The sequence below is a fragment of the Sphingosinicella sp. SM1-17 genome (assembly GCF_056821765.1).
On record NZ_JBPDIO010000001.1, the window covers coordinates 330,748 to 384,068 of the forward strand.

At 64.0% G+C, this 53,321-nt stretch carries 59 protein-coding genes (2 of these 59 only partly in view); 25 read left to right on the plus strand and 34 right to left on the minus strand.

Annotated elements, in window-relative coordinates; translation table 11 throughout:
• The 5 genes in view from ACRYLT_RS01720 to ACRYLT_RS01740 are tightly spaced (at most 43 nt apart) and all read left to right on the plus strand, a layout consistent with a single transcriptional unit that may run on beyond the window.
• Nucleotides 1-1,390, plus strand: partial view of a copper resistance system multicopper oxidase gene (locus ACRYLT_RS01720; protein WP_482662383.1) — the 3' portion only. The gene continues 374 nt to the left of window position 1, outside the view; 1,390 of the gene's 1,764 nt are visible here — the last part of the coding sequence; its start codon lies beyond the left edge, outside the window; it ends in the stop codon at nt 1,388-1,390.
• A complete protein-coding gene (locus ACRYLT_RS01725; RefSeq protein ID WP_482662384.1) occupies nt 1,387-2,640 on the plus strand; it encodes a copper resistance protein B in 1,254 nt (417 codons plus the stop codon). Before ACRYLT_RS01720 ends, ACRYLT_RS01725 begins: the two co-directional genes overlap by 4 nt.
• Nucleotides 2,637-3,266, plus strand: coding sequence for a DUF2231 domain-containing protein (locus ACRYLT_RS01730; RefSeq protein ID WP_482662385.1), 630 nt, complete (start codon nt 2,637-2,639; stop codon nt 3,264-3,266). Before ACRYLT_RS01725 ends, ACRYLT_RS01730 begins: the two co-directional genes overlap by 4 nt.
• Nucleotides 3,267-3,292: 26 nt before the next feature.
• Nucleotides 3,293-3,631, plus strand: coding sequence for a hypothetical protein (locus ACRYLT_RS01735; RefSeq protein WP_482662386.1), 339 nt, complete (start codon nt 3,293-3,295; stop codon nt 3,629-3,631).
• A gap of 43 nt (nt 3,632-3,674) precedes the next feature.
• The gene (locus tag ACRYLT_RS01740) at nt 3,675-4,412 is read left to right on the plus strand and encodes a PepSY domain-containing protein (RefSeq protein WP_482662387.1); all 738 of its coding nucleotides are present in this window, start codon (nt 3,675-3,677) and stop codon (nt 4,410-4,412) included.
• A gap of 38 nt (nt 4,413-4,450) precedes the next feature.
• Here ACRYLT_RS01740 and ACRYLT_RS01745 read toward each other — a convergent pair whose 3' ends face one another.
• Complete coding sequence (locus ACRYLT_RS01745; protein ID WP_482662388.1) at nt 4,451-5,032, minus strand: hypothetical protein; 582 nt, start codon at nt 5,030-5,032, stop codon at nt 4,451-4,453.
• A 110-nt stretch (nt 5,033-5,142) separates the two neighbouring features.
• Between ACRYLT_RS01745 and ACRYLT_RS01750 the strand changes: the two genes are divergently transcribed.
• Nucleotides 5,143-6,303: a PQQ-dependent sugar dehydrogenase gene (locus ACRYLT_RS01750; RefSeq protein WP_482662389.1), complete on the plus strand. Its 1,161-nt coding sequence runs from the start codon at nt 5,143-5,145 to the stop codon at nt 6,301-6,303.
• Here the strand turns inward: ACRYLT_RS01750 and ACRYLT_RS01755 are convergent.
• From ACRYLT_RS01755 to lnt, 6 genes are all read right to left on the minus strand, one after another.
• Nucleotides 6,300-7,382, minus strand: coding sequence for a S15 peptidase family protein (locus tag ACRYLT_RS01755; RefSeq protein ID WP_482662390.1), 1,083 nt, complete (start codon nt 7,380-7,382; stop codon nt 6,300-6,302). The two genes, ACRYLT_RS01750 and ACRYLT_RS01755, sit on opposite strands and share 4 nt — an antisense overlap.
• 72 nt (nt 7,383-7,454) lie before the next feature.
• Entirely contained in the window at nt 7,455-8,117 is a 663-nt protein-coding gene (locus tag ACRYLT_RS01760) for a LytTR family DNA-binding domain-containing protein (protein ID WP_482662391.1), read from the minus strand.
• Between the two features lie 40 nt (nt 8,118-8,157).
• Nucleotides 8,158-8,838, minus strand: coding sequence for a tRNA (guanine(46)-N(7))-methyltransferase TrmB (gene trmB, locus ACRYLT_RS01765; protein ID WP_482662392.1), 681 nt, complete (start codon nt 8,836-8,838; stop codon nt 8,158-8,160).
• A 53-nt stretch (nt 8,839-8,891) separates the two neighbouring features.
• Nucleotides 8,892-9,380 (minus strand): riboflavin kinase, encoded by a 489-nt coding sequence (locus ACRYLT_RS01770; RefSeq protein ID WP_482662393.1) that lies wholly within the window; start codon nt 9,378-9,380, stop codon nt 8,892-8,894.
• A gap of 275 nt (nt 9,381-9,655) precedes the next feature.
• A complete protein-coding gene (gene metK, locus ACRYLT_RS01775) occupies nt 9,656-10,831 on the minus strand; it encodes a methionine adenosyltransferase (RefSeq protein WP_482662394.1) in 1,176 nt (391 codons plus the stop codon).
• 70 nt (nt 10,832-10,901) lie between these two features.
• A complete protein-coding gene (lnt, locus tag ACRYLT_RS01780) occupies nt 10,902-12,443 on the minus strand; it encodes an apolipoprotein N-acyltransferase (RefSeq protein WP_482662395.1) in 1,542 nt (513 codons plus the stop codon).
• 104 nt (nt 12,444-12,547) lie between these two features.
• Between lnt and ACRYLT_RS01785 the strand changes: the two genes are divergently transcribed.
• Entirely contained in the window at nt 12,548-13,540 is a 993-nt protein-coding gene (locus ACRYLT_RS01785; protein ID WP_482662396.1) for an adenosine kinase, read from the plus strand.
• A gap of 201 nt (nt 13,541-13,741) precedes the next feature.
• On the opposite strand, the gene ACRYLT_RS01790 is transcribed toward ACRYLT_RS01785, so the two are convergent.
• The 3 genes from ACRYLT_RS01790 to ACRYLT_RS01800 form a co-directional block, all read right to left on the minus strand.
• On the minus strand, nt 13,742-15,289 hold the full coding sequence (locus tag ACRYLT_RS01790; RefSeq protein WP_482662397.1) for an alanine/glycine:cation symporter family protein: 1,548 nt from the start codon (nt 15,287-15,289) through the stop codon (nt 13,742-13,744).
• A 104-nt stretch (nt 15,290-15,393) separates the two neighbouring features.
• Complete coding sequence (locus ACRYLT_RS01795; protein ID WP_482662398.1) at nt 15,394-17,001, minus strand: amino acid permease; 1,608 nt, start codon at nt 16,999-17,001, stop codon at nt 15,394-15,396.
• Between the two features lie 87 nt (nt 17,002-17,088).
• Entirely contained in the window at nt 17,089-17,466 is a 378-nt protein-coding gene (locus ACRYLT_RS01800; protein ID WP_482662399.1) for a histidine triad nucleotide-binding protein, read from the minus strand.
• A gap of 91 nt (nt 17,467-17,557) precedes the next feature.
• On the opposite strand from ACRYLT_RS01800, the gene ACRYLT_RS01805 reads away from it, so the two are divergent.
• The 3 genes from ACRYLT_RS01805 to ACRYLT_RS01815 are packed head-to-tail and all read left to right on the plus strand — an operon-like array spanning nt 17,558 to nt 19,682.
• Entirely contained in the window at nt 17,558-18,040 is a 483-nt protein-coding gene (locus ACRYLT_RS01805) for an SspB family protein (protein WP_482662400.1), read from the plus strand.
• 43 nt (nt 18,041-18,083) lie between these two features.
• Entirely contained in the window at nt 18,084-19,484 is a 1,401-nt protein-coding gene (fumC, locus tag ACRYLT_RS01810; RefSeq protein ID WP_482662401.1) for a class II fumarate hydratase, read from the plus strand.
• A 33-nt stretch (nt 19,485-19,517) separates the two neighbouring features.
• On the plus strand, nt 19,518-19,682 hold the full coding sequence (locus ACRYLT_RS01815) for a hypothetical protein (protein WP_482662402.1): 165 nt from the start codon (nt 19,518-19,520) through the stop codon (nt 19,680-19,682).
• A 15-nt stretch (nt 19,683-19,697) separates the two neighbouring features.
• Here ACRYLT_RS01815 and ACRYLT_RS01820 read toward each other — a convergent pair whose 3' ends face one another.
• The 3 genes from ACRYLT_RS01820 to ACRYLT_RS01830 are packed head-to-tail and all read right to left on the minus strand — an operon-like array spanning nt 19,698 to nt 21,330.
• A complete protein-coding gene (locus ACRYLT_RS01820; RefSeq protein WP_482662403.1) occupies nt 19,698-20,222 on the minus strand; it encodes an acyloxyacyl hydrolase in 525 nt (174 codons plus the stop codon).
• The gene (locus ACRYLT_RS01825) at nt 20,222-20,797 is read right to left on the minus strand and encodes a DUF2585 domain-containing protein (RefSeq protein WP_482662404.1); all 576 of its coding nucleotides are present in this window, start codon (nt 20,795-20,797) and stop codon (nt 20,222-20,224) included. Before ACRYLT_RS01825 ends, ACRYLT_RS01820 begins: the two co-directional genes overlap by 1 nt.
• The gene (locus tag ACRYLT_RS01830; protein ID WP_482662405.1) at nt 20,794-21,330 is read right to left on the minus strand and encodes a DUF1697 domain-containing protein; all 537 of its coding nucleotides are present in this window, start codon (nt 21,328-21,330) and stop codon (nt 20,794-20,796) included. The genes ACRYLT_RS01825 and ACRYLT_RS01830 overlap by 4 nt, the downstream gene beginning before the upstream one ends.
• A gap of 72 nt (nt 21,331-21,402) precedes the next feature.
• On the opposite strand from ACRYLT_RS01830, the gene gmk reads away from it, so the two are divergent.
• Nucleotides 21,403-22,035 (plus strand): guanylate kinase, encoded by a 633-nt coding sequence (gene gmk / locus ACRYLT_RS01835; protein ID WP_482662406.1) that lies wholly within the window; start codon nt 21,403-21,405, stop codon nt 22,033-22,035.
• 55 nt (nt 22,036-22,090) lie between these two features.
• Nucleotides 22,091-22,666 carry a hypothetical protein gene (locus ACRYLT_RS01840; protein ID WP_482662407.1) on the plus strand — a complete coding sequence of 192 codons (576 nt, stop codon included), beginning with the start codon at nt 22,091-22,093 and terminating at the stop codon, nt 22,664-22,666.
• Here ACRYLT_RS01840 and ACRYLT_RS01845 read toward each other — a convergent pair.
• From ACRYLT_RS01845 to ACRYLT_RS01865, 5 genes are read right to left on the minus strand one after another with little or no spacing between them, the layout of a single operon-like run.
• Nucleotides 22,663-23,352: an ATP12 family chaperone protein gene (locus ACRYLT_RS01845; RefSeq protein ID WP_482662408.1), complete on the minus strand. Its 690-nt coding sequence runs from the start codon at nt 23,350-23,352 to the stop codon at nt 22,663-22,665. The two genes, ACRYLT_RS01840 and ACRYLT_RS01845, sit on opposite strands and share 4 nt — an antisense overlap.
• Nucleotides 23,349-23,576: a hypothetical protein gene (locus ACRYLT_RS01850; protein ID WP_482662409.1), complete on the minus strand. Its 228-nt coding sequence runs from the start codon at nt 23,574-23,576 to the stop codon at nt 23,349-23,351. The genes ACRYLT_RS01845 and ACRYLT_RS01850 overlap by 4 nt, the downstream gene beginning before the upstream one ends.
• On the minus strand, nt 23,573-24,232 hold the full coding sequence (locus ACRYLT_RS01855) for an HAD-IA family hydrolase (RefSeq protein WP_482662410.1): 660 nt from the start codon (nt 24,230-24,232) through the stop codon (nt 23,573-23,575). Before ACRYLT_RS01855 ends, ACRYLT_RS01850 begins: the two co-directional genes overlap by 4 nt.
• A complete protein-coding gene (locus ACRYLT_RS01860) occupies nt 24,229-24,822 on the minus strand; it encodes an FMN-binding negative transcriptional regulator (protein WP_482662411.1) in 594 nt (197 codons plus the stop codon). Before ACRYLT_RS01860 ends, ACRYLT_RS01855 begins: the two co-directional genes overlap by 4 nt.
• Nucleotides 24,822-25,904 carry an RluA family pseudouridine synthase gene (locus ACRYLT_RS01865; RefSeq protein WP_482662412.1) on the minus strand — a complete coding sequence of 361 codons (1,083 nt, stop codon included), beginning with the start codon at nt 25,902-25,904 and terminating at the stop codon, nt 24,822-24,824. The genes ACRYLT_RS01860 and ACRYLT_RS01865 overlap by 1 nt, the downstream gene beginning before the upstream one ends.
• Nucleotides 25,905-26,069: 165 nt before the next feature.
• Here ACRYLT_RS01865 and ACRYLT_RS01870 point away from each other — a divergent pair, with 165 nt between their 5' ends.
• Entirely contained in the window at nt 26,070-26,645 is a 576-nt protein-coding gene (locus tag ACRYLT_RS01870; RefSeq protein ID WP_482662413.1) for a hypothetical protein, read from the plus strand.
• 2 nt (nt 26,646-26,647) lie between these two features.
• On the opposite strand, the gene ACRYLT_RS01875 is transcribed toward ACRYLT_RS01870, so the two are convergent.
• The 3 genes from ACRYLT_RS01875 to rpsM all read right to left on the minus strand — a co-directional run bounded on the left by ACRYLT_RS01875 (nt 26,648) and on the right by rpsM (nt 28,652).
• A complete protein-coding gene (locus ACRYLT_RS01875; RefSeq protein ID WP_482662414.1) occupies nt 26,648-27,712 on the minus strand; it encodes a DNA-directed RNA polymerase subunit alpha in 1,065 nt (354 codons plus the stop codon).
• A 99-nt stretch (nt 27,713-27,811) separates the two neighbouring features.
• Entirely contained in the window at nt 27,812-28,201 is a 390-nt protein-coding gene (rpsK, locus tag ACRYLT_RS01880; protein WP_114954628.1) for a 30S ribosomal protein S11, read from the minus strand.
• Nucleotides 28,202-28,283: 82 nt separating this feature from the next.
• Nucleotides 28,284-28,652 (minus strand): 30S ribosomal protein S13, encoded by a 369-nt coding sequence (gene rpsM, locus ACRYLT_RS01885; protein ID WP_482662415.1) that lies wholly within the window; start codon nt 28,650-28,652, stop codon nt 28,284-28,286.
• Nucleotides 28,653-28,909: 257 nt separating this feature from the next.
• Between rpsM and ACRYLT_RS01890 the strand changes: the two genes are divergently transcribed.
• Both ACRYLT_RS01890 and ACRYLT_RS01895 read left to right on the plus strand, forming a co-directional pair.
• On the plus strand, nt 28,910-29,161 hold the full coding sequence (locus tag ACRYLT_RS01890; protein ID WP_482662416.1) for a hypothetical protein: 252 nt from the start codon (nt 28,910-28,912) through the stop codon (nt 29,159-29,161).
• A 110-nt stretch (nt 29,162-29,271) separates the two neighbouring features.
• The gene (locus ACRYLT_RS01895) at nt 29,272-29,499 is read left to right on the plus strand and encodes a hypothetical protein (protein WP_482662417.1); all 228 of its coding nucleotides are present in this window, start codon (nt 29,272-29,274) and stop codon (nt 29,497-29,499) included.
• 239 nt (nt 29,500-29,738) lie between these two features.
• On the opposite strand, the gene xth is transcribed toward ACRYLT_RS01895, so the two are convergent.
• Nucleotides 29,739-30,527, minus strand: a complete 789-nt coding sequence (gene xth, locus ACRYLT_RS01900; RefSeq protein WP_482662418.1) for an exodeoxyribonuclease III — start codon at nt 30,525-30,527, stop codon at nt 29,739-29,741.
• 103 nt (nt 30,528-30,630) lie between these two features.
• On the opposite strand from xth, the gene ACRYLT_RS01905 reads away from it, so the two are divergent.
• Together ACRYLT_RS01905 and ACRYLT_RS01910 are read left to right on the plus strand one after the other, a co-directional pair.
• Nucleotides 30,631-31,701, plus strand: a complete 1,071-nt coding sequence (locus ACRYLT_RS01905) for a polysaccharide pyruvyl transferase family protein (RefSeq protein ID WP_482662419.1) — start codon at nt 30,631-30,633, stop codon at nt 31,699-31,701.
• Nucleotides 31,694-33,064 (plus strand): Coenzyme F420 hydrogenase/dehydrogenase, beta subunit C-terminal domain, encoded by a 1,371-nt coding sequence (locus ACRYLT_RS01910; protein WP_482662420.1) that lies wholly within the window; start codon nt 31,694-31,696, stop codon nt 33,062-33,064. Before ACRYLT_RS01905 ends, ACRYLT_RS01910 begins: the two co-directional genes overlap by 8 nt.
• Nucleotides 33,065-33,074: 10 nt before the next feature.
• Here ACRYLT_RS01910 and erpA read toward each other — a convergent pair whose 3' ends face one another.
• Both erpA and ACRYLT_RS01920 read right to left on the minus strand, forming a co-directional pair.
• Nucleotides 33,075-33,410: an iron-sulfur cluster insertion protein ErpA gene (erpA, locus tag ACRYLT_RS01915; RefSeq protein WP_482662421.1), complete on the minus strand. Its 336-nt coding sequence runs from the start codon at nt 33,408-33,410 to the stop codon at nt 33,075-33,077.
• 32 nt (nt 33,411-33,442) lie between these two features.
• Nucleotides 33,443-33,592, minus strand: a complete 150-nt coding sequence (locus ACRYLT_RS01920) for a hypothetical protein (RefSeq protein WP_482662422.1) — start codon at nt 33,590-33,592, stop codon at nt 33,443-33,445.
• Between the two features lie 125 nt (nt 33,593-33,717).
• Here ACRYLT_RS01920 and purS point away from each other — a divergent pair, with 125 nt between their 5' ends.
• Complete coding sequence (purS, locus tag ACRYLT_RS01925; protein WP_482662423.1) at nt 33,718-33,960, plus strand: phosphoribosylformylglycinamidine synthase subunit PurS; 243 nt, start codon at nt 33,718-33,720, stop codon at nt 33,958-33,960.
• Complete coding sequence (gene purQ, locus ACRYLT_RS01930; protein WP_482662424.1) at nt 33,957-34,631, plus strand: phosphoribosylformylglycinamidine synthase subunit PurQ; 675 nt, start codon at nt 33,957-33,959, stop codon at nt 34,629-34,631. The genes purS and purQ overlap by 4 nt, the downstream gene beginning before the upstream one ends.
• Before the next feature lie 437 nt (nt 34,632-35,068).
• Here purQ and ACRYLT_RS01935 read toward each other — a convergent pair whose 3' ends face one another.
• The gene (locus ACRYLT_RS01935; protein ID WP_482662425.1) at nt 35,069-36,286 is read right to left on the minus strand and encodes a polyhydroxyalkanoate depolymerase; all 1,218 of its coding nucleotides are present in this window, start codon (nt 36,284-36,286) and stop codon (nt 35,069-35,071) included.
• Between the two features lie 129 nt (nt 36,287-36,415).
• Here ACRYLT_RS01935 and ACRYLT_RS01940 point away from each other — a divergent pair, with 129 nt between their 5' ends.
• The gene (locus ACRYLT_RS01940; RefSeq protein WP_482662426.1) at nt 36,416-38,191 is read left to right on the plus strand and encodes an ABC transporter transmembrane domain-containing protein; all 1,776 of its coding nucleotides are present in this window, start codon (nt 36,416-36,418) and stop codon (nt 38,189-38,191) included.
• 455 nt (nt 38,192-38,646) lie between these two features.
• Here ACRYLT_RS01940 and ACRYLT_RS01945 read toward each other — a convergent pair whose 3' ends face one another.
• The 4 genes from ACRYLT_RS01945 to ACRYLT_RS01960 form a co-directional block, all read right to left on the minus strand.
• The gene (locus tag ACRYLT_RS01945; protein WP_482662427.1) at nt 38,647-39,075 is read right to left on the minus strand and encodes an ExbD/TolR family protein; all 429 of its coding nucleotides are present in this window, start codon (nt 39,073-39,075) and stop codon (nt 38,647-38,649) included.
• Between the two features lie 26 nt (nt 39,076-39,101).
• Nucleotides 39,102-39,581 carry an ExbD/TolR family protein gene (locus ACRYLT_RS01950; RefSeq protein ID WP_482662428.1) on the minus strand — a complete coding sequence of 160 codons (480 nt, stop codon included), beginning with the start codon at nt 39,579-39,581 and terminating at the stop codon, nt 39,102-39,104.
• A gap of 87 nt (nt 39,582-39,668) precedes the next feature.
• On the minus strand, nt 39,669-40,493 hold the full coding sequence (locus tag ACRYLT_RS01955; protein ID WP_482662429.1) for a MotA/TolQ/ExbB proton channel family protein: 825 nt from the start codon (nt 40,491-40,493) through the stop codon (nt 39,669-39,671).
• Between the two features lie 46 nt (nt 40,494-40,539).
• Entirely contained in the window at nt 40,540-41,214 is a 675-nt protein-coding gene (locus tag ACRYLT_RS01960) for an energy transducer TonB (RefSeq protein ID WP_482662430.1), read from the minus strand.
• Nucleotides 41,215-41,453: 239 nt separating this feature from the next.
• Here ACRYLT_RS01960 and ACRYLT_RS01965 point away from each other — a divergent pair, with 239 nt between their 5' ends.
• Complete coding sequence (locus ACRYLT_RS01965; protein ID WP_482662431.1) at nt 41,454-42,293, plus strand: hypothetical protein; 840 nt, start codon at nt 41,454-41,456, stop codon at nt 42,291-42,293.
• Nucleotides 42,294-42,350: 57 nt separating this feature from the next.
• Here ACRYLT_RS01965 and ACRYLT_RS01970 read toward each other — a convergent pair whose 3' ends face one another.
• The gene (locus tag ACRYLT_RS01970) at nt 42,351-42,752 is read right to left on the minus strand and encodes a dihydroneopterin aldolase (protein WP_482662432.1); all 402 of its coding nucleotides are present in this window, start codon (nt 42,750-42,752) and stop codon (nt 42,351-42,353) included.
• A complete protein-coding gene (locus ACRYLT_RS01975; protein ID WP_482662433.1) occupies nt 42,752-43,501 on the minus strand; it encodes an SDR family NAD(P)-dependent oxidoreductase in 750 nt (249 codons plus the stop codon). Before ACRYLT_RS01975 ends, ACRYLT_RS01970 begins: the two co-directional genes overlap by 1 nt.
• Before the next feature lie 133 nt (nt 43,502-43,634).
• On the opposite strand from ACRYLT_RS01975, the gene ACRYLT_RS01980 reads away from it, so the two are divergent.
• From ACRYLT_RS01980 to ACRYLT_RS01990, 3 genes are read left to right on the plus strand one after another with little or no spacing between them, the layout of a single operon-like run.
• Nucleotides 43,635-44,171, plus strand: coding sequence for a DUF1285 domain-containing protein (locus tag ACRYLT_RS01980; protein ID WP_482665375.1), 537 nt, complete (start codon nt 43,635-43,637; stop codon nt 44,169-44,171).
• Complete coding sequence (locus tag ACRYLT_RS01985) at nt 44,168-44,767, plus strand: CoA pyrophosphatase (protein ID WP_482662434.1); 600 nt, start codon at nt 44,168-44,170, stop codon at nt 44,765-44,767. Before ACRYLT_RS01980 ends, ACRYLT_RS01985 begins: the two co-directional genes overlap by 4 nt.
• A complete protein-coding gene (locus tag ACRYLT_RS01990; RefSeq protein ID WP_482662435.1) occupies nt 44,764-45,975 on the plus strand; it encodes a CCA tRNA nucleotidyltransferase in 1,212 nt (403 codons plus the stop codon). Before ACRYLT_RS01985 ends, ACRYLT_RS01990 begins: the two co-directional genes overlap by 4 nt.
• Here the strand turns inward: ACRYLT_RS01990 and ACRYLT_RS01995 are convergent.
• The 3 genes from ACRYLT_RS01995 to parC all read right to left on the minus strand — a co-directional run bounded on the left by ACRYLT_RS01995 (nt 45,951) and on the right by parC (nt 52,901).
• Nucleotides 45,951-47,720: a putative bifunctional diguanylate cyclase/phosphodiesterase gene (locus tag ACRYLT_RS01995; protein ID WP_482662436.1), complete on the minus strand. Its 1,770-nt coding sequence runs from the start codon at nt 47,718-47,720 to the stop codon at nt 45,951-45,953. The genes ACRYLT_RS01990 and ACRYLT_RS01995 overlap by 25 nt on opposite strands.
• A 35-nt stretch (nt 47,721-47,755) precedes the next feature.
• Nucleotides 47,756-50,500, minus strand: coding sequence for a TonB-dependent receptor (locus ACRYLT_RS02000; RefSeq protein WP_482662437.1), 2,745 nt, complete (start codon nt 50,498-50,500; stop codon nt 47,756-47,758).
• 157 nt (nt 50,501-50,657) lie between these two features.
• Complete coding sequence (gene parC / locus ACRYLT_RS02005; RefSeq protein WP_482662438.1) at nt 50,658-52,901, minus strand: DNA topoisomerase IV subunit A; 2,244 nt, start codon at nt 52,899-52,901, stop codon at nt 50,658-50,660.
• A gap of 98 nt (nt 52,902-52,999) precedes the next feature.
• On the opposite strand from parC, the gene ACRYLT_RS02010 reads away from it, so the two are divergent.
• Nucleotides 53,000-53,321 carry the 5' portion of an SGNH/GDSL hydrolase family protein gene (locus ACRYLT_RS02010; RefSeq protein WP_482662439.1) on the plus strand. It continues 296 nt past the right edge of the window, so the window shows 322 of its 618 coding nt (coding positions 1-322); its start codon is at nt 53,000-53,002; its stop codon lies off the right edge, out of view.

Sequence of the window (53,321 nt, forward strand, 5' to 3'; positions counted from 1 at the left end):
GGGGATCCGGGCACGCTCCACCTTCACTTACGAGTTCCCGATCCGGCAAAGCGGGACCTACTGGTATCACAGCCATTCGGGCCTTCAGGAACAGATGGGCCATTACGGACCGATGATCATCGATCCCGCCGGAGCGGATCCGGTGTCCTATGATCGCGAACATGTGATCGTTCTCAGCGACTGGAGCTTCCTCCACCCGCACACGATCTTCTCGCGCCTGAAGCAGGAAGGCGGCTTCTTCAATCGCCGGCGGGAAACCTTGTTCGGTCAGCGCAGCGACTCGCTCAGCCAGCAGGACCGGCAGATGTTCGCCCGGATGCGAATGGATCCGGCCGACATTTCCGACGTGACGGAGGCGGCCTACACTCTGCTGATCAACGGCCACAGCCCCGACGAGAACTGGACCGGACTGTTTCGGCCGGGCGAGCGCGTGCGCCTGCGGGTGATCAATGCGGCCGCTCAGACGACTTTCAATTTCCGAATTCCGGGCCTGCCGATGACGGTCGTTGCAACCGACGGAATCGACGTGCGCCCGGTCGAAATTGACGAGTTCCAGATCGGCAATGCCGAAACCTACGACCTCGTCGTCCAGCCGGGCGATCAAGCCTATACGATCGCCGCCGAGAGCATCGACCGATCGGCAATGGCTCGCGCCACCCTCGCACCCCGCCTCGGATTGGTTGCGGCCGTTCCACCCCTACGCGAGCGGCCGACCCTCAACATGCGGGACATGGGCATGGGCGGCATGGACCATGGCAATATGGATCATGGCAGCATGGATCATGGACCTGGAGCCTCGCACTCCAGCATGACGGGCGGAATGGATCATTCGAGCATGGACATGCGCGATGAGTCCAAGGTCGATTTCCCCGTCGGGGTCGGAGTCGACATGATTGCACCCAATCCGGTCGATCGTGTCGGAGACCCAGGCATCGGGCTCGACAATGTCGGGCATCGGGTGCTGACCTACAGGGATCTCGTGTCGCTCGAGCCGAGAAGGGATCAGCGTCCGCCCACCCGCTTCATCGAGATTCATCTGACCGGCAATATGGAGCGGTTCATGTGGTCGATGGATGGCCAGCAGCTCAGCGAGAACCCCGAGCCGTACCGCTTTGCGCGCAACGAACGCGTTCGGATGCGCCTGGTCAACGACACGATGATGACCCACCCGATGCACATTCACGGCCATTTCTGGGAGATCGTGAACGGCCACGGATCGCACCAGCCGCTCAAGCACACGGTGAGGGTGCTTCCAGGCGGCTATGTCGACCTCGATCTCACCGCCGACGCGCCGGGCGACTGGGCCTTTCACTGCCATCTTCTCTACCACATGCATGCCGGCATGATGCGGGTGGTCAAGGTTCGCCCGATGGACGGAGAAGCGGCATGAAGCGGATCGTCCTGGGGCTGTTGATATCGACCGCCGCGGCTCCCTCACTCGCTCAGCATCGCGGGCATGGGGCGACCTCGCCCCCGCAGGGGCCGACCACTTGCACGCCGGAGCATGCCGCCATGGGGCATTGCACGATGGCCCCAGCGACGCCGCCGGCAGCCGCTCCCCCTGCCCCCGCCTGTCCACCGGAACATGCCGCGATGGGCCATTGCAGGGCGGAGGGCGGGCAGGCGACCGACCCCCACGCCGGCCACTCGATGCCGACGCCTGTCCCGGGGCAACCGTTATCCGATCCTCATGCCCGCCATCCCCTGACGCATCAGGAGGGTGTCTCGCCCGACCGGCAACCGCACGCCGGTCATGAACCGCCGGCGCAGCAGCCGACAGAGCAGACCGACCCCCATGCCGGCCATGAGATGCCAGGCCGGTCCTCCGCCGCGGGGGCCGATCCGCATTCGGGGCATCAGCCGGCCTCGCTTCCCCCGGCTTCTCCCCCGCCTCCGGAGGCGTTCAGCGGCCCCGAGCATGCGCAGGATCCGGTCTACGGAGCTCGCGAAGGCGCCCGCTCTCGGGCCGAAATGCTCCGGGAGCATGGCGGTCTTCCGGCCTACAAGTTGCTGATCGACCGACTGGAGATCGGGATCGGCGAAGATCGGGAAAGCTACGCCTGGGATGGTGAGTTCTGGTACGGCGGCGACATCGACAAGGTGTGGATCAAGACCGAGGGGGAGGGAGAGCTGGGCGGGCCCCTCGAAAGCGCCGAAGCACAGTTGCTCTGGAGTCGGGCCATCGATCCCTGGTTCGATCTTCAGCTCGGCATCAGGCAGGATTTCCGGCCCGACGACGCCCAGCGCACCCATCTGGTGCTCGGTCTTCAGGGACTTGCCCCCTATTGGTTCGAAGTCGATGGCGCACTCTTTCTCTCGCATGAGGGCGAAGTCACAGGCCGGTTCGAAGCGGAATATGATCTCCGATTCACCCAGCACCTCATCCTGCAGCCCCGAACCGAGCTGGATTTCTCCTTGCAGGACATTCCGGAAATCGGCGTCGGCGCCGGCCTTTCGACGGCCGAGCTCGGGGTTCGGCTTCGATACGAATTCTTTCCGGGATCGGGGCCCGCCGTGATCGCGCCCTATGTCGGGGTCCAGTATGAGCGCGCCCTTGGCGACACGGCCGAGTTCCGCCGAGCTGCCGGTGAGGAGGCGGGCGGCTGGAGCTTCGTGACCGGTATCCGGACGTCGTTTTGATCCGGTCGCTCCTCCTTGTCGGCTGGCTGGTAGCGGCGCTCGCACTGACCTGGCCGGCGGATGCCCATGAAAATCACCAGCGCGAACGGGCGAGCGCCTCCCAGTCCGCTCCGAACATGCCAATACCCGCATCCGGCGAAGGCGCGTCGGGCGAGCGGATCGAAGAAGATGTCGAAGCCGGCGAGGAACCTCGCTCCCGGTCATTCGTGCAGCGGCTCGTGAACTGGCTCGGCCGGGTTCATCCCTTCGCGGTCCATTTTCCCATCGCCTTGTTTCCGGTCGCTCTCGCCGCACTCATCCTGGCACGGCGTCGGGGAGAAAGTGTCGAACTCATCCGCGCGTTCATCATCGTCGCCGGAGCGTCGAGCGCTCTTGCCGCTCTCCTCGGCTGGTTCACCGGCGGGTTCACGCTTTCCGATCCGGACTGGGTCCATATGTGGCATCGCTGGATAGGAACCACCCTCGCCGTCGTCGGCATAGCCGTCGCCTGCTGGGCCTGGAGACGGCGGGACTCCGCTTCGAGCGGCGCGATGGTTTTGGCTTTGGCCGGGATCACCGTTCTGCTGCTCGTTCAGGGCTGGCTGGGAGCCGCATTGACTCACGGAATTGCGCATTTGGCGTTCTGAGCAGACCGCCGAGCAGGAGAAAGAGAATGAAATCGTCGAACCCGATCGTCACCGCGGCAGCGGCGCTGGCGCTTGCGGCCTGTTCGGCCGGCGAGGATGGCAACTTCGTCGAAGCCAACGGTGTTGCGATCGAGGTCGTGAACGGGACCAGTCTCCTCGACGAGGCCGCCAATGCCGCCGACCCGATCGAGGCCGCCGATCCTCCAGCAACCGATCGGGATGCTCCCGCCGGCCGGAAGGAAGCGTCACCGCCAGTCGCTCCAAGCCGGACCGAGGTGGATTCGCCGGCCCCCAGCGGACCGACCGCTACGGAGGAACCCGCCGACCCGCACGCAGGCCACGACATGAACAACATGTCTCATTAGAGGCCATGGCTGCGTCTCTGTAATCCGGGGTGGGAGGATCTGAATGTCGGTGGCGGCTCGGATGGCGGGAAAGGTCCACAAGTGGCTCGCCCTGCTGATGGCAATCCAGATCCTCTTCTGGTTCGTCAGTGGACTGTTCTTCGCGGTGGCTCCGATCGAGCGGGTTCGGAGCGAACATATGATCGCCGAGGCGCAACCGATGCCGCTTCGGCTCGATGAAGCCGGCGAAGGGCTGCGCCGGCTTGCCGCGTCGGGCGCACAATCCGGAGAAAAGATCGAGCTGCGTACCATGCTCGGCCGTCACGTCGCGATGGTGAGCGGCGGCGAAACTCGCCCTCGCTTGTACGATCTCGCCTCCGGGCGTCAGCTCTCGCCATTGCCGGCGGCTCTGGCGGTGCAGATTGCGGAGGCGGACCATGCCGGCGATCAGCGCGCGGCCAGCGTTGAAAGGGTGACCGAGGAGTCAACGGAATATCGTGGAGCCCTGCCGGCATGGCGGGTGCGGTTCGACGACGGGGCCAACCGCTCGATCTACATCGCCGCCGACACCGGCCTTGTGACGGCGCGCCGCTCGACCCTTTGGCGGGCGTTCGACTTCCTCTGGTCGCTCCACATCATGGACTTCAAGAACCATGAGGATTTCAACACGCCGCTTCTGATCATCGCCACGGCTCTCGGGCTGATCGTGATCGTGAGCGGAATCGTCCTGCTTCCGAGCCGGCTCGGCTACAATGCCTGGAAACGTCGCCGTGCCGCGCGGCGGGAGAAGGCTCCCGCATGAAGCGGGCTGCACAGGCATAGGGTACGGCCCTGACGCCTTCAGCGACTGCCCCACGGCGGAGGCGGTGCCGGAATCGGCCGCGAAAGATCGAACGCCACGCGGACATGGCGATTGGGGCGCCTCAGCTCATAGGCAAAGAGCTCCCCCGGCTTCACTTCAACCGCCCAGACGTTCGCAGCCGATTGCGCAAGGTTCTCGCGTTCGAACAGCGCCCGTGAAAAAGGGTCGGCGGGAAACTCCTGTCGCTCCGGAGAACCCGGCGCAACCGTCGTCCCTCCATATTGGGTGAGAGTGTCGAGGCTGCCGTCTTCATGGCGGTGATCGTGCTTCAAGGTCAGCCCGGCCGCGTTCCGGGTGATCACCCAGGTGCGCGAGCGGTTCTCGCCGACGTGAAAAGGGATCCGGATCTCATCGTTCGTGCAGGTGCGAACGTGCATGACGAGGCGGCTGTCGCGAAGGTCCCGGTCCGCCGCGCCGTCGGTGACCAGCCGCCCCTCATAGGCTCGGCCGCATAGCGCACTCAGTCGCGCGAAGAACTGATCCTGCGGGCTGCCCGAACCGGACGTCGTGGTGCAACCGGCGAGGCTGCAGGCGATGATCCAGAGCGACGGCGGCTTCATCCAACCGCCTTAGTCCCGGTCCGGGGGTCCGGCAACCTGACCACCTCCGGTTGACGACAGGCGCGCGGCCGCTCATTTGCGCCATGAGCCCAAGCAAGGAGATCCACTCGATGCCTGTCGTCCGTCAGATCCTGGTTCCCTTGGTCATCCTCGCCGGTTGTACCGCCAGCGACGCTCCGGACGCCAGCAATGCCTCTTCCGGGCAGGTTCAGTCGGAAACCTCCGGCCAGCCGTTCCAGATCGAGGAAATCGCCCAGTTCGACGAGCCCTGGGCGATGACGTTCCTTCCGGGCGGACAGCAGGCCCTGATCACCGAAAGGTCCGGACGCTTGCTGCTATGGACCCGGGGGAGTGAGGCCGTGCCGGTTCAGGGCGTTCCTCGGGTCGACCATGGCGGCCAGGGGGGAATGGGCGACGTCATCCTTGATCCGGATTTCGATCGCAACGGCATCGTCTATCTCAGCTGGGCCGAGGCAGGAGAAGGAAATGTCCGCGGCGCAGCCGTCGGGCGCGCCCGCCTGGTCGTCGAAGGCTCGCCCCGGTTGGAAGGGCTGCAGGTGATCTGGCGCCAGGTGCCGAAGATGGGTGGCCGCGGTCACTACGCACATCGGCTCGCTTTCTCGCCGGACGGACGTCACCTTTTCATCAGTTCCGGCGATCGCCAGGAATTCACCCCGGCGCAGGACATGAACTCCAATCTGGGGAAGATCCTCCGGCTCAACCCCGACGGCACCGTTCCGGCGGACAATCCTTTCGCAGACCGCAGCGGAGTCGCCGCTCAGATCTGGAGCCTTGGCCATCGCAACCCGCTCGGGATCGCCTTCGCTCCCGACGGTCGGCTGTGGGAGGCTGAAATGGGTCCGGCAGGCGGTGACGAATTCAACCTGATCGAGCGCGGCTCGAACTACGGCTACCCGGTCGTCTCGAACGGCGACCATTATGATGGCCGCTCCATCCCGGACCACGATACCCGCCCGGAGTTCAATGCACCTGAAATCACCTGGACTCCGGTCATTTCGCCCTCGAGCATGATCTTCTATACCGGGTCGATGTTCCCGCAATGGCGGGGCAGCGCCCTGATCGGCGCTTTGTCAGGCCAGGCCCTTGTCAGAGTAGAGATCGACGGCAGCACCGCCCGGGAGACTGAACGCTTCCCCATGGGTCAGCGCATTCGGGAGGTCGAGCAGCACCCCGACGGATCGATCTATCTGCTCGAGGACGAGCGCAACGGTTCCGGCGGAAGGCTGCTCAGGCTGACTCCGGCGCGCTAGCGCGCGACCACCTGTCGAAGCCAAGCGAGCACCGGCTGAAGGAACAGGTCGGGCCGCCGTTCGCCGCCTTCCTCGCGATAGGCAGCCTCGGCATTCGCATAGCTGACCAGGCTATGGTCAACACCTGCTAAATCGACAAAGGTGGCCGTGCCAGGACGCAGTCGATTGACCGTATCCGCGATCAGCTTGTGCCCTTCCCGCATTTCGAACTGGTCATATTCTGCGTAGATCACCAGCACCGGTGCCTCGATTCGGGTCCAGGCCTGGAGGAAGTTCCTTCGTGCCGCCTGCTGATGCCAGGCGAAGGGGCGCCCATAATGCCTCTCCGGCTCGGCGCCACGGATCGAGTCCCATACTCCGCGCAGTTCGGGTCGCTCTTCCTCGATCTGCCGCGGAGTCCGGCCACGGACGAGATAATCATAATGGAATGGAATCCGGCGAAGCATCTCGGCGTGGATCTGCTCAGGGCGGTAGCTTCCCGAACGCTCGAGAAAGAGCCGGTCGAAACTGATCATTCGCTCGAGATAGGTCTCGGCACCGCCGCCCTGGACGAAGATACCTGCAACGTCGAAGCCCTGAGCGATCAACGGCGCGGTCGTCGATCCGAGGCTGCTGCCATAGAGGACGATCCGCTGCGGATCGATCCAGGGATGATTCCGAAGCTGATCCAGCGCCTCACGGTAGTGGCGAACCTCGGTTTCGTAGTCGAGTTCGCTGCAAGGAACGCCTTCGCTATCGCCGCTTCCGGAACGCTCGACACGTATGAACACCATCTCGGATCGCTTCGCCAGCTCCAGCAAGATCGAAGGCCGCTCCGGCGGGATGTCCAGCGAGCCGCAGGACACCGCCTGGGCAAGGAAAATCGCCGGTAGCTTCGACGACGACCGCTCGGGTCGCGTTATGATGGTTCGCAGCCGTACACCCTCACTGGTGCGAACCACGCCATATTCCGTCTCCAGCCCCTCGATGTCATGAAGAGGACGGTTATCGCGCCGAGGCAGATCGCCGGTCGTCCGGACGCTTGCGGCAGTCGCCACGGGCAGCAGTAGGGATGAAATCAGTAGAAGGGTGAAGCGCATTTGGTACCTCCCGCGACCTGCTAACCGGCATAATCGAGGCAGAGGGAGCAGGATGGGACGAAGGGACGAGAATCAGCCGTCCAAGACCGATCGGTAGCGCTTGCCCGTCTTCAAACTGGTGCCGTCGTGAAGCACCACATCGGCCGATCGCACGCGTGCGATGCGGTCGCGCCGGACGAGAGTGGACCGGTGAATCCGAATGAAGCCGTAGCGGAGCAGCTCGCGCTCGGCAGCGCCCAACGAGGCGCGATGGATCAAAGTGCGGCCGCAGCCCCTGATTTCGACGTAATTGCCGGCGGCTCTGATCCATTCGATCTGCTCCGGCGCCAGCGGCAGCTCGACCCGTTCGAACTTGCGATCCCGTTGCCGCTGCTTCGCAAGCCCGGCGAGCCAAAGCAACGCTGCAGCTCCGATCAAGCCCGGAAGCCGCCTCAGCGCCTCGAAGGCAGAGACTTCGGTGCCGCTAAGCAATGCGCCGAGCAGCAGCGAAATCGCAAAGGCGGCGGCGAGCGCGGTCAGGCTTCCGCCGATACTCTCCGCACGCTTGCCTGCTTCGAAGGCGAGGAGCCAGGGAACCACATTGACGAATGCCCAGGCCAGCGCCTGCCCCACCGGCTCGGGCCGTCCAGCAAGTGCCGAATAAGCCAGGCAGTAGCTCGCGATGAAACCACAGGCTGCGACGACAACTAGCAATAACCGTGAAGCGGGCAGCGGTCGGGTCAGCGAAGCAAGCATCGCATATTTCTAACCCATCGAAGCAGGCGCGGGTAGCGGGTCAGATCCGCCGGTAGCGGAAATACCAGACCTCGTGGCCCTGCCGCCGCGCCTTGGCCTCGTAGCGAGTCTCCGGCCACCCGCCGGGGCGCGAGAGGAAATCCTCGGCACTCTCCGCCAGCCATTCGAAATCGCGGCGCTGGTTCATGACCATCATCGACCATCGGCAATAGACGGGATCGTCGGTGCCGAGTCGAAACTCGCCGCCTGGCTGGAGCTTGGCCGCGATCAGGTCGAGCGGACCGTGGTTGACCATCCGGCGCTTGGCATGTCGCGCCTTGGGCCAGGGATCGGGATGAAGGAGATAGATGAAGCGGAGCGAAGCGTCGGGAAGCCGCTCGAGCACCTCCAGGGCATCGCCCATATGGAGTCGGACGTTGCCCAAGCGCTTGTCGCGGATGTGCGCCAGCGCTCCAACCACGCCGTTGAGGAACGGCTCGGCACCGATGAAGCCATGGTCGGGCAGGAGATCGGCGCGCCAGGCAAGATGCTCGCCGCCGCCAAAGCCGATCTCGAAATGGAGCGGCCGCTGGTCTCCAAACAGGCGCTGGGAATCGATCGGGCCCTCCTCGGGCACCGAAACCGCCGGCAGCAACTGCTCCACCAAACTGGCCTGCGCCTGCCGAAGCGGCCGGCCTTTTGAACGGCCATAAAGCCTTCGAAGCGTCGTCGGATCACCCATCGGGGCGCTATCGCCGCAAAACTCCATTCAGCCAAGCCAGGACGAATGTCGGATCAGGACACCCCGCCTTTTCGGCTTAGCCAGCGTCGATCGGCCGATTCCCGCTCGAGTTTCAGCGCCGCCTCGATGTCCCGCCTGATCTGCTGGACCATCTCCTCGGCGCTGTCGAACATCTCCTCGCTCCGGATCCAGGCCAGGAAGTCGACCCGGATCCTTTGACCCCAGAGGGGCTCGTCGAAGTCGAAGATGTGAACTGCAAGCCAGAGATCCTCGCCGCCGAAGGTCGGCCGGTCACCAATGTTTGCGAGTGCCGACAGCCATCGCCCATCGGGCAAACGCACCATGGCATAATAGACGCCCATTTTCGGGATAATCGGCTCGTGATCCAGCCGAATGTTCGCGGTGGGGACTCCGATTCTGTGTCCCCTTCCCTTGTGATGAACGACCTCGCCGATGATCGTGAATGGATGGCCCATGAGGACTGCAGCTTTGGTGACCATCCCCGCCTCGATGGCGATTCTGATCTCCTCTTCGCGAGTCATGCGCACTCAACGCGGCCAAGCCGGCAGAGTTCAGATCGTCTGTGACGGAGGGGCTGATTTCGTCGATCCGAGTGACCAGGGCGATGTAATTCTTTTCGACCATTTCGCCATGATCGGCAGAGCACAGGCAAGGCGGCCTCGTTACTGGCCTGCCGGCCAGTAACCTGACCCTCTTTTCGGCGACGCCGACAGATCGAATTCTGGCCGCCCGGCCCGACTCATCTTTGAGGGACTTCAGGCCCGACGAACTGTGGGGAGGCCCCGGCTTGGCCGGGTCAGACGGCCTGCTTCAGGGCATCGACGAGGTCGGTCTTCTCCCAGGTGAACAGGTCCCCGTCCGCCTTCCGGCCGAAATGGCCATAGGCCGCGGTCGGCACATAGATCGCCCTGTTGAGGCCGAGATGGGTCCTGATCCCCTTGGGGGTCAGCCGTACCAGCTGCGGAAGCACCTCCTCGAGCCGGGCAGCGGTAGTGCCGTTCGTCTCGGTTCCGTGCAGGTCCACATAAAGCGACAGCGGCTCGGCGACTCCGATCGCGTAGGAAAGCTGGATCGTGCAGCGCCGCGCCAGGCCCGCAGCGACGACATTCTTCGCCAGATAGCGCGACACATAGGCGGCCGAGCGATCGACCTTCGTCGGGTCCTTGCCGCTGAACGCGCCGCCGCCATGGGGCGCGGCACCGCCATAGGTATCGACGATGATCTTGCGCCCCGTCAGGCCGGCATCGCCATCAGGACCGCCAATCTCGAACAGCCCGGTCGGGTTGACGAAGATGGCATCGTCGTCATTCGGCATCCACCCGGACGGGAGCACCTCGGAAAAGACGCCTTTCACATAGTCGCGAAGCTTCGCCTGGTCGTAGCCCTTGGCATGCTGGGTCGACACGACCAGCTTGACGGCACGAACCGGCTTGCCGTTCTCGTAAGCGAGAGTCACCTGGCTCTTGCTGTCCGGCTCCAGGAAGTCGGCGTCGCCGGAATGGCGATGCTCGGCCAGCTTCTCGAGGATCCGATGCGAATAGTGGATCGTCGCAGGCATCAGATCCGGGGTTTCGTCGCAGGCATAGCCGAACATGATCCCCTGATCGCCAGCGCCTTCGTCCTTGTTGCCGGATTCGTCGACGCCCTGGGCAATATCGGCAGACTGGCCGTGCAGATGGCAGGCGAAATCCGCATATTGCCAATGAAAGCCATGCTGTTCGTAGCCGATGCGCTTCACGGTTTCACGAGCGGCGGTCTCGATCTCGGCGATGGTCGGGGTCACTTCTTCGCGGCAGCGAACCTCGCCGGCCAGCACGATCCGATTCGTGGTGACCAAGGTCTCGCAGGCGACCCGGGCCTCCGGATCGCGACCGATGAAGAGATCGACCACGGCATCGGAAATCTGGTCGGCGACCTTGTCCGGATGGCCTTCGGAAACGGATTCGGACGTGAAGATGTAGTTGCTGCGCATCGAGTTAGGGGCCTTCTACGCTCGTAAGTGGATTTGCGGATATAAAGATATCCTTATATCTGCCCCGCCCCTAGCGCTCTTCGGTCGGCTTCGCAATGCCTTGTGACCGGCGACCCAGAGCGAGCGCAGCCACGGCCAGAAACAGCGCGAAGCCGAGCGGCAGCAGATTGCCGAAGCGAGCGAACACGGTCGGAGCCCGTGGCGGCGGCAAGGCGGCATCTATCGTTCCCGCGACTCCCAGCCCAACAGCCTCGAGAATACGTCCATCGGCATCGATCACTGCCGAAATCCCGGTCGGGGTCGCTCGAAGGATCGGCACGCCCTCTTCCAGCGCCCTGAGCCGCGCCTGGGCGAGATGCTGGGGTGGCCCCCAGGCGCCGAACCAGGCGTCGTTCGACGGGTTGAACAGGAAGTCCGGCCGGTCGCCTTCCTCCACTACCTGACCGGAGAAGATAATCTCATAACACAGCTGGAAACCGATCCGGCCCACTTGTGGCAGGTGTAGCGTCTGCGGCCCCGGCCCTGGCTTAAAATCGAGATCGCCGGGGGCGAGCCTCGACAGGCCAAAAGCCGAGAGCAGCGGCCGCATCGGCAGATATTCGCCATAGGGAACGAGATGGGCCTTGTCGTAGCGAGCGAGAATCCGGCCGCGACCATCGATCGCGAAGACGCTGTTGGTGGCCGCCGAAGCGCGACGGCCGTCATCGGACTGGATAGTTATCCCGCCGGTCAGGAGCAGGTCGTCGGGGCGAAGCAGGCTGCGAACTTCCGCCCGAGTCAGCGCTGCGGCGCGCTTCGCTCGCGGATGACGGCGCTCATCCTCCAGCGGCTCCGTAACCGCCGCCTCCGGCCAGATCAGCAGCCTCGGTCCGCCGCCACTCCAGCGGGAGAGCGCTCCCAGCCGCCGCAGGGCTTCCTCATGGAAGCCCGGCCGCCACTTGTCGGCCTGACTGATATTCGGCTGGACGATCCGAACCTGCGGCCCGGACGGCTTTGGCAGAGGCGCGGCTGCGACCCAGGCGAGCAGCGCCGCCGCGGCCAGGCCGGTCAGAAGGGCGGCGCCCTGAACTGCCGATCTTCTGAGGATCAGGAAAGCCGCGCCCGCGAGCAGCATTGTGACACCCGAAAGCCCGTAGGTTCCGATCCAGCGAGCGAGATAGGAGAAGGTCGTGGGGAGCAACGCCACTCCAGCCGGATTCCAGGCGAAGCCGGTGAACAGCCTTGCCCGGAGCCATTCGGTGACGATCCAGGCGGCGGCGAAGACAAGGACCAACAGGAGCGGCTTGTGCCGGCCCAGCCGCCACGCAAGACCCGAGGCCGCCGCCGGGAAGACCGACAGATAGAGCGACAGGAGCACGACCGCCACCCAGCCGAGCCAGGCCGGCATGGCCGACTGGTAGGTGAAGGCGGTGGCGATCCAGTTGAGTCCGAGCGCGAATTGGCCGAGACCGAACCACCATCCCCGCGCCAATGCGGAGCGCCGCGAGGGCGCCCTCGAAACCAGATCCAGAAGGACGGCGAAGGCGAGCAAGGTGAGCGGCCACAGGCCTACGGGTTGGAACCCGAGGGCGCTGACCAGACCGGCGAAAAAGGAATAGGCCAGGAACTTCATTCAAGCCGGCTATGGGGACGGGTCCTTACAGCGTCAACGGCCGCGGTTGACCCCTTCGGCGCGGCGCGGCTAACGGCTTCGCTTTCCCGCAACCGGAGCCTTACATGACCCAGCCCCGCCTCGACGTGCTTTGCATCGGCAATGCGATCGTGGACGTGATCGCCGACACGGATGACGCCTTCCTCGAGCGCGAGGGGCTGACCAAAGGCTCCATGCGGCTCATCGACGCTGACGAGGCGGTGCGACTCTATGGTCATATGGGGCCGGCTCGTGAGCTGAGCGGCGGCTCGGCCGGAAACACTGCGGCGGGTGTGGCGGCGCTCGGGGCGCGGGCGGCGTTCGTCGGGCAGGTGGCCCCCGACCAGCTCGGCGAATTCTATGCCCACGATCTTCGCGCCACGGGGGTCGAGTTCAGCACGGCGCCGGCGGATTTTGGAGTGCCGACGGCGCGCTCGATGATCCTGGTCACTCCGGACGGGCACCGGACCATGAACACCTTCCTTGGTGCCGCCCAGCATCTGCCGGTCGACGCCCTCGACGAACAGCAGATCCGCGAGTCCGCCATCCTCTATCTGGAGGGCTATCTGTGGGACCCGGAAACGCCTCGCTATGCGATGATCCGAGCGATCGAGATTGCGCGCACGGCGGGACGAAAGGTGGCCTTCACGCTTTCGGACACCTTCTGCATCGAACGCCACCGCGAGGGCTTCAATGCCCTGATCGATGGCGGGCGCATCGACATCCTGTTTGCCAACGAAGCCGAGATCCAGGCGCTCGCCGGAGTTCCCCATTTCGAAACTGCCGTGAAGGCGGTTCAGGACAAGGTGGAAACCTTGGTCGTGACTCGCGGCGAGAAAGGGGCCGTCGCGGTTTCAAGGGGACAGCGGGCGCAGGTCGCGGCCGAGCCGGCGGAAGTCGTCGACACGACCGGAGCCGGCGACCTTTTCGCGGCCGGCTTCCTCGCCGGCCAGGCGCAGGGTCGAGACCTTGAGCAGTCGCTCCGGATCGGCGCGATCGCGGCCGCCGAGGTGATCTCCCATTATGGTGCCCGTCCCGAACAGGACCTCAAGGTCCTGATCGCCGAACGGCTCGCCTGATCAGGCGCTGGGAGTCGCCGGCGGCGGGGCGGGCGGTGTGTCGGGCGCAGGCGCCGGCACATCGATGTCGGGCCCCGGCGGACTGATTTCCGGCGGCGACAGATCGGGCTGTCCGGGCGGAGCAGGCTGGGGCGGCAGTTCGGGTGGTGGCTGAGTAGACATCGAGCGACAACGCGCCGGCTGCCCGGCGGTTGCCGAGTCTCAGTCCTCTCGCGCCGCCGCCGGCTCGTCCAGCAGTTCGGGCGGAGTTTCCCGGCCATGGTCGGGTCCGGCCGAGCGATGCCCGCGAGCGAGGGCGAACACCACCGGCGCAAGGAACAGCAGAGCGATCAGGTTCGGCAGGGCCATCGCGGCATTCGCGATGTCGCCTAGACGCCAGACGAGCTCGAGTTCCTGGAAGGACCCGATCCAGATCATCACGCACCACAAGATCCGGAACGGGATCACCGCCCAGTCGCCAACCAGGAAGGTGATCGCCCGCTCTCCATAATAGGACCAGGTGAGCAAGGTCGTGAAGACGAACAGGAGCAACGCCACGGAAGCGATGAGCACGCCCAGCGGCAGCCCGCCGATTCCGACCGGAAAGGCGGCGGCAAAGGCGCCGGCCGTCATTTCGAAGCCACGCAGATCGGAATTCCAGGCATGCTCCTGGATGGTCACGGCCCCGGTGACCGGATCGGTGGCGGTAAAGCTGCCCTGGACGGTGAGGATGACGAGCGCCGTCATCGTGCAGACGATGATGGTGTCGATGAATGTGCCCATCATCGCGAAGCGACCCTGGAGGGCGGGATCGTTGGTCCGGGCGACGGCATGCGCCATCGGCGTCGAGCCCTGCCCCGCCTCGTTGGAGAAGAGGCCCCGCGCGACTCCGGCCCGGATCGCCACGATCATCGCCGCGCCGACGAACCCGCCGGTGGCTGCCTGCGGGTTGAAGGCGCCATGGAAGATCAGGGCGAAGGTCGCCGGGATGTCCTCGATGTTGATGATGATGGCGATCAGCGCCATGACGATATAGGCCAGCGCCATGGCCGGGACGACCTTCTCCGCCACCGCCCCGATCGACTTGATTCCGCCGATGATGACGACGAAAGTCAGGGCGGCGACGATGAGCCCTCCGATCCAAGCTTCCCAGCCGGTCAGCTGCTGGATCGAGGCACCAGCGGAATTGGCCTGGATCATGTTCCCCGTCACCAGCGCCGAAAAGACCGTGCCAATCGAGAAGACGATCGCCAGCCACTTCCACTTAGGGCCCAAGCCCAGGGCAATGTAGGTCATCGGCCCGCCGCGACGATGGCCACCCGGAAGAACCTCGCGATAGCGGATCGCCAGCGCGCCTTCGGCGAAAGCAAGCGCCATTCCGATCAGTGCGGTGATCCACATCCAGAAGATTGCGCCCGGACCGCCCAGGGCAATGGCGGTCGCGACACCGGCGAGATTGCCGGTGCCTACCTGGCCCGACAGAGCGGTCGAAAGCGCCGCGAATGGAGAAATCTCACCGGCCCCTTTGTCGCCGGATTTTCGAAACAGACCGACGAAGGAAGGCCACAGCTTGCGGATCGGATAGAAACGCAGCCCGATCATCATGTACAGGCCGATCCCAAGCAGGATCAAAACCATCGGCGGAAGCGGGATCGCCTCTTCCCCGTTCCAGGTACCGCCCCAGATGAAATCGGCAACGTTGGTGACATGGTCGACGAGTCCGACGACCGAAGACTCGTCCGCTACCGCATCCTGCTGCGCTGCCGTCATCCTCTAATTCCCCCTGGCGCTTCCGCTCGGGTCGGCCGCTAGCGGAGCCGTCACGAATCGGAAACGAAAAAGAAACATGAAAGCGTTGATCCCGCTTATCGCCGTCAGATCCCGGGCGGATGCCTCGGCGGGTCGAGCGGGTCGCGCTCGTCGACGCCGGGAATTGCCGGCTCGATATCGTGGATCTCCGGCTCGTGTACTTCGACAAGTCCGCGGCCGAGATGGCTCTTGCGATAGCCGTAGCCGAAATAGACGATGAGTCCTACCAGACCCCAGAGCGGCAGGCCGAGCAACGCCTCCCTCGGCAGATTGAGGAACAGGAAAAGACAGCCGAGAATGGTCAGTGGCGCCACCAGCCACAAAGCGGGCACCCGAAACGGGCGCCGCCGATCCGGTTCGCGACGACGGAGCATCCAAACCGCAATCGCCACCATCATGAAGGCGTAAAGCGTTCCCGCATTGGCAATGTCCGCAAGCTGCCCGACCGGGAACAAGGCCGCCAGCATGGCAATGATGGAGCCGGTGATGATCGTGACGACGTGCGGTGTCTTCCATTTCGGATGAACCGTCGAGAGACGCTCGGGCAAAAGCCCGTCGCGACCCATGACGAAGCAGATCCGCGTGAGGCCGAAGATGAGGATCAGGATCACCGAGGGCAGTGCGATGAAGGCGGCATAGCCCAGCACATTGCCGATCGTTCCGAAGCCGATCGTTCGAAGCACATGGGCGAGCGGCTCGCCGGAGCAGACCAGGGCGTCGGCATATTGCGGAAGCGCGCACTGACGAGCCAGCTCCGGAGATCCCGTAGAAAGCGGCACGCCATTGGCCCCCATGATCGGATCGCCGCCGATCGCTCCGATCGCACCTGCGGTAACCAGCATGTAGAAAATGGTGCAGATCGCAAGGCTGCCGATCAGGCCGATCGGCACGTTGCGTTGCGGATTCTTGGTCTCCTCCGCAGCGGTCGAAACGGCGTCGAACCCGATATAGGCGAAGAACATTGTCGCCGCGGCACCGAGCACGCCGACTCCGGTTCCCAGGCCGCCGAACACGCCGCCAGGCATGAACGGGCTGAAATTGTCGGCTTCGATCGCTGGCAGCGTGAGCACCACGAAGGCGGTGAGTGCGGTCACCTTGATGGCCACGAGCGCGGCGTTGACTCGAGCGCTTTCCGTGGTTCCGACGACGAGCAGAGCGGTGACCAGCAGAGCAATCAAGGCAGCGGGCAGGTTGATGAGCCCGCCCGGCTCTCCGCCGAACATAAGCGGCCCGGTCTTGAGCCAGGCTGGCAGACTTACTCCGAGCGACTCCTGGAGCACCGAATTGGTGAAATAATTGGACCAGCCAACCGACACCGCGGAGGCACCGACGGCATATTCCAGGAGCAATGCCCATCCGACCGTCCAGGCGAGGAGTTCGCCCTGGACGGCATAGCTATAGGTGTAAGCCGAACCGGAAACCGGCACCATCGAGGCGATTTCGGCATAGCAGAGCGCGGCAACGACACAGACGGCGCCAGCGACGATGAAGCTGATGACGAGCGCAGGGCCAGCCTTTTGGGCACCGACCGAAGTCAGGACGAAGATTCCGGTACCGATGATGCAGCCGACTCCGAACAAGGTCAGCTGAAGCGCACCGAGCGAGCGGTGGAGCCCCTTCTTTTCAGCGGTGGCGAGAATGGCGTCGAGAGGCTTAACGCGCCCGAAAATCATGCTCTTCCCCTTAACCCGCGGCGTCCATGGCCGTCCTTTTCGTTGGGCGCGGAGCCTAGCTGCAATATCGATCGGAGCAAGCGTTAATCAGCGGGCAAGCATCGGCCCAAGCGCGCGTCCGCCAAAGATATGGACATGAAGGTGGGGTACCTCCTGTCCGCCGGCCGGGCCGATATTTGCAAGGAGTCGATAGCCGGGCTCGACGAGCCCCTGATCTCGAGCAACATGGCCGACCGCTCGAACGAAGCCGGCAATCTCTTCCGCGGACGCTTGCTCGGAGAAATCATCCCACGAAACGTATCGGCCCTTCGGTATGACGAGGATATGCACCGGCGCGTGCGGATTGATGTCGTGGAAGGCGAGCGCATGCTCGTCCTCGAAGACTTTCTTCGCCGGAAGCTCGCCGCGAAGGATCCGGGCGAAGACGTTGCTGTCGTCATAAGGCTGAGTGGCGTCGATCGGCATTGGCGGATTCCTCCTGTCCCGCCCGATAGGATCAGTCGCTCGACCGAGCAACGTGCTTGACCCGCTTCCGGGCGGCGCTACGAGTCGGGTCATGAGCGAGCAGCCGCCCGATAGCCTGATTCCCTATGACGAAATCGTGCAGGAAGCCCTGCGGGCGGTCGTCGGCCGGGTCCTGGGCGAGGTTGAGGCAACCGGCAGCCTTCCCGGCGAGCACCATTTCTACATCACCTTCAAGACCGCGGCGGCAGGAGTAGACATTCCCCGGCACCTGTCGGAGCGTTTTCCGGACGAGATGACGATCGTCATCCAGAACCGCTTCTGGGATCTCAAGGTGCGCGAGCAGGGATTCGAAGTGGGGCTGTCGTTCAATCAGGCGCCCGCCAGGCTGTTCATTCCCTTCTCGGCGATCACCGGCTTCGTCGATCCGGCCGTCAACTTCGCGCTGCAGTTCCAGGCACAGACGGACGAGCCAGGGATCGACGAGCATGAGCATGCCGAGAATGATCCGCCGGTGGCCGAGCCGATCGAGGACGGCTCCAACGTCGTCTCGGTGGATTTCAAGCGCAAGAAATAGTAGCCGCGTCCCGACAACCGCCTGAGCGCGAACGGGGGAAGGCATGCATTCTACCACGACGACCCGCACCGAAACCGACAGCTTCGGACCGATCGAGGTTCCGGGCGACTCCTATTGGGGCGCCCAGACTCAGCGCTCGATCGAGAATTTTCCGTTCGGATCACGCGAGCAGATGCCGCTGGAAATCGTGCACGCTCTGGGTTTCGTCAAGCAGGCGGCGGCTCGGGTGAATGCCCGCGAGGGCGGCCTCGATGCGCAGCTCGCGGAAGCCATCCAGCAGGCAGCCGCGGAAGTCGCCCGGGGCGAGCATGACGATCAGTTTCCGCTCGTCATCTGGCAGACCGGATCCGGCACCCAGTCGAACATGAATGCCAACGAGGTGATTGCCGGCCGCGCCAACGAGATCCTCACGGGAAACCGCGGCGGCAAGACTCCCGTCCACCCCAACGATCATGTCAACCGCGGCCAGTCGTCCAACGACAGTTTCCCGACGGCAATGCACATCGCCGCCGCCCGAGCGGTGAACGACCGGCTGCTGCCGGCGCTCGGAACCATCCATCGCAAGCTTTCCGAACAGGCGAAGGCCTGGGATCGCATCGTGAAGATCGGCCGTACCCATCTTCAGGACGCCACGCCTCTGACCCTCGGTCAGGAGTTTTCCGGCTATGCCTACCAGATCGAGGCAGGAATCGCCCGGGTGAAGGCCGTTCTGCCGCGCGTGTACGAGCTTGCCCAGGGCGGAACGGCCGTTGGGACCGGACTCAACGCCCCGAAAGGGTTCGGCGAGAAATTTGCGGCGGAAGTGGCCAGCCTGACCCGGCTGCCCTTCGTGACGGCACCCAACAAGTTCGAGGCGCTGGCAAGCCACGACACCCTTGTCGAGCTGTCCGGAGTGCTCAATGTCCTCGCCGTTTCGCTGAGCAAGATCGCGAACGACATCCGGCTCCTCGGCTCCGGCCCGCGCTGCGGACTGGGCGAGCTCCGCCTTCCCGAGAACGAGCCCGGCAGCTCGATCATGCCGGGCAAGGTAAATCCCACCCAGGCGGAAAGCCTGACGATGGTGTGCGCTCAGGTGATGGGCAATCACGTTGCCGTCACCGTCGGCGGTCTGCAGGGTCATATGGAACTGAACGTATTCAAGCCGCTGATCGGGGCCAACGTGCTGCGTTCGATCGAGCTGCTTGCGGTCGGAATGGAAAGCTTCACGGCACGGGCGCTGGAAGGCATGGAGCCCGACGAAGGGCGGATCGCGGACCTGATGAACAAGTCGCTGATGCTGGTCACGGCGCTCGCCCCCGAGATCGGCTACGACAATGCCGCCAAGATCGCGAAGAATGCGCATGAAAAGGGCCTGACCCTCAAGGAATCGGGGCTTCAGCTCGGATTGGTCGATGAGGCGACTTTCAATCGGGTGGTCAAACCCGAGAATATGCTGGGGCGCTGAGGAACGCAGCCGCGCCTCCGAAGTTGGTCGCGCATGAGCGACCATGACATGAGCCCCGGAGACGAGGCGGCGCCGGGCACGCCCGGCACCGGTGAAAATCTCTGCCGCGAATGCAACGGCACCGGCAAGCAGGACGGCGCCCCCTGCCCCATTTGCGGCGGCACGGGCAGGATCACCGAGGGCCTCGCTGGCGGCTGAAAACCCGGCTCGTCCTCAGCGAAGCTTGTAGGTGAGCCGCAGGCCGATACTGTCCATTCCGGGATTCTGGCGGCTGAAGAGCTGGGCGTGACTGAGATGCACCCAGCTTGCTTCCACGCTGACCTGTTCGTTCACGTCCATGCCGATTCCGAGTTCGGGTTCGAAGAGGATCCGCGAGCCGAGATCGGTTCGAAGACCATCGACGGTTCCGCGGCTGCTCCGGCTGTGAATCGCGAGACCGATACCGGGACGAACGAACACTCTTCCGCCGATCTTCCAGCCCAGCCCTGCCGCGGCGAAATGGGTGTCGCCGCCCGTGTGGAGCGAACCGAAGACATAGGGCGAAGGAGCGCCGATTGCGCGAAGGGCGCCGAGGCGATCGCCCCGCCAGCCGAACTGCAGGTCTGCACCGCCTTCGAGCCCGCCCTTCGTCAGCGGCGAATCGACGTCATGTGCAAGAATGCCGCCGAACAGTTCCGACGCGTTCGCCGGTGAAGCCATGAAGGGGACAAGAAGAACTGCTCCAATCCAGATGCGCATCAGCTTGCTCCTGCCTGCCAGTCGGCGATTGCCTCCACCGGCGCTAGAAGCATCAACACATTGAGGGTCAAATTGTCCCGAATGATCAGCAGGGTCAGAAGCTCGAAGGAAAGTCCGAGGGCGACGGTCGCCCAGACGGGAAGCCGCCTGGCAATGCCGAAACCAAGGATCATCCAGCCGATGTCGGCGAGAGAATTGAGGACGCTGTCGCCATTGTAACCGAACGCCATCGTTGCCTCGCGATAGCGATCGATGATCCACTGGCTGTTCTCGAGCACTTCCCACCCCGCTTCGATCAGCACGGCGGCGAGAAGTCTGTCGCCGGGCGGATTGCGCCGCAGCACGGCCCAGCCGAGCAAGTAGAAGAGGAAGCCATGGATGATGTGGCTCGGCGTGTACCAGTCGGCAAGGTGCTGGCTGTTGCCCGGCCCGTGAACCTCTCCTACCCACAGCTTGACCTCGCCGCAGGTGCAGATCGGCGGCCGCCCCATCCAGAGCAGGACGATTGCAGCCAGGGCGATGAGGGCCATCGCCAGGAGCCAGGAGTTGCGCGGGATCGGAGGCGCAGCCTTCATTCGTCGAGCATCTCCCTTATTTTGATGACGGTCCGGTAATTGCGACTCGTCGAGGGGGAGCCGATCGCTTTGTCGATCAGCGAAGGCGTCAATTTCGAGCGACCGGACCCGGAGGGAAATCGGATCCACAAAGCGTCACCGGAACGCTTCACCTGCTCGCCGTCCGCGGCTCGAGCCTGGACAACGCACTCCGCTTCGACGAGCGGCGGTCGCTTCGACAGGTAGAGCAGCAGGCGTTGAGGCGCCTCTTCCGCCGAATCGGGCAAGGGATTGCCATCGGCATAGTCGGCCCATTGCGCCGAGCTCCGAACGAGCGTCGGAACGTCGAACCCGAACCTCTCCTTCAGCGCCGCTTCGAGGGCAGATTCGAGCTGCTGCGGCTCGTCGTCCGCCGAGAAGAGGACATTGCCACTCTGGACGTAGGTGCAAACGTCTTTCCAGCCGAGCTGCACGCATAAGGCTCGCAGTTCGGCCATGGGCACAGCGCGCCCCCCTACATTCACTGCCCGAAGCAATGCGACCAGCCGCCCCATTCCACCAGCTTAGCAGAAATGCCGAATGCGTCTTCCCTTGACGTGAGCCGCTCGCCAAAGCCAGTAGCGCGCATGGAGATAGTAAGCGCCTTCCAGCGCCGGGGCCTTCTTTACGTCCTTTCCTCCCCAAGCGGAGCCGGCAAGTCGACCATCGCGCGGATGCTGCTCGCCAGCGACGATGGCATTGCGATGTCGGTGTCGGCGACGACCCGGCCGATCCGGCCGGGCGAGGTCGACGGCGTCGATTATCATTTCGTCACCGATGAGCAGTTCGACGAGATGGTGAGAACGAGCGCGTTCCTCGAATGGGCGCACGTCTTCGGCCATCGCTATGGAACCCTGAAGAAGGAAGTGTTGAAGGTCATCGAGGGCGGGCGCGACGTGCTGCTCGACATCGACTGGCAGGGCACGCAGCAGTTGAAGCAGGTCGACCCCGATATTGTTCGGGTGTTCATCCTTCCGCCGTCGATGGAGGAGCTTGAGCGTCGCCTCCGCGCTCGCGGCACCGACAGCGAAGAGGTGATCCGCCGACGGATGGATCGGGCGGCGGCCGAGATCAGCCACTGGGCCGAATATGATTATGTGCTGATCAACAACAATGCCGAGAAGTGCCGCGAGCTGGTCCACAACATCCTGAAGGCGGAGCGGCTCAAGGCGACCCGGCGAGTCTTCCTCCACGATTTCGTGCGCGAGCTGATTAGCTGAGCTTCCACGCTCCGGGTCGATAGGCTAGGCCTCTCTCCGCAACTGGAGAAACGTCATGCCACGCGTCATCATCGGCTCCATCGTCGCGGCCCTGGCAATGTTCGTGATCGGCTTCATCTTCTTCGCCACGCCGCTCGCGAGGCTTGGAATGTCGAGCCTCGAGGACAGCCAGGCCGCAGCGGTCCAGCAGGCGATGGCGGCGAACCTGCCGCGAACCGGAACTTACTCGGTTCCCGGACTGGACTCGTCGGCCCAGACCAACATGTATTCGCGCGGACCGATCGCGACGATCCACTACAATGTCCGTGGGTTCGCGGCGACCGATTCGACCTCGCTGGCCATGGGTCTCGTCCTGAACCTCATCGTCGCCCTGCTGATCGGAGCGGCCCTGATCGGGGTGGACAGGCGGGTTTCGGACTTCAAGTCGAGGGTGCGGCTCGCCGTGTTGATTGCGGTGGCGGCGACGGCCTTCATCCGCCTCGGAGAGCCAATCTACTGGCACCATGGCTGGAGCCATTTCATCTATCTGTTCATTGCCGATGGGCTGACGCTCGCGGCGGCCGGGACGATCCTGGCCTGGTTCCTGCCCAAGCCGCGAGCCGCGCCGGCGGATGCACCGATCGACGTCTAGAGCAGCTTGAGGAAGTTGTAGCCTGCCTCAAAGTCACGCCGACGGGATTCCAGCGCCCTTGCGGCCTCGGGATCCTCGCCCCATTGCTCCACCTGCCACTGCTCGTCGAGTGTCCCCGCCGCCCAGGCGCTCTCCAGATCGATGGCACCTTCGGCCAGCGCCAGGCCGATGATGAGTGAGCCGGACACCGTCACCAGCGGCGACAGACCCGCAAGCTCGAATGGCGATCGCGCATCCACCGCCCGCGAGAGCCGGTCAACGGTTCCGGTCGGTTGCGGTCGGTGAATGACGCCGCAGACCACTTCCAGGTCGACGTCGAACCGTTGGCGAACCCAGGAAAGGATCGGGTCCCACAGCTGCGCTTGACGGTCGACCAGAGGCCGCGGCCCTTCTGCCCGGTAGCAGAGCAGGTCGCTCTCGCCGTAACGCGCGAGGCCGCGAGCGAAGGAATCCTTGTCGGGGACGATCCGGTCGATGGCCGCATTGGCGAGTCCGGTCAGCGGCATCGTCCGTGGATCGACCCGATCGCCCTGCGATCTCCATTCATCGGCAATGGCTTGCGCAAGCGCTTCGCTCGGGACCAGCAGCGCAGACCTTGCCGGAGTCCTGATCGGCCGGCCATCCAGGAGAAGCTGGAATCCGCCTTCGCCGGCTGCGACTCCGGCATCCTTGTAGAACCGCTTCATCGGCCTGGCGGGTTGCGCCAACGGCGCGAGAGCCACTTCGGGCCGTAGAAGCTGACGACGAGCGCCGCGAGAGCGAGCGGAAAGCCAACGATGCTGCCCCCTTCAACGAACAGGTCGCTCTGCCAGAGCGCAAGCGCCAGCAGCACCACGATCGTGGCTCCGATCCGCAGGAGGTTCACGAGGATGAAGCGATTCCGCCAGAGCGATTCTTCCTGAGGTGTCATGCCAAGGCCTTCATGAGTTCCAATATGTCGAGCGGGTGCGAAGCGACCTCAATCGCTCCGGCGCGCCTCAGTTCATCCGCAGGGTGATATCCCCAGGCCACTCCGATGGCGGCGACTCTCGCGGCTCTGGCCATCGCCATGTCGAAAGTCGTGTCCCCGATCATCACCGTCCCTTCGGGGGACGCGCCAGCGTCCGCCATGGCTTTTTCGATCATCGAAGGGTGGGGTTTGGAGGGATGGCGGTCCGCAGTCTGAAGGGTGACGAACCGGCCCAGCAGGCCGTGATGCTCAAGGCAGAGCGAGAGACCGCGATCCGACTTGCCCGTCGCGACCCCGAGCAGCCAGCCTTCGGCTTCGAGCCGGTCGAGAAGTTCGCTTACACCCCCGTAGAGGGGCTCGTCGGCAAGCCCCTGTCGACGCATTTCCTGGAAAGCGCGCTTGTAATCCTCGGCCAGAGTCACGTGAAGTCGCTCCTCCGCCTCCGGCACCATCTCCCGCATTGCCTCGACGAGGCTGAGACCGACGATGGACCGCGTTCGCTCCCTCGGCGGCGGCTCCAGCCCCGCGGCGGCAAAACAGGTTTCCATGGCCAGACAGATATTGTGCTGGCTGTCGACCAGGGTTCCGTCGCAGTCGAAGATGGCGAGCCGGTTCATGGTCGAATGGCCTTCGCCAATTCGAGGTCACCCCGCTCTTCCAGGGCCCGGGCGAGTCGAGAGCGCACCTCCTCCGGCTTGTCCTGATCGAGCTTCGCCGTCCCGCGCCAGTTCCTGACAATCATCTCGAAACCGCTGATCGCCTTCAACAGGCCAGCGAACCGGCCCTCGCTCATCTTGTCGCGTTTCCAGACCGGCTTCGGCACAAGCCCGGCTTCGTGATGATCCGAAAGTTCGTCGAGGAAGTGCACGAGTTCGTCCGGCTGGAGCAGGCGGACGGGGCCGTCCAGTTCGACCGCGACATAGTTCCAGGTCGGCACCCTGTCGTCGAGGCCGTACCAGTCCGGACTTACATAGCCATGAGCCCCGTTCGCGACGAACAGGGCCTCGCCCCCCTCCACCAGTGCCGCATGGACCTGATTGCCCTTGGCAACATGGAATCGCAGCCGGTCTTGCCGGAGCAGCACTGGAACGTGCACCGCCCGAAGTCCGGCGTCGGTCTGCGCGACCAGAATTCCGAAGCCCTGCTCGCGCACGAGGTCCGCCATCTGCTCGCGATTCTGGATGTGGAACTTGCGGTTGGGGTGCATCAGGATCGTCTTCGGTTCCGCCGTTCCCCTCGCCGCTCCTTGCGAACCTGCTTGGCGTGGGCGCGAGCCTTGGCCTTTATCTGGTCCCGGCTCGGTGCCTGTGGCTCGTCGAGCGACAAGTCTCCGACGGACGGATCGAAGCCGAGCGCTGCGAGACTTTCGCGAAAATGCTCGGGAGGTTCAGCCATCACGTCGATTCGCCCACCATCGGGATGGTCGATGCGAAGGCGTCGGGCGTGAAGATGAAGCTTGCGGCTGATCGAGCCGGTGAGGAACGCGTCCTGGCCACCATATTTGCCGTCGCCCACGATCGGGTGGCCGATCGCCGCCATATGTACCCGGAGCTGATGCGTTCGCCCGGTATAAGGCTGGAGCTCGACCCAGGCGGCGCGATTCCCTGCGCGCTCGATGACCCGGTACCGAGTCCGGGCAGCCTGTCCGCCTTCCTCGTCAACATGCATCTTTTCGCCGCCCGTGCCCGGCTGCTTGGCGATCGGAAGGTCTATCAGCCCATCTTCGACCGAAGGCACCCCGACGACCAGCGCCCAATAGATCTTGCGCGCGGTTCGCCCGGAGAAGGCCTTCGAGAAGAAGGCCGCGGCTCGGGGCGTCCGGGCGACCAGGAGCGCCCCGGACGTATCCTTGTCCAGTCTGTGAACCAGCTTGGGACGGGGCTGGCCTTCATCGACCAGTCCTTCCAGAAGCCGGTCGAGATGGTTGCTCGTCTTCGTACCGCCCTGGGTAGCGAGACCCGGCGGCTTGTTGACGACGATCGCCGCGGGATCCGCCTCGATGACGAGGCTCCGAACGAAATCGACTTCGTCTTCGGTGAGCGGGTCTCGCTTCGGCGAAGGACGGGCAGCCTTCTCCTCCTCGAGCGGTGGGACGCGGATCAGCTGCCCAGCCTCGATCCGATCCCCGGGCGAAGCGCGCTTGCCGTCGAGTCTGAGCTGGCCCGTGCGGGCCCAACGGGCAATGGTCCCGAAACTCGCCTCAGGCAGGTTGCGCCGAAACCAGCGGTCGAGGCGGATTCCGTCATCTTCTTCGCTGACGGTGAACTGGCGGACCTGCTCGGCGGACATCGCCGACGCATGTAGCGATAACCGCCGTGCAAAAGAAGGGTCCCGGCTTGACCAGGCGACCGGATTGGTACGCCCCTGTGGGTTGAAACACGGCAGCTCGAACTCCACGATCTCCAATCGCCTCGTGCAGAGCTTCTAAAGGCAGGCTAAGAAGCCGGAATGCGGATGCGGGATTATCTGGAGGGCATCAGCCTCAGGGGACATTCGCCGTTGCCGCCAGAAGAGTGCTCGATACGGATCAATGACGCGACCGCCTCGCTCATGAGTCCGTTCCCGTCGGCTCCTGTAGGCGGCGTATTGCACGGGCACTTGCGGCTATGGCGGCGGCGATCACCGTTCGACTACAATGGCAAACCGGTGCTCACCGGAAAGCTGTTGCCGGAAGGTGGCGGCACACGCTTCGAGCTACGCTACGGCGCTCCCGCGTCGATCTATATAAGCTACGGCTGCTTGTCGCTCTTCTCGCTATTCCTGCTATTCGTCGCACTGTTGGTAGGACAGCCCGCACCGGGTCTCAGCCATGCAAAGTTGTTCCTGATGATACTCGGGTTCGGGTGCGGCATGGCGGCGTTCATCTGGCTGATGCACCGGCTATTCACATCCGACGCGATGGAAGATTTGGACGAGCTGCTGCTCTTCCTGAGCGAGCACGCGGAGGCGAAGCCATCAAGGGCCAGGCGAGCCATCATAAGAAAAGGGCCGCCAGATGGCGACCCTTCCCATTCACCCGAAATCCTCTAATCTCAGCCGAGCAGCTCCTGCTCCAGCTTCTTGGCCATTTCCTCGATATTCTCAGGCGGCCAGCCGGGGATGTCCATGCCGAGGCGGAGGCCCATCGACGCGAGGACTTCCTTGATCTCGTTCAGAGACTTGCGGCCGAAGTTCGGGGTCCGAAGCATCTCGGCCTCGGTCTTCTGGACGAGGTCGCCGATATAGATGATGTTGTCGTTCTTGAGGCAGTTGGCGCTGCGAACGCTGAGTTCCAGCTCGTCCACCTTCTTGAGCAGATAGCGGTTGAGCTGGTTGGCGTCGGCCTCGGTCTCCATTGCGGCGACGGCCACACCGGTCGGCATGCTCGTCATCATGCCCATGCCTTCGTCGAAATGGACGAAGAGCTGGAGCTGATCCTGGAGAATCCGGGCGGCATAAGCGAGCGCGTCGTCCGGAGTAACGGTGCCGTCGGTTTCGACGGTCAGGGTGAGCTTGTCATAATCGAGTTCCTGCCCGACGCGGGTGTTCTCGACCTTGTAGCTGACCTGCCGCACCGGCGAGTAGAGCGCATCGATCGGGATCAAGCCGATCGGCGCATCGGCCGGACGATTGGCGGCCGCGGCGACATAGCCTTTTCCGGTCTCCGCCGTCAGTTCCATGTTGAGGGTCGCGCCCTCGTCGAGATGGCAGATCACCAGATTCGGGTTCATCACCTCGATGTCGCCGGTCGTGGCGATCTGGCCGGCGGTGACTTCGCCCGGGCCCGTGGCGGACAGGCTGAGCCGACGCGGCCCCTCGCCTTCCATCTTCAGCGCGATCTGCTTCACGTTGAGGACGATGTCGGTTACGTCCTCGCGAACGCCCGCGAGGCTGCTGAACTCGTGAAGCACACCTTCGATCTTGATTGCGGTGACGGCAGCTCCCTGAAGTGAGGAGAGGAGCACACGCCGGAGCGAGTTGCCGAGCGTCAGACCGAAGCCGCGCTCCAGCGGCTCCGCGACGAACGTCGCCTTGCGGCGCAAATCGCCGCCAGCCGCCTTTTTCTCAAGCGCGTTGGGCTTCTTCATTTCCTGCCAGTTCTTTGCGTTGACGGCCATGGTCTTCCCTTGGGTCGGTGGAAGGCTTGCGAGGGACCTTCCGTTTCTAACTTCAAACTTCTTCGGCCTGGCCGCGCCCCGCAGGCGCGAGACCGAGGCTTACACCCGGCGGCGCTTGGAGGGGCGGACGCCGTTATGAGGGATGGGAGTCACGTCGCGGATCGAAGTGATCGTGAAGCCAACCGCCTGAAGCGCGCGGAGCGCACTTTCACGGCCGGATCCTGGGCCCTTCACCTCGACCTCGAGCGTCCGCACGCCGTGCTCGGCCGCCTTGCGGCCCGCATCCTCGGCGGCGACCTGGGCGGCATAGGGAGTCGACTTGCGGCTTCCCTTGAAGCCCATCATGCCCGCGCTCGACCAGGCGATGGCGTTGCCCTGGGCGTCGGTGATGGTGATCATCGTGTTGTTGAAGCTGGCGTTGACATGGGCCACGCCGGCGGTGATGTTCTTGCGCTCGCGACGGCGAAGGCGCTGCGGTTCACGTGCCATTTCTCTACAATCCCTAATCTCGTTATGACGCCGGGACGGGGCTCAGCCGCGCCCCCGGCGGAGAAGCAAGCGCAGCCTGCGCTTACTTCTTCTTTCCGGCGATCGGCTTGGCCTTGCCCTTGCGGGTGCGCGCATTAGTGTGCGTGCGCTGCCCGCGGACCGGCAGTCCCTTGCGATGGCGCAGGCCGCGATAGCAGGCGAGATCCATCAGCCGCTTGATGTTCATCGCCGTCTCACGCCGAAGGTCGCCTTCGACGGTATGCTCGGCGTCGATCGTCTCGCGCAGATGAAGCACTTCCTGATCGGTCAGGTCCTGGACCCGCCGCTCAGGCGGAATGCCCAGCTGCTCGGTGATCTTCTTGGCGGTGGTTCGGCCGATGCCGTGGATGTAGGTAAGCGCGATTTCGACGCGCTTGTTGGTCGGGATGTTGACACCCGCAATACGTGCCATGAGGTTCTTTTCTCCTGCTCCACAGGCCGCCTGGCGAACGGCCCATCTCAGCGCTTCGTGGGCCCGAAACAGCGACAGCCGACGCGCGCACGCGTGCGCCGCCGGATGGCCGGTTAACGGGATGAGCCGCAAATAGGTACCTGATCCTTTTCTGTCAACTCTTCGCTCTGCCCCTCCTGCCTCGAAACTCTTCCTGGAGCAACCCTCTCGCGCGGCGCTCGTTCACCTCCGGAACTTCAGCAACGAGGATTGGAAACATGAAATCGATCTGCACGCTCGCCGCTGCCCTGGGAGCCTTCGCGCTCGTCGGATGCGGTGGTTCGGACAGTCGCGCCGAAAACGGTGCCGAGGCGCTGGAGGAAGCCGCAGAACAAAGCACGCCAAAGGCCGCCGAAGTGCTCGAGAACAGGGCCGATCAGCTTCGCGAGCAGAATGTCAGCGATCCTGCCGCGGTGCAGAACGCGCTGGAAGCTGCCGGCGACGCACAAATCACCAGCAACGCCCAATAAACGGCTGAGGCATTTCGTCGCGCCCCTGGCGCGGGTGACGGAGCCGCTGGAACCGCCGCCGGCGAAGGTCCGTTCCGTCATCTCTCAGCATTTCAATCTGGAGCAAGCCTATGTCCCACATCCCCAGTTCCGCAATGCCTCATGCCGGTTCCACGAGCCAGAATTCCGCACAGCTGGATGGCCAGAACTCGACCGGAGGCCGATTCGGTTCGCTGAAGGAGAAAGTGCGCGAATATCCCAAGACCAGCGCCGCGGCAGGGGCCGCCGTCGCCGCCGGTCTCGTAGCTGCCGCGGCGATTCCGGCGATCCGTTCACGCAGGAGCAGCAACAACGACTGATCTTCGCGGCAGGCCGATGCCTGACGCCGACGGGCGTCGAACTTTGCGGTTCGCGACTCGGCGGGAACATGGTATGAAAATCTCGGCGCGCGTGACACGGTGATTCTTGCTGCCGTAGCACGGGTTCGACCACCAGATCGACCGATGCGTGATGTGGGGAATGCAAGTCCCACCGCTCGCCAAGCCATGAGGGCCTGACCGGCTCCGCGCCGGCCAGGCTCTCTCTTTTCGCCTTCTGGTCAGGCGGCGGAGCCCTCGATCCGCACCCAGGTCGGAGCGTGGTCCGACGCTTTCTCCCGCCCTCGATAATCCTTGTCGACGCCGGCATCGAGTATCCGGTCGGCCGCTTGGGGCGACAGCAGAAGATGATCGATCCGGAATCCGGCATCACGCTGCCAGCAACCGGCCGTATAGTCCCAGAAGGTGTAGACGGCGCCGTCGGGATAGCGCGCGCGAACCGCGTCGGTGAAGCCGAGGTTGAGAATGCGTCGGAAGGCGGCGCGGCTTTCCGGCTGCATCAGGGCATCATGAGCCATGGCCCGGGCAGAGAAGACGTCGTCGGGATCGTCGGTCGGAATAACGTTCCAGTCGCCCGCCAGAATGATGGGCTTCTCTTCCGCCAGCAGTTCACGGGCGTGAGCGCGCAGCCGGTCCATCCAGGCGAGCTTGTAGTCGAACTTCTCCGTGCCCACGGGATTGCCGTTGGGCAGGTAGATGGAGGCGATGGTCAGCCCGTCCACCTCGGCTTCGATATAGCGGCTATGCGTGTCGTCCGGATCGCCGGGCAAACCCATCCGACGAAGCCGCGGGGGCTCTCCCGGGGTCAGGATCGCGACGCCGTTGAACCCCTTCTGACCGTGCCAGACGCCATCATAGCCCGCTTTTCGGATGTCCTCGATGGGGAAGGCTTCGTCGGCGCACTTCACCTCCTGAAGGCAAAGCACGTCCGGTTTCTGTTCCTCCAGATATTCGACCAGCCGGGGTAGCCGAGCGCGGATGCCGTTCAGATTGTAGGTGACGATCTTCATGCGCGGATGGAGTAGCACCGGCCCCCAGGCGGAACAAAGAAGTCTTTCGCCGCTGTTCGAAGCGGAGGGGAACCAGGCTGCCGGCAGGGCATTGGCAAAAGCAATGACCGCTCCCCAGAGAATAGGCGTTCTTACCTTTCACCGTTGCATCAACTACGGCTCATACTGGCAGGCCCGATGTCTGGTGGAGGGCCTTCGAAGTCGCGGACATGACGCCGTGCTGCTCGATCATGATTGTCCGCGCGTTCAACTCGCCGAATGGCGATGTGCCTTCCAGCCGCTGCTGCCGGAGCGGACGCCGCGCCATGAATTTCGTCATTATGCGCGCAAAGCTCGCCGGGTCCTGAACGAAATAAGGTCGCTGCCGCGCACCGACCCGTTTCCGCTAGACGAGCCGGAAAGGCTCGGAGAATTTGACCTGATCCTCGTCGGCAGCGACGAAGTATGGAATCTGCGACATCCCTGGTACGGCGGACGATCCATTTTCTACGGCGACGGACTGCGCGCGAAGCGCCTGGCATCCTATGCTGCAAGCTTCGGCAACCAGGATGCATCTGAAGGTCTGGAGCCTTGGTGGTCCGAAAAGCTCCGGCGCTTCTCGGCCATTTCGGTGCGCGACGACAATTCGCAGCGCCTGATCCGAAACGCTCTTGGGGTGGAGCCCGAGCTGGTGCTCGACCCCTGCCTCCAATTCCCGCCGCTGATCGACCGCACCACGAACCGGGAAGAGAAGCCTTACGTTGCGGTCTATGGGCACAGCTTCCCGAGCTGGTTTGCCGTAGCCGCTCGGCGCTGGGCCGCGAAGCGTGGCGTGCGCCTGATCAGCATCGGCTATCGCAACGCCTGGGCGCATGAGCAGAGGATCGGCGAGGGGCCACTCGGCTTCGCTCGGCTCATCGCCGGATCCGCCGCGGTTGCGACGAACTTCTTTCACGGCTGCGTGTTCGCGCTGGTTGCCGCCAAACCCTTCGCCGCCGCCGCTACGCCGTATCGATCGAACAAGCTGCGAGGTCTGACAAGGGCGATCGGCGCCGAACACCATCTGACTTCGGAGGAGACGATCGAGGACCGGCTCGACTCTCTCCTCGGCACCCCGCTGCACGCTTCGATATTCGAGCAGATCGGAGCCTTGCGGGCTCGATCGGATCTCTACCTTGCCAATGCGCTTGCCTGATCCGGCTCCGCAGCGGCTCAGCCGCAAGGAGGTGATCTCCTCCGGCCTCTGCATCGGCTGCGGTAGTTGTGCTGCCGGTAAGTCCGACCCGTCGGGCCGGATGGAATGGGACCGATACGGTCAGCTCAAGCCCACGGGACCGGATGATTGGCTCCGCGAGCGCAGTTCGGAAGTGGCTCTCACCTGCCCCTTCTCGCCGGCGGCACCCGATGAGGATGAACTCGCCTCGGTCCTGTTTCCAATGGCGAGCGAGCAAGATGAACGCATCGGCCGTTTTTCGGGAGCCTATGTGGGACACGCCGCCGAACAGGGCTTCCGGCCCGCCGCAAGCTCGGGAGGAATGGTCAGCTGGGTAGCGACCGAGCTGTTGCGGAAGGGACTGGTCGATGCTGTCGCCCATGTCGCTCCGGTCGATCCGCGCCGGGAAGATCGCCTGTTCGCTTATCGCCTGTCGCGCAACGAGGAGGAGGTCCGAGCCGGAGCCAAGTCACGTTACTACCCCGTCGAGCTGTCAGCGGTGATTGAGGAGATCCGGGCCGTGCCGGGCCGATATGCGGTGGTCGGAATCCCCTGCTTCATCAAGGCGGTGCAACTTCGACGCCGACAGGACGAGTTGCTGCGCGAACGAATCGCCTTCACGCTGGGCCTATTTTGCGGGCACATGAAGAGCGCTCGGATGGTGGAGAGCTTCGCCTGGCAGATGGGCGCCCCCCACGATTCGGTCGAGGCGATCGACTACCGGGTCAAGAACCCGGAACGCCCGGCAAACTGGTACACGGCTCAACTGAGCCTCCGCGATGGCCGCGCCGTTCGCGAGGATTGGTGGCATCTCGCGGACGGCGATTGGGGATCGGGATTCTTTCAGAATTCGGCTTGCGACTTTTGCGACGACGTCGTGGCCGAAACGGCCGACATCAGCTTCGGCGACGCCTGGGTCGAACCTTACGCCTCCGACGGACGCGGAACGAACGTCGTCATCGTCCGCTCGGCCGATCTGCACGAATTGGTTCGAAAGGGCATCGGCGAGGCCCGGCTTGATCTGGCTCCGGTCGACAGCGAATTCGTCGCACAGACCCAGGCCGCGGGCCTGAGGCACAGGCGCGAAGGTCTTGCGCTTCGCCTTGCGGACCGAAGGAGGGGCCTGCGCCCGATCAAGAGGGTGGCACCCGGTTCGGACCGACTTCCGTTCAAACGTCGCCTGATCTACCGGGTTCGCCGCCAGATCAGCTGGTGGAGCCACCGAGTCTTCGCGCTTGCCCGGAGGCTCGATCGACCGGCACTCTATCTGATATGGGCGAGAGCCATGCGATCCGCCTATCACCGTCTCACTTACTCCGACCGGTGGACCGGGACGAAGCGCTGAATGCGAGAGCCTAAATACTGAAGCTGGTGCCGCAGCCGCAGCCGGAAGCGGCATTGGGATTCTTCACCTGGAACGAAGCGCCGCCAAGACTTTCGACGAAATCGACCGTCGAGCCGCGGACAAGGTCGAGCGAAATCGGGTCCACGACGAGAGTCACTCCGTCACGGGACACGCTGACGTCTTCGGCATCGACATTGTCTGCCAGCCCGAACCGGTACTGAAACCCGGCGCAACCGCCCCCCTCGACCGAAAGGCGAAGAACCGCCGGCTTGCCCTGGCGTTCGGCAATGGCCGCGACACGAGCCGCGGCTGAAGGTGAAAGTGATATTCCGGGCGCGCTGTTCACATCCCGTAGATAGGGCGCCAGCCCGTCAGAAACTAGCCTTTGGTGCGATAGCCGCAGATCAATCCGAACAGGAAAGACATGAAAAGCCCGAGCTGCACCTGATTGTCGGGGTCCGACCAGCCGAACAGCTCGTGGCCGAAGGTGAACAACGTCAGGAACATCCCCAGCGCGATTCCGACCATGTCGCGGACTCCTGCTGCCAGTGGCTCCAACCTTTGTCACGATCCGGTAAAGAGCCGGTGAATGCTTGTGCGCAGCGGCTCATGCCTCCATATGGCGCGCAGCAGCCGCATCGGTGGGAACATCCATGAAAACCCGTGTCTATGTGACTCTCAAGAACGGGGTCCTCGACCCGCAAGGCAAGGCCATCCACCACGCATTGGAGGGTCTGGGCTTCTCCGGGGTCAGGGACGTCCGAGCGGGCAAGCTGATCGAACTCGATCTCGATCCGTCCGTCAGCGACACGGACATCGAGGAGATGTGCCGCAAGCTGCTCGCCAATACGGTCATCGAAAATTATCGCGTCGAACGCCTCGAGGGTCAGGGATGAGAAGCGCCGTCATCGTATTTCCGGGCTCCAATTGCGACCGGGACATGGCCGAGGCGATCCGCCTCGCCAGCGGCCGGCCACCGGAGATGATCTGGCATCGCACAAGCGACCTGCCCGAGCGGCTCGACCTGATCGCCATTCCTGGCGGCTTTTCCTACGGAGATTATCTGCGCTCCGGGGCGATGGCCGCTCAGTCCCCGGTGATGCGGGCGGTCAAGGAAGCGGCCGAGCGGGGCATACCGGTGCTTGGGGTCTGCAACGGCTTCCAGGTGCTGACGGAGGCTCATCTGCTTCCGGGCGCTCTGATGCGCAACGCCGGCATCAAGTTCGTCTGCCGAGACGTGCCCCTTCGGGTGGAGAACAGTCAATCGATCTTCACCAGCCGCTACGAGGCCGGCGAAGAGATCGTGATTCCGGTCGCTCATCATGATGGCAATTACCAGGCGGACGAAGCAACGCTGGACCGGCTGGAAGGCGAAGGGCGGGTCGTTTTCCGCTATCTCGATGCGTGCAATGGATCGGCGCGCAACATAGCCGGGATCGTCAACGAAAGCGGCAATGTCCTGGGAATGATGCCGCACCCGGAGCGAGCGGTTGAGCCCGCTCACGGTCGGCTGGATGGCCTTCGCCTGTTCGAAGGTTTGCTCGAGACGATCAGTCAGCCCGCCTGAAAAAGGGGCGGACTCTCGGCAGAAAATGCGAAAGGCCGCTCCCTGGAGGAGCGGCCTTTCCATTGTCAGCCTCAATGGAGCGGCTGTGCCTTAGGCGCGAACCCCCGTGGAGGCCGTGCCCTGCTTCACCGCATCAGGCTTAAGACAATGAGACACTCGACCACCTCCTTTCAATAGTTGACACTTTCGCGGATATGGGTCGCCATTCGGAACTTTCAAAGGTTCCTCATATATTTAGCGCCTGTGCCGAGGCCATGCCGATGCCGACCGAGTGCACTCGGGCGCCAGTGGGCGCACCGGAGGAGAACCCTCCGGAACGTTCGTGAACATCAGACGTGCCGATTGAGTCCCTGTTCGAGGGAAGCCGTCACCAGGTCGCCATCACGGCACGGAACCAACCACTACTCAGAAGGTCCGCTCCGACGGCCGGAGGTTCGTCAGCCGTGCTGGGCAATCCAATCCTCGACGACGGGAGCAATCTGATTGCGCCACTTGCTGCCGTTGAAGATTCCATAATGACCGACGCCTCGCGCGAGATGATAGCGCTTGAACCTCGCTGGAAGCTCCTTCGCGATGGAAAGAGCGGCCTTCGTCTGGCCGACTCCGCTGATGTCGTCGCGTTCGCCCTCGATGGCGAGCAGGGCCACGTCCCTGATCGCCGCAGGATCCACCCGCCGGCCGCGGTGAGTCATCTCGCCTTTCGGCAACAGGTGACGCTGGAAGACGACATCGATTGTCTGAAGGTAGAATTCGGCCGTCATGTCGCAGACGGAGCGATATTCCTCGTAGAACCGCTTGGTCGACTCGGCGCTCTCCCCGTCGCCCTGGACCAGATGCTTGAACATCTCCCAATGGCTGACGAGATGGTTGCCGAGGTTCATCGTCATGAAGCCAGCCAGCTGCAGGAAGCCCGGATAGACCTTCCGCCCAGCGCCCGGATAAAGATAGGGAACTGTGGCAATCACGTTGTTCTCGAACCAGGCAAAGGGACGCTGGGTCGCAAGCGTGTTGACCGCCGTGGGCGCCTGGCGAGTGTCGATCGGCCCACCCATCATCGTCAGCGTCTTCGGCCGGCACTTGTGCCGATCGGCGCTCATCACGGCAGCGGCGGCGTAGGCCGGAACTGACGGCTGGCACACGGCCAGCATGTGCGCGCCGGGTCCGATATGCTCGAGAAAGGCGACGAGATAGTCGATATAATCGTCGAGATCGAACGGGCCTTCGTCGGTGGGGACGAGCTTCGCATCACGCCAGTCGGTGATATAGACGTCGTGGCGTGGGAGCATTCTCTCGACGGTGCCCCGCAGCAGGGTCGCATAATGTCCGGACATCGGCGCCACCAGCAGCAGCTTCGGGCCGGCTTCCACCCCTTCCTTCCGGAATCGCTTGAGCTGTCCGAACGGCTTGCGCAGCACGATTTCTTCGATGACCGGAACCGCCTGGCCGTCGAGCATGACGGTATCGATGCCGAATTCCGGCTTGCCCCGCGGCGCCGCGGCATGCGCAAAGACATCAAGGGCCGATGCGACGATCGGCCCCATATGTGAATAGCTGAGCGGATTGACCGGATTCTGCATCCAGCCGGCGCCAATGTTCGCAAGCGTGCTGGCATGGGCAAGCAGCGAGCGCTGCATCTCATAGGCGTCGTAAAGCATCGAACCTCCACCCCCTCTTCCTTATGGGGATGGAAGGGGGATTAATCCATACCGCAATTAACCGGTCGGTCGGTCGACTGTTCCGCCCCCGGCATTGAGCGGCACTCCGGCCGCTGCTACCCACCCGGCATGGCACCGCCCCGACCAGAGCCCGCGCCGCTGAAAAAGATCGGCAATCTCGCGATGATCTGGAATCATGCGGTCCGCTACCCCGGCAAGATCGCCGCTGCGGCGCTTTCGCTGCTGATCGCCGCATCAGCCACGCTGGCGATCCCCGACGGGTTCCGGCGAGTCATCGACCAGGGATTCGGTGCCGACGGCGCCGCGGTCAGTCACCATTTCAATTACCTGCTCTTGATCGTCATCGTGCTGGCACTCGCCACGGCCAGCCGTGTCTATTTCGTCCTGATGCTCGGAGAACGCGTGGTCGCCGACGTCCGGGCGGCCGTGCACGACAATCTGTTGGGGTTGGAACCGCGCTTCTTCGAGGAGAACAGGCCGTCCGAAATCGCATCCCGGATCACTTCGGACACCGCCGTGATCGAAATGGTGGTGGGATCGACGGTCTCGGTCGCTCTGCGCAACAGCCTGCTTGGTCTGGGCGGCGTCATCTATCTGTTCACCCTCGCGCCCATGCTTACCGCCGGGCTACTGCTGGGCATCCCCTTCGTCCTTGTGCCCATCATGCTGCTCGGGCGGCGCGTCCGAACCCTGTCGCGCACCAGCCAGGATCGAATCGCGGATCTCGGCTCGATCGTGGCGGAAACGCTCGGCGCAATGAAGATCGTCCAGGCCTTTGGCCAGGAGGCGCGGGAAAGCCAGCGTTTCCGGGCGGCCGTCGAGAGGGCTTTTGCCACCGCCCGCCGCCGTATCGCGCTTCGTTCATTGCTCACCGCGATCGTCATCGCCATGCTCTTCGGCGGGATCACGATGCTGATGTGGCAGGCGACGGTCGATGTCGCCGCGGGCCGGATCAGCGGTGGAACGATCGCCGCATTCGTGATGACCGGAGCGATCGTCGCCGGGGCATTTGCAGCGCTCAGCGAAGTTTATGGTGAACTGCTCCGTGGTGCCGGCGCAGCCGGGCGGCTGGCGGAACTGCTCGCCCAGGTGCCCCAGATCAAGGCGCCCGCCCAACCGGTATCCCTGCCGCAGCCCAGCCGGGGTGCACTGGAATATGACCGGGTGACGTTTCGCTATCCCACCCGGCCCGAAGTCAGCGCACTTCACGAATTCAGCCTCAAGGTCGCGCCAGGCGAAACGCTTGCGCTGGTCGGGCCGTCGGGTGCGGGCAAGTCGACCCTGTTCCAGCTCGCTCAGCGCTTCTACGATCCAGAGTCGGGTGAAGTTCGACTGGACGGGGTCGATCTGCGCCAGGCTGACCCGGCGGAGGTGCGCTCACGAATTGCCTTCGTCCCTCAGGAAACCGTCATCTTCGCCGCCTCCGCGCGCGACAATCTGCGTTATGGCCTGTGGGAAGCGACCGACGAGCAGTTGTGGGAGGCCGCGGAAGCGGCCAATGCGGCCGATTTCCTGAAGAAGCTACCGCAGGGGCTCGATACCTATCTGGGCGAAGGGGGAGCGCGTCTGTCGGGCGGACAGCGCCAGCGGGTCGCGATCGCTCGAGCACTGCTTCGAGACGCCCCCCTCCTGCTGCTCGACGAGGCAACTTCGTCCTTGGATGCCGAGTCCGAGCGGCTCGTTCAGGGCTCCCTCGAACGATTGTTCCAGGGGCGCACGACGCTCGTCATCGCCCATCGGCTTGCGACGGTCCGGAGCGCCGACCGGATCATCGTCATGGACCATGGGCAGATTGTCGAGGAAGGCAATCACGAAGCCCTCAGCGGGCGCGGCGGCCTCTATGCGAGGCTGGCGCGCCTTCAGTTCGAAGGCATCGCCGCCTGACAAACGTCCGCCAGGAACCGCCGGCCAAGCGCAGCGTGATCCCCTGAAATCCCGACCCTGCAAGAAAATTGCGGTTTGCCCGGAACTACACCCAAAGTGGAGATCCCGTGTGGCGACAATCCGGTCCCTGGGGAGTCCTGCGCTCGATTGCGGCCGAAGTGACTATCGGCAAAGGCCCTTCGATCAAGCGATTAGTTCACCCCATGGTGCCGCCGACGCTCCGCTTACGATCCTGCAGTGAACCGCCTCTGTCGAGCGATCACGCCGATCCGCCGACTGCACTCAGGAGCAATGGCAGAGGAAAGTTCGGATAGGTCCGGGCGGGCGAGACGGGGTTGCCCCAGCACGAACCGCTGCGAGCGAGAGGCAACGCTACCGTGCACCGCCCGGGGAGCAAAGAGAAAGGGCGACGCCGCAGCGCCGCCCCCTCCTTGTCACATCCACCGATCGCGAGATCAGAAGTTCGCGAACGCTTCGTTGCCGACAAAGCCCATCGACTGGACGTTTGCGCGCTTGGTAACCGCGAGCACCTCGTCCACCGTCTCGTACCGGGCTTCCGGGTGAGGCTGCATGTGCAGCTCCGGAGTGGGCGACATGGTCGTGGTGATATCCAGATACTGACGCAGGGTCACCAGGTCGACGGGAGCGCCGTTCCAGAGGACGCTATCGTCGGGCATGACGATGATCTTGTTCTTCACCGGATCGATCGGAGGCCGCGGATTGTTCAGGCTGTCCTGCGGCAGGTCCAGCTTCACCGCGTGCGTCTGGATCGGAATGGTGATGATGAACATGATGAGCAGCACCAGCATGACGTCGATCAACGGCGTCGTGTTGATGTCCATCATCGGTTCGGCCGATTCGGGATCTGTAATCGCTGCACTCATTGGGGACTACTCCAAAACCGTTCCGATCAGGGGCGGAAGCCGCCGCGCGGCGGCGGCTCCGAGATGAAGCCTACGCGAGCGAAGCCGGCACGCTGCATCGTGAAGATCGCGCCGCCAATGCAGCGCCAGGGCGTATTGACGTCGCCACGGATGTGGGCTTCCGGCAGCTCCGTCACGTTCGCCGGGCCGCCCTGCCGCTCAATCTCGGCCTCGAGTGCCGCAACGGCCCGATCCAGCAGATCCTCGGATCCGACGCGGGTGAGGTTCCAGTAGACTTCGCACTCGCCGTTCACGGCCCGGACGGAGAGGTTCACGTTCTCGGGCTTGGTCACGGTCGGCTCGAACTCGACCTTGGGCAGCTGGACGGGCACCGTTTGCAACACGACGGGAACGGTGATGAGGAAGATGATCAGCAGCACCAGCATGACGTCCACGAGAGGCGTCGTGTTGATGTCGGACATCGGGGTGTCGCTTTCGCCGCCGCTCTCGCCGACCTGCATCGCCATAGTTCAGTTCCTATCCTCATTTCGCCGCTTGAATGCGGCGCCTCGGACACCGCGGCGGCCCTTTCGGGACCGCCGCAGCCCCCTGTCTTACGCCTTGCCGGTGGTCGAGCCGGTTGCCGTTCCGGTCGAGCCGCCGGTGGTGCCGGTGGTCGCCGAAGCGCCCGTGCTGCGGGCCGCACCGGTCGTCGCACCGGTCGTTCCGCCGCGCGGAGCCGCCGTCGCCACCACCGGACGAACCGTTCCGCCGGACATCATGTAGCCGTGCAGGTCGTTCGAGAAGCGGGCGAGTTCCTCGACCACCGCCTTGTTGCGACGCATCAGCCAGTTGTACTGCATGACGGCCGGAACCGCGACGGCGAGACCAAGGGCGGTCATGATCAGCGCCTCGCCGACCGGGCCGGCGACGGTGTCGATCGAAGCCTGGCCCGACGCACCGATACGGATCAGAGCGCGATAAATGCCGACCACGGTGCCGAACAGCCCGACGAACGGAGCGGTTGAACCGACGGTGGCGAGCAACGCCAGGCCGGTGGAAAGCTTCGAAGCGATGGCGCCCTGAGTGCGAGCGAGCGAGCCGAGCATCCAGTCATGCTGGTCGATCGGATCGGTCAGCTTGGTGTGCTGTTCCTGAGCGCGGAGACCGTCGTCGACGATCTGACGATAGGCGCCGTTCTTGTCCAGCTTGTTGGCGGCCTCGCGAAGATTGGCCGACTGCCAGAATGAGGTGCGGGCGCGCCGGCCCTCATTGATGATTTTCTGCTGCTCGATCAACTTCACGAAGAACACGTACCAGGAAGCGATCGACATGATGACCATGATGCCGAAAGTGAGCTGGGCAATGATCCCGCCCTCTTCGAGCGCGGCTACCAGGCCGTAAGGATTTTCGCCGCCGCCATGTGCTGGTGCTGCCATTGTTCAATTTCCTCTCATTCAAAAGCTGGAAGGGTCTAGGCCGAATCTACTCTTCCTGGATCCGCCAGGTAATCCTCGCCGAAACAGAGTCTGTCGTGGGATTGCCGTTGCTGTCGCGGGCAGGAGTGAACCTGGCGCGGCTGCGCATCAGCCGACAGGTGGTGTTGTCGAGCGCCGACGATCCGCTTGATGAGGTGACCGTGCAATTCTGCACCCGGCCGTCCGGCCCGACAGTCAGACGGAAGCCGGTGGTCCCTTCCTCCCCATTGCGAAGAGCGGAGGACGGATAATCGTCGTTCGAAACATAGGAGGCGAGGTTCGCCCGAGCGCGAGCAGGCTCGACCGTCCGCGGCGGAGGCGGAGGCGGTGGCGGCGGCGCGGGCGGTGCCGGCGGTGCCGGCGGCGCGGTCGGCGTAAAGACGGGAGGCGGTGCCTGCTGCACGGTCGTGACCGGCGGCGGCGGCGTGTTGGTCCGCACGATCGGCGGCGGTGCGACCACGGGCGGCGGCTGCACCTGCTTCGGCGTCTCGGGGGGCGGCGGCTCTTCCTCAGGAGGCGGGGGCTCCTGGACGTCGAACGTTTTCAGATCCTCCTGAACGTTCTTGACGAACTTGTAGGCGAGGCCGGTCACGAAGGCGTAACCCAGCAGAGCGTGGAGGACGGCAACGAGGACGATCGACCAGATCCGTCCCTGGCTCATTCCCTGATCAACGTAGGACATTAACCAGCCGCGCTCCCTCTCGTTCTGCCAACCCGCTGAGTCAAAACGCAGTCGGGTAATTTCGGTTCATCCACGCAACGGCATGGATGCGGTCGGTGTCTCTATAGTGACAGTTTCGCCGACGCAATCCTTCTGTGAGCCTACTGTGAGTCGTACGGTAACGACGGATTTCCGCCGCAATGCGAGGTTAATCCACTCCTCTCTAGCGCAGCCGTCCAGAATTGAATCGCGGGGACAATATGCATCACGGAATTACCGTAATAGCCGCAGGTATCGCTCTGGCAGCCAGCCAACCCGTTGAGTCTCAAAACCTTCCTCCGGCGCCCCCGCTGACCTATGCCGACCTTGCCGACCTCGCGCTGGAGGCACCCATAGTTGCTCATGTGCGCGTCGAGCGTGCGCAAAGGCTTCGGGGCGACGAGGCACCCAATGTCCCAGCCGGGCACAGCCGCTTCCTCGTCGACGCGTCGGTGACGGCACTGATTCGCAGCTCTGCGCCGCTGCCGCCGCGAATCAGCTACCTTGTCGATCTTCCCAATGATGCGCGCGGCCGTCCGGCGAGGATCCGGCGGCGAACAGAACTGCTGATCCTGGCCAGTCCGGTCCCCGGACGCCCCAACGATCTCCGTCTTGTGGCGCCGGACGCCCAGCTCGCCTTTTCGCCGCAGACGGCCGACACCCTGCGCTCGATGCTTCGCGAAGCGAGTGCGGCCGATGCGCCACCGCGGATCGTCGGGTTTGGACGCGCCTTTCACGTCCCAGGGTCACTTCCAGGCGAAAGCGAGACCCAGATCTTCCTTCAGACCGCTGACGAACGGCCGATCTCGCTCAACGTTCTGCGTCGGCCTGGGGAGCGGCCTCGCTGGTCGGTCGCCTTGAGCGAGATTGTCGATGATGCGGCGGCGCCGCCGCAGCCGTACAGCCTGCTGTGGTACCGGCTTGCCTGCACTCTGCCGCCGTCCCTGCCCGCTTCGGCGCTCCGGGAAACGGAGCGTCAGGAGGCGCAGGCCATTCAGTCGGACTACCGAGTCGTGATCCAGGGGCTCGGCCCGTGCGAGCGCAACCGGGTCGAGCGCTGAAGCGGCCTGGGGGCCGCAGCAGCAATCATGGACCAGCGCCCGTCTGACTGCCGGAATTCAGAAAGAAGCGAGCTCGACCCCAACCCCGGCGCAGTCTGGATAGATGTCGGGTTTGCGGCTGGACACCCGCAACGCCGTCACCCCTCGGCGTGCGGCCACGAGATTGTAGATCTCGCGCACCAGCGTCTCCTGAAGGTTGAACCGCCTCCCGATGACCAGCTGAGCGATCGCGGAGCGGAGGAAGTCATAGTTCCAGGCGCTGTGCGGATCGTCGCCGGAGGAGAAGGAAGGCTCATCGACCCAGACTTCGACCGTCACGAGGAACCGTTGCGGATTGCCGACCTCGAAATCGTGGAAGCCGATGTCGAGGTCGAGCTGGAAATCCTCGAGCACGATCTTGCGCGTCTTCGGGCGAAGTGCATCGGGAACCAGCCCTTCAAGATTGGCGACATTGTGCATCAGCTTGGCTCCAGGAACTGGACATCGCGCGGCAGCGACAGGAATCGCTGCCCGCCGTCAAGCGTGATCGTCTGCCCCGTCAGCGTAGGAGCTGCGATGATGAAGCGCAGCGCAGCGACGATCTCGTTCACCTCGACCCCCCGCCCGAGCGCATTCAACTTGTGCACCGCTTCGAAATTGTCACGGCTCTGCGGTCCCGACACGAGCGTCACCGAAGGTGCGATCCCGCAGACCCGGATCGAAGGCGCAAAGGCCCGGGCAGTGAGTTCGGTCAGCCCGGCCAGGCCCATCTTCGATATCGTATAGGTGAAGAAATCGGGATTGGGCGAAGCGAGCTTCGCGTCGGCGAGGTTCACGATCAGTCCCTTCCCGGCACGAAGGGCGAAGGCCTGGGACAGAAGCGCCGGCGCTCGAAGATTGATGTCGACATGCGCATTCCACCCCTCGACGGTGAAATCGCGGGCGGAATCATAGACGAAGCGGGACGCGTTGTTGACGAGCAGCCGAGGCGGGGGAAGTCCGTCCAATGCGGCCAGGATCAGGTCCGCAGCGGCAGGATCGGCAAGCTCCGCCCGGACCACGCTGGCGTTGCCAAGTTCGGCAGCCAGCGTCCGGGCCTCCGCGACCGATCTGTTGCAGTGGATCAGAACATGCCACCCGTCGGCGGCGAGGGCACGGGAGATTTCCGCTCCGATGCGACGGGCGCCGCCGGTGACGATGGCGGTGCGAGGGCCTTCGAACTCGGTCATGCGAATTCGATACCCCTGCGCCCTGCACGTGGCCAGCGCGTGTTCAGGATTTCATCGAAGCCGGAGCGATAGATCGATGGCCTCGAAGCGATCGATTTTCGAATCGCAGAACGAGCGGCTAGAGCGCGCGCTCATGGAGGATTGGAACCGCCTCGATCTGGCCGGGATCGCAAGATTGGTCGAGGCTCGCAAGCCGCCGCCCGTCGAGCGGTGGAACCCGCCCCATTGCGGCCACAGCCGCATGCGGATCGCGTCCGACGGCACCTGGTTCCATGAAGGTCGCCCGATTGCTCGTTTATCCATGGTCCGTTTGTTCGCTTCCATTCTTCGGCGGGAACCGGACGGCAGCCATGTCCTTGTCACTCCGGTCGAGAAGCTGACCATCGACGTCGACGACGCGCCCTTTCTCGCCGTAGAGGTCAGGAGCGAAGGCGAGGGCCGGGATCGCAATCTCGCATTTCGCCTGAATACCGGCGACTTCGTGCTGGCGGGACCCGAGCATCCGCTGCGCCTGCAGGACCGCCCTTACCTTTTGGTTCGCTCCGGTCTGGAGGCCTTGATCGCCCGCCCGGTATATTACGAGCTTGCGGAGATCGGCCTCAGCGAAGCCGGGACCCCGGCTGGGTTGTGGAGCAGCGGCGCCTTCTTTCCGCTGGAGCCGGAAGCGTGAGTCTCGCCGCTCGGCTGCGCGAGGCACTTGAACTCGGGGGGAGGCGCAATCCCGAGCTCATTGCCGGCGACGTTCTCGAGGGCGAGGCGATCGTATCCGGGATCACGCCTGCGGCCGTCCTGGTGCCCATTGTCGAAAGAAGCGAGCCCACCGTCATCCTGACCGTTCGACTTCAAACGATGCGAAAGCATCCCGGCCAGATCAGCTTCCCGGGCGGGCGGATCGATCCGGACGACGACGGACCCGTTGCCGCGGCCCTGCGCGAAGCCGAGGAGGAGATTGCGCTCCCTCGTTCCGCCGTTGAGGTGATCGGCACCGCCGATTCGTACCGGACGGTCACCGGCTTCGAAGTCACCCCGGTGCTCGGCATCATTCCCCCGGATCTGCCGGTCGTCCCGCATCCGGACGAGGTCGAAGCGCTCTTCGAGGTTCCGCTCGACTACTTGCTCGATCCGGCGCACCAGCAGGTTCGAAGCGCCCTTTGGCGGGGCCGCGAACGGACCTATTACGAGATAGAGTGGCAGGGACGGCGGATCTGGGGAGCGACCGCAGCAATGATCGTCAATCTCAGCCGGCGCCTGGACCTGACGCGATGAAACTGCCCGTTGCCGACTGGCAGACCCGTCCGGAGCTGGACATACTGCTCAACGCGCTCGGCGCGGCCAATGAACAAACGCGCTTCGTCGGCGGCTGCGTTCGCGATACCTTGCTTGGAATCCGGGTCAGTGACGTCGACCTGGCGACACGTTTCGTTCCCGACGAGGTACTGACGAAACTGGATTCGACCGGGATCAGGTCGGTTCCGACAGGACTTGCGCATGGCACGGTCACGGCGATCCTCCCGGACGGTCCCGTGGAAATCACGACCTTGCGCCGGGATGTTTCCACCGACGGCCGCCGGGCGACTATCGCTTACACCGAAGACTGGCGCGAAGACGCCGCGAGGCGGGATTTCACGATCAATGCGCTCAGTGCCGATCCCGTCAGCGGGGAGATCTTCGACTATTTCGAAGGGCTGGGCGACCTCGAGGCTCGCAGAGTCCGCTTCATCGGCGATCCCCTGAAGCGAATTGCCGAGGATCATCTCCGGATCCTTCGTTTCTTTCGCTTCCACGCCCGCTTCGGGCAGGGAGCAGCCGATGAGGCGGCGTTGAGCGCCTGCGCTGACCGCCGCAACGACCTGATGGCGCTCTCGAGGGAGAGGATTGCCGACGAGCTGTTGAAGCTGCTGTCGGTCGGCGATCCGGCGCCAACGGTCAGGCTGATGAAGAGCGTCGGAATCTTCGACCCGATCGTTCCGGAGATCGACGAGTGCGGCCTCACGCGACTTGAAGACCTCTGCAGGAGGGAGCGAGCGCTCGAAATCGCGCCGGACCCACTGCGACGGCTCTCGGCCGTCCTTCCTCCCAATCGGGAGATCGTTTCGGCGATCGCGAGCCGCCTGAGGCTTTCCAAACGCGCCGTAAGGCGCTTGGCGAGTGCCGCAGGACGCGGCGGCGAGCAGGACGTTCCCGTCGAAGCCCTGGCTTACCGGCTCGGGCGTGACGAAGCCATTGATCGCCTCCTCCTCCTCGGCGAAGACCGGGCGGAGGAGGTGCGTCGACTCGACCACTGGACGAAGCCGCAACTGCCCATCAGCGGCGGCGACCTGGTCGGCATGGGGCTGGACCGAGGTCCATTGGTTGCTGGAACCCTCCAGGCGATCGAGCGGGATTGGATCGCTTCAGGCTTTCCGTCCGACCCCGAGCAGGTAGAGGCGATCGTTCGGCGACATGTCGCTCAGGCGTTGCGCGAGCGCCAATAGGCCAGCGCCTCATCGGCGGTGAGTGGCTGGGCGAAGTGGAAGCCCTGGCCGTAGGTGCAGCCCAGCTCGGTGAGCATTTCGACGAGATCCTCCGAATCCACGCCCTCCGCCGTAGTCTCCATGCCAAGCGCTCGAGCCAGCGACAGCACCGCTCGGACGATTGCGGTGGAGTCGCCGTTCGCAAGCATGTCGCTGACGAAGCTTTGATCAATCTTGAGCAGGTCGATCGGCAGCTTCTGAAGCGAGGCCAGGGACGTGAAGCCGGTTCCGAAATCGTCCATGGCGATCCGAACGTCGAACTTCTTGAGAGCGCGCAGCACCTTGGCGACCCGGTCCGGGTCATGGATGATCGCGCTTTCGGTGAGTTCGACGGTCAGTCGGGCGCCGGAAATGCCGGCACCGTTGAGCGCCCCGGAGACCGCTGCGCCAATGTCGTCGCGGCTGATCTGGATCGGCGACAGGTTGACGCTCATGCCAAGCGGAAGGGTTTGGCCGGTCCGACGGTCCCAATCGGCAAGAGTTTGTGTCGCCATGTTGAGCGCCCAGCGGCCGAGTTGAACGATTAGGCCCGACTCCTCGGCCACCGGGATGAATTCGGACGGCGGAATCGGATCACCCTCGTGCTGCCATCGCGCGAGCGCCTCGAAGCCGGCGACGCGGCCGGTCTCGAGCTGGATCAGCGGCTGGAAGGCGAGTGCCAATTGGTCGGCCTCGATTGCGCAGCGAAGCTCGGTTTCGATGCTGAAACGCCGGCGCACGGCCTCGGCCTGGATCGGTTCGTAGACCTGTGTGGAACCGAGCTTTTTCGCTCGCTTGAGCGCGAACTGGGCATTTCGCAGAACCTCGTCCGCGCTGGAAACGCCGCGGTTCAGCACGGCACAGCCGATGGCACAGTCGACCCTGATTTCGAGGTCGGAAAGACGGAAGGGATGGGTCAGCACCGCCTTTATCCGCTCGGCGGCGCGAAGCGCGTCGGCCAGACCGCGGTCCAGCTTCAACAATATCCCGAATTCGTCGCCAGAGGTGCGAGCCAGCATGTCCGTTGGCCGCAAGGCCGAGACAAGCCGGCGCGCAAAGGTGATCAGAAGCTCGTCACCCGCCATCGCCCCCATACACTCATTAACCCGGCTGAACCGAGTCATGTCGACCGCCAGGACGGCGTAGCTGCCTTCACGGAACTCCGGATCGGCGAGAACCGCATCGACTCTCTCGTTGAAGGCGAAGCGGTTGGGCAGACCGGTCAGGCTGTCTCGAAGCATTTCCGAGCGAAGGCTCTTCTCGGTCTCGACCTGGGCTGTCTTGTCGATCATCGAGATGAGGCAGCGCTTCGGCTGACCCGGGAGATGGGTGAGCCGGGCGAAGCGCACGGCGAAGTGGCGGCCGCCAATGGCGCGCTCCTCGCCCGTTTCGAACTGGTAGGCCGGATCGTCGGACTGGAGGAAAGCTTTGAGACGGGCGCCGAGCATTCCGGAACGAAGCATCGGTACTTGGGAAACCCGCCTTTCGCCGAGGCGCTCGTCCCACTCCGCGAGATAGCGAAAATGTTCGTTGGCGCACTCGATGAAGGAGTCTTCGCCGGCAATGGTGAGCATCGCAGCGGCAATCGGCAGAGCGTCGAGATAGCCCTGTCGAGCAAGGCCGAGCAGCCGCTGGACTTCGGGCGCGACCTCGGCCGCCCCGGCCAGTGCATCGGCGGGGCTTTTCGGCGGCGATTTCCTTCGCCCGCGCGTCGCGGCGGCCTGCATGGTGTCGGCGTTAGCCGAACATAGTTAACGCTTGGCTACCGGCCTCCGAACGGCCTCGACGGCCGCGAGTAGAACTGCTTGCGGATCGTGATCCGGACCGATCGGCCGAGCGGATCGAGATAGTCGGGCTGGTACCCCAGCGGGACGGATCCAGTCTCATCGGTGACCCGGAGCCGACTATCGAACAGGTTGTTCACCGACACGGAAATTCGCGTTCCCCGGAGGAATGGGAAACGCTGAACCAGCGATCGCTGCTGGTTTAGATCGGCGAACAGGCGCAGGTTGAACGTGGCAAGATCCGAGAAGCGGAGGTCTCCGCTCGTTCCACCGCTCCCGTCCGGAACTCCGCTCACGATCGTTCCGCTCTGCCAAACGGCGCTCAATCGCGCGCCGAAACCGTTGCGGAAATAGCCGGCGTCGAACTCCAGTTCATGGCGGGGGCGGCCGCCGCGATTGCCGACCGCCGAACCGTCGAGCAGATCGAGCACCGGCACCCCCGGACGGATCAGAATTTCGTCCGTGAATCGCCAACTGTGGTAAAGCGACAGCTGGATCCGCCCGCCCGGACCGCCGCCTCTGAAGCCGCCCCGCCCACCGAAGCCGCGTCCGCCCCCTGGAGGTCCCGCTCGTGCTCCGTCGTTTTGAGGCTGCTGACGCATGCGTTCTCGGAAGGCGGCGCGCTGCTCGGGAGTGGGTCCCTGGGGCCCGATCGGCTTCGAGAAATTGACTCCCCAACGGAGTTCCTCACGATCCGACCGCGCGAAGTTTACGGGTCTCGAGTCGAGCAGGACAAGCTGGCCCGAATCATCGCGAACGAATCGTTCGGGGAAGGCGGCTTCGATCTCCGCCGTTACCGTCGGAAAGGAAGCGATCGGGTTCCTGATCCGGGTCTTGGTGTAATTGGCGATGATCGTCAGATCGGTGTCCGACAGCGGCCGGGCCGTGAGACGCAGGTTCAACACGTGCCGGTTGTCGGCGAGCAGATCGGGATTGCCGCCGTCGATCCGGGTGATGTCTACCGTCTCGCCGCGAACGAAGTCGAAGATTCGAACATTGGGAGTCAGCACCGTCGCGTCGCCGAGCTGCTGAATTGAGGGCGCACCGTCCTCTTCGGTAACGGACACGGCGAGGTCCAGTTGCGGGATCGGCGACCAGCGCCCTCCATAGCCGAGGGTTGTCAGTGTCCCGAAGTCGGAAAGCTCCTCCACCTCCGCGTTCAGATTCGCGGAAAGCTCGCCCAGTACCCCAAGCACATCGCGACGCCGACTGGCGATCGGAATGTCGAAACTGGCCTGGCCGGCGAGGCGGTCGCGCGAAAGATCGGTGACTCGGACGATCCCGCTGCGAACGGAGCGGCTGTCGAGTTCGCGCCTGTCCACGCTCGCTCTCAGGCTCGCGGCGAGATTGCCGGCCGGGAGCCGAACGACGGGGCCGTTGAGCACGGCGGTCGCATCGGCCGACTGGGTAGTGGAACGGGTTCGGTCGCGGTCGCGGAAAACTATGAGTTCATTCGGAAAGGGAACGAAGGGATTGGCGCCGGCATCGATCCGCGCCTGCAGCGCCGCCGGGTCGATCCCCGTGTCGGTGACGCTCACATTGCGGCTATTTTCGTAATTGGCAGTGAAATTCCAGCGCCAGGGCGAGATGTCTCCATTGAGACCGAGTCCGGCACGGACCGCGCGCCCGTCGGTTTCCCGAGCAAGCGCTCCCTCGTTCCCGACGAAGCGGAACAAGGTCACGTCGGTTCCGAAGGGGGAGAAAGCATTCGTCTCGGGGATCGTCAGTTCGACGCCTGGCAGTCCGAGGCGGCTCTGGCTCTCGTTCAGTTCCACCTCGGTGTTGAACGTCGCCGAGACATTGCCGAACAGCGTACGGTTCAGGGTTCCAGCAAGCTTCAGCCTCTCGGTTTGCGGTAGGAGCGTCCGAAATCGACCGGTATCGGTGACGTTGGGACGGTTTGCTCCGACTGCGAAGTCGCTCAGCGACGGGGGGACGTCCGCCGCCGCACCTGGCACGGCAGCGACGCTGACCGGCTCTCCGGCCACGGCGCTCAGCGCCGGATCGATTTCTGCTCCCGCCACGAACGGCGAAGGGCCGATATTGCCAATCAGGTCGAAGGGCCGGGGAGGCGCCGACTGGATCAGGTTGCGCTCGCTCTCGAGCAGAGCCGAATCGCGCGAATATTCGGCGTCCAGGCTCCAGCGCCCAGATTGGTCGATACGAAGCAGGTTGGCATCGACTTCGTAGCTGCTTCGGCCGCCGGCCGTAGGCCTTCCGAACTCGGTTTCCGCCGTTACCGCCCGGAAACGCTGGCGAAGGACGATGTTCACGACGCGTTGGTCCGCCCGATAGCCGTAACGCAAGGCCACTTCTTCGGGCAGCACTTCCACGCGCTCGATTGCCTCGGGCGGGATGTCGCGAATTTCCCGAAAGCCGGAGATCCGGCGTCCGTTGAGGAGCACGACCGGCCCGCCGCCATCGCGCCCGCGTCCGCTGCGCGTCTGCGGAGCGATGGCGTCGAGGAGTTCGGCGAGATTGCCGGCGCCATAAGCGCGAATGTCGCGCAGGCCGAGGATCAGTTCCGGCGGCGTGTTGCCGAGCACCGACCCCCGAGGCGCCTGACCGGTGACGACGATCTCCTCCCCGGTCGCCTCCTCCAGAGCATCGAATTCCTCGTCTGCCGTGGACTGCCCCTCCTCTTGCGGCGAGGTTGAGGCGTCCGGGACCGGCACTTCCTGGGCGAAGGCCGGTCGAAGACCGGTTCCGGCGAGCAACGCCACGATAAGCCACTTCGAAGACACGAGCTGGAACCCCAATCGTCATTTTCACCGCTGAACCAAGCCGGGGCTATGCCGAGCGCATGTCGCGCACCTGTGTCGGCGCGGTGACCAATTTGTCGCACATTGTCGCGGCTAGCCGCCTACGCGGCGACCGTCATCAGGTTCCGGAGAAGCGGTTGTCCCGAGGGAAGCCCATCGGCGGCATCCGCCCTGCCGCACCACGGGCGGTGCGCCAGGGGTTGAGATCGGTCTCGGTGCGAACCCTTCCGCTTTCACCGCCCATAGACCAGGAAAGCCCCTCGGCAAATCGGAAGGTCGTCGCGTCGGACAATCCTCCTTCGCGGTACCGTTGCAGCTGAACGCCCTGCCCGCGCCCCATCTCGGGAAGCTCGGCTACGGGATAGACGACCATCTTTCGATTTTCGCCGACCACAGCAACATAATCGTGATCAGGTTTTACCGGCCGAACGATCTTGAGCCGTGCCCCGGGCCGAAGATTGACGACCTGCTTGCCTTTCCGCGTTTCAGCGACGGCTGCGGCCGCAGAAGTCACGAATCCGCGCCCGTCGGACGTGGCGAGCAACAGCTTCTCGGCAGCATTTGCCGGGAAGAGCGCCACAACATTCCCTTCCCCTTCTATGTCCACCATCAGCTTGACCGGCTCGCCGAAGCCTCTCCCGCCGGGAAGCTTGTCGGCGGCAAGCGTGTAGAAGCGACCGGCAGCCGAAGCGAGCAGCAGCTTGTCGGTGGTGTAGGCGTGGAAGAAGAAGGCCGAGCTGTCGCCTTCCTTGAATTTCAGCGCCTCCGGATTGCCCAATTCGACATGTCCCTTCATCGCGCGGATCCAGCCGCGCTTGGACATGATCACGGTGATCGGTTCCCGTTCGATCATCGCCTCGAGCGGGATTTCGCGAGTGGGACCCGCTTCCTCGATCAAGGTACGCCGGCGTCCGAGCTCGGTTTCAGGCCCGTAGCGCGCCCGAAGCTCCGTCAGGTCCTTCTTGAGTCGAGTGCGTTGCCGAGCCGGAGAGTCGACCAGCTTCTGAAGCTCTTCACGTTCGGCGAGGAGCGAGTCGCGCTCGCGGCGAAGTTCCATCTCTTCCAGCCGGCGCAACTGGCGAAGCCTCATGTTGAGAATGGCCTCGGCCTGCCGATCGGTAAGCATGAACTCGGCAATCATCACCGGCTTGGGTTCATCCTCGGTCCGGATGATCTCGATCACGCGATCGAGGTTGAGGAATGCGACGATATAGCCTTCGAGCAACTCCAGCCGGTCGTCGATCTTGGCGATCCGGTGCCTTGAACGGCGAACAAGAACCTCGAACTGGAAGTCGAGCCAAGCGCCGAGCACCTCTTTGAGGTTCATCACTCGCGGTGTCCGCGTTGAATCCAGCACGTTGAGGTTCAGCGGGACCCGGACCTCAAGGTCGGTGAGCCGGAACAGGCTGTCCATCAGCAGTTGCGGATCGACGGTTCGGCTCCTTGGCTCCAGGACGATGCGGATCTCCTCCGCCGACTCATCAAGCACATCGGCAAGGATGGGGAGCTTCTTTTCGGTGATCAGAGCTGCGATCTGCTCGATCAGCTTGGCCTTGGGCACCTGGTACGGCACTTCGGTGACTATGGCGGTCCAGGTCCCCTGCGGTCCCTTCTCCACTTCCCATTTGGCGCGGACCCGGAACGCGCCACGCCCTGTGGCATAAGCGGCGGCGATCACTTCGGCACTGTCGACGATCACTCCCCCTGTCGGGAAATCCGGTCCGGCGACGAAGTCCATCAAGGCCGACGGCTCAGCTTTCGGATTGTCGATCAGGTGAATCGCTGCCTCGAGCACCTCCGCGACATTGTGCGGCGGGATCGAGGTGGCCATGCCCACAGCGATACCGCTGGCGCCGTTGGCGAGAAGGTTCGGGAACAGACCCGGAAAAACCTCCGGCTCTTCTTCCTCGCCATTATAGGTCGGCCGGAAATCGACGGTCCCTTCGTCGAGGCCCGCCATCAGCTCGTTGGCCGCCCGGGTCAGCCGCGCCTCGGTGTAACGCATTGCAGCGGCATTATCGCCGTCGACATTGCCGAAATTGCCCTGACCGTCGACGAGAGGGTATCGAAGTGAGAAATCCTGGGCCAGGCGAACCATTGCGTCATAGACGGACTGGTCGCCGTGGGGATGGTATTTGCCAATCACGTCGCCGACCACGCGCGCACATTTCTTGTAGGCGGCAGCGGGATCGAGCCGGAGAAGCCGCATGGCCCAAAGCAGGCGGCGGTGGACCGGCTTCAGCCCGTCGCGCAGGTCTGGCAGCGAGCGTGCCGTGATCGTTGAAAGAGCATAAACGAGGTAACGCTGCGAAAGGGCATCGTCGAACGGCGCCTCGACGATGTGGTCGAACTCATCCTTCATGACGATGCGTTAGCAGCCGCTTCGTCTCCAAATCTACTCTCATCGGTGCGGAACTTGCTGCGGCGGGAACCGCGGCCGATGCCAGGGCTTTGGCGATCATGGGCCACATCGTCCTGCTCGGAGACTCGATTTTCGACAATCGGCGCTACGTGCCCGGCGAGTTCGACGTCGTTGAACAGCTTCGGGCCCGACTGCCGGTGGGCTGGAAAGCGAGTCTTCGGGCGGTGGATGGTGCGGTCGCTCGAAGTGTATGCGGCCAGGTGGCGGCGCTGCCGCAAGACACGACGCACCTCGTCGTCAGTGCCGGCGGCAATGACGCGCTCGGTGCATCCTCCCTTCTCCAGGCCCCGGTGCGCAACGTCGCCGAAGCGGTTTCTGTCCTGTCTCAGGCGCAGGCGCATTTTGCCCAGGATTACAGGA

Bases quoted from the DNA above. Each gene is read 5' to 3' on its own strand.
- ACRYLT_RS01725 (WP_482662384.1), top strand. From the start codon at position 1,387: ATGAAGCGGATCGTCCTGGGGCTGTTGATATCGACCGCCGCGGCTCCC.
- ACRYLT_RS01735 (WP_482662386.1), top strand. From the start codon at position 3,293: ATGAAATCGTCGAACCCGATCGTCACCGCGGCAGCGGCGCTGGCGCTT.
- ACRYLT_RS01740 (WP_482662387.1), top strand. From the start codon at position 3,675: ATGTCGGTGGCGGCTCGGATGGCGGGAAAGGTCCACAAGTGGCTCGCC.
- ACRYLT_RS01745 (WP_482662388.1), bottom strand. From the start codon at position 5,032: ATGAAGCCGCCGTCGCTCTGGATCATCGCCTGCAGCCTCGCCGGTTGC.
- ACRYLT_RS01750 (WP_482662389.1), top strand. From the start codon at position 5,143: ATGCCTGTCGTCCGTCAGATCCTGGTTCCCTTGGTCATCCTCGCCGGT.
- ACRYLT_RS01755 (WP_482662390.1), bottom strand. From the start codon at position 7,382: ATGCGCTTCACCCTTCTACTGATTTCATCCCTACTGCTGCCCGTGGCG.
- ACRYLT_RS01760 (WP_482662391.1), bottom strand. From the start codon at position 8,117: ATGCTTGCTTCGCTGACCCGACCGCTGCCCGCTTCACGGTTATTGCTA.
- trmB (WP_482662392.1), bottom strand. From the start codon at position 8,838: ATGGGTGATCCGACGACGCTTCGAAGGCTTTATGGCCGTTCAAAAGGC.
- ACRYLT_RS01770 (WP_482662393.1), bottom strand. From the start codon at position 9,380: ATGACTCGCGAAGAGGAGATCAGAATCGCCATCGAGGCGGGGATGGTC.
- metK (WP_482662394.1), bottom strand. From the start codon at position 10,831: ATGCGCAGCAACTACATCTTCACGTCCGAATCCGTTTCCGAAGGCCAT.
- lnt (WP_482662395.1), bottom strand. From the start codon at position 12,443: ATGAAGTTCCTGGCCTATTCCTTTTTCGCCGGTCTGGTCAGCGCCCTC.
- ACRYLT_RS01785 (WP_482662396.1), top strand. From the start codon at position 12,548: ATGACCCAGCCCCGCCTCGACGTGCTTTGCATCGGCAATGCGATCGTG.
- ACRYLT_RS01790 (WP_482662397.1), bottom strand. From the start codon at position 15,289: ATGACGGCAGCGCAGCAGGATGCGGTAGCGGACGAGTCTTCGGTCGTC.
- ACRYLT_RS01795 (WP_482662398.1), bottom strand. From the start codon at position 17,001: ATGATTTTCGGGCGCGTTAAGCCTCTCGACGCCATTCTCGCCACCGCT.
- ACRYLT_RS01800 (WP_482662399.1), bottom strand. From the start codon at position 17,466: ATGCCGATCGACGCCACTCAGCCTTATGACGACAGCAACGTCTTCGCC.
- ACRYLT_RS01805 (WP_482662400.1), top strand. From the start codon at position 17,558: ATGAGCGAGCAGCCGCCCGATAGCCTGATTCCCTATGACGAAATCGTG.
- fumC (WP_482662401.1), top strand. From the start codon at position 18,084: ATGCATTCTACCACGACGACCCGCACCGAAACCGACAGCTTCGGACCG.
- ACRYLT_RS01815 (WP_482662402.1), top strand. From the start codon at position 19,518: ATGAGCGACCATGACATGAGCCCCGGAGACGAGGCGGCGCCGGGCACG.
- ACRYLT_RS01820 (WP_482662403.1), bottom strand. From the start codon at position 20,222: ATGCGCATCTGGATTGGAGCAGTTCTTCTTGTCCCCTTCATGGCTTCA.
- ACRYLT_RS01825 (WP_482662404.1), bottom strand. From the start codon at position 20,797: ATGAAGGCTGCGCCTCCGATCCCGCGCAACTCCTGGCTCCTGGCGATG.
- ACRYLT_RS01830 (WP_482662405.1), bottom strand. From the start codon at position 21,330: ATGGGGCGGCTGGTCGCATTGCTTCGGGCAGTGAATGTAGGGGGGCGC.
- gmk (WP_482662406.1), top strand. From the start codon at position 21,403: ATGGAGATAGTAAGCGCCTTCCAGCGCCGGGGCCTTCTTTACGTCCTT.
- ACRYLT_RS01840 (WP_482662407.1), top strand. From the start codon at position 22,091: ATGCCACGCGTCATCATCGGCTCCATCGTCGCGGCCCTGGCAATGTTC.
- ACRYLT_RS01845 (WP_482662408.1), bottom strand. From the start codon at position 23,352: ATGAAGCGGTTCTACAAGGATGCCGGAGTCGCAGCCGGCGAAGGCGGA.
- ACRYLT_RS01850 (WP_482662409.1), bottom strand. From the start codon at position 23,576: ATGACACCTCAGGAAGAATCGCTCTGGCGGAATCGCTTCATCCTCGTG.
- ACRYLT_RS01855 (WP_482662410.1), bottom strand. From the start codon at position 24,232: ATGAACCGGCTCGCCATCTTCGACTGCGACGGAACCCTGGTCGACAGC.
- ACRYLT_RS01860 (WP_482662411.1), bottom strand. From the start codon at position 24,822: ATGCACCCCAACCGCAAGTTCCACATCCAGAATCGCGAGCAGATGGCG.
- ACRYLT_RS01865 (WP_482662412.1), bottom strand. From the start codon at position 25,904: ATGTCCGCCGAGCAGGTCCGCCAGTTCACCGTCAGCGAAGAAGATGAC.
- ACRYLT_RS01870 (WP_482662413.1), top strand. From the start codon at position 26,070: ATGCGGGATTATCTGGAGGGCATCAGCCTCAGGGGACATTCGCCGTTG.
- ACRYLT_RS01875 (WP_482662414.1), bottom strand. From the start codon at position 27,712: ATGGCCGTCAACGCAAAGAACTGGCAGGAAATGAAGAAGCCCAACGCG.
- rpsK (WP_114954628.1), bottom strand. From the start codon at position 28,201: ATGGCACGTGAACCGCAGCGCCTTCGCCGTCGCGAGCGCAAGAACATC.
- rpsM (WP_482662415.1), bottom strand. From the start codon at position 28,652: ATGGCACGTATTGCGGGTGTCAACATCCCGACCAACAAGCGCGTCGAA.
- ACRYLT_RS01890 (WP_482662416.1), top strand. From the start codon at position 28,910: ATGAAATCGATCTGCACGCTCGCCGCTGCCCTGGGAGCCTTCGCGCTC.
- ACRYLT_RS01895 (WP_482662417.1), top strand. From the start codon at position 29,272: ATGTCCCACATCCCCAGTTCCGCAATGCCTCATGCCGGTTCCACGAGC.
- xth (WP_482662418.1), bottom strand. From the start codon at position 30,527: ATGAAGATCGTCACCTACAATCTGAACGGCATCCGCGCTCGGCTACCC.
- ACRYLT_RS01905 (WP_482662419.1), top strand. From the start codon at position 30,631: ATGACCGCTCCCCAGAGAATAGGCGTTCTTACCTTTCACCGTTGCATC.
- ACRYLT_RS01920 (WP_482662422.1), bottom strand. From the start codon at position 33,592: ATGGTCGGAATCGCGCTGGGGATGTTCCTGACGTTGTTCACCTTCGGC.
- purS (WP_482662423.1), top strand. From the start codon at position 33,718: ATGAAAACCCGTGTCTATGTGACTCTCAAGAACGGGGTCCTCGACCCG.
- purQ (WP_482662424.1), top strand. From the start codon at position 33,957: ATGAGAAGCGCCGTCATCGTATTTCCGGGCTCCAATTGCGACCGGGAC.
- ACRYLT_RS01935 (WP_482662425.1), bottom strand. From the start codon at position 36,286: ATGCTTTACGACGCCTATGAGATGCAGCGCTCGCTGCTTGCCCATGCC.
- ACRYLT_RS01940 (WP_482662426.1), top strand. From the start codon at position 36,416: ATGGCACCGCCCCGACCAGAGCCCGCGCCGCTGAAAAAGATCGGCAAT.
- ACRYLT_RS01945 (WP_482662427.1), bottom strand. From the start codon at position 39,075: ATGAGTGCAGCGATTACAGATCCCGAATCGGCCGAACCGATGATGGAC.
- ACRYLT_RS01950 (WP_482662428.1), bottom strand. From the start codon at position 39,581: ATGGCGATGCAGGTCGGCGAGAGCGGCGGCGAAAGCGACACCCCGATG.
- ACRYLT_RS01955 (WP_482662429.1), bottom strand. From the start codon at position 40,493: ATGGCAGCACCAGCACATGGCGGCGGCGAAAATCCTTACGGCCTGGTA.
- ACRYLT_RS01960 (WP_482662430.1), bottom strand. From the start codon at position 41,214: ATGTCCTACGTTGATCAGGGAATGAGCCAGGGACGGATCTGGTCGATC.
- ACRYLT_RS01965 (WP_482662431.1), top strand. From the start codon at position 41,454: ATGCATCACGGAATTACCGTAATAGCCGCAGGTATCGCTCTGGCAGCC.
- ACRYLT_RS01970 (WP_482662432.1), bottom strand. From the start codon at position 42,752: ATGCACAATGTCGCCAATCTTGAAGGGCTGGTTCCCGATGCACTTCGC.
- ACRYLT_RS01975 (WP_482662433.1), bottom strand. From the start codon at position 43,501: ATGACCGAGTTCGAAGGCCCTCGCACCGCCATCGTCACCGGCGGCGCC.
- ACRYLT_RS01980 (WP_482665375.1), top strand. From the start codon at position 43,635: ATGGAGGATTGGAACCGCCTCGATCTGGCCGGGATCGCAAGATTGGTC.
- ACRYLT_RS01990 (WP_482662435.1), top strand. From the start codon at position 44,764: ATGAAACTGCCCGTTGCCGACTGGCAGACCCGTCCGGAGCTGGACATA.
- ACRYLT_RS01995 (WP_482662436.1), bottom strand. From the start codon at position 47,720: ATGCAGGCCGCCGCGACGCGCGGGCGAAGGAAATCGCCGCCGAAAAGC.
- parC (WP_482662438.1), bottom strand. From the start codon at position 52,901: ATGAAGGATGAGTTCGACCACATCGTCGAGGCGCCGTTCGACGATGCC.